Here is a 57,671-nt window from a genome sequence, read left to right as displayed (position 1 = left end):
TAAAATTGTGAAAATAAAGCCAGAATAAAAATAACTCCAAAAGATGACTAATGATTCGGTTATCAGTTTGCCGTGATTCGATTTTTCGTGATTAGTGATCTGTGAATCGTGATTCGGTTCTCAGTTATCGGTTATCCGTGAAATCGTTTATTCGTGTAATGATGACTAGTCAAATAGCTTTAGGCTTTTTTAATTTAGAATTTAAAATTCAAAATTTTGAATTAGGATGCTCTCACCTCTCTTCAACCCTCGCCCCTTTGACCCATGACTAATTCTGTTTTTCGTGTAGTCGATTACTTTCTCCTCGTCACTGGTTACTCATCACTAGTTACTTTTTGACCCAAGACTATTAGACTCACGACTCAAAAACTCACCTCTAGTCTCTCACTACTTGTCACTCATTGACTCATGGTTATTAGATTCAAGAATAATTCTGTTATCGGTTATCTAAAGTCTCGCTTTCAGATGGCAAAAAGCTGAAAAATTCTGATACTAAGAAAATATCAAAATGTTTAATTCGTATATTTGATAAAAATCGTAAAAAATGGATATTCAAACTAGAAAAATAGAATTTATTCAAAAATTTCTAAAAGTTGAAAGTGAAGATGTGATAAACCGTCTTGAAAAAATTTTACGGATAGAAAACAAAACTTCTGAAAAAGAAGAATTTGAGTCTATGACTATTAAAGAGTTTAACGAACGTATTGATAAATCAATGGAAGACTCTAAAAATGGAAGACTAACCAAAGCAAGTGACTTAAAAGCCAAAATGGAAAAATGGGGTTAGAAGTTTATTGGACTGAATTCTCCGAAAGGGAACTTAAAAAAATATTTGATTACTACGATAAAAAAGTAAGTTATCGGGTCGCCAAGAAGCTGACAGACGGAATTTATAATGAGGCACTAAAGCTTGAGCAACAACCCGAAATTGGACAAATCGAGGAATTACTCAAAGATCGAAAACAAGAATTTAGATTTTTAGTTTACAAAAACTATAAAATAATCTACTGGATTAATATTGTTGAGAGTAAAATTGAGATAAATGATGTTTTTGATACCCGACAATATCCAGCTAAAATAAAAAGAACAGAATAAAGTCAGTTCTCAGTTTTCTGTTCTCTGACATCTGTCATTCTGCCCCGTCCCGAAGTTTCGGGACCGGGATCAGAATCTCATGAATTGTATAATCGGTTATTCGTTGATTCGATTTTTCGTGATTAGTGATTAGTGATTAGTGACTAGTGAGTCGTGATTCGGTTCTCAGTTTTCGGTTCTCAGTTTTCGGTTCTCAGTTATCTGTGATTGGTGAATGGTGATTCGTTTTCGGCTGTCCAACTTCTAGTGTCTGATGTCTATTTTTTTTCGTTAGTCCCGAGTTATTCGGGATGAATTTGTTGATTTTCCAATATGAAATCTAACTGTTCTTTTAATTCTTTTAATAAATGTTTTTCATTAAGTTCTTGGTAAAGTATTTCCCTATTATGTTCAATTTCAGCAATGCTTAAACCATCCTTCAAGTTTTCTTTATTCAATTCGGTCTCATAACAATAAACAAGAATACCAATGCGCTTTAAATAATGATAAAATGTATTGCGCTTGCTCAAAAAAACTTTTGCACCATGCCAAATCACAGGAATAATTGTTCCTACACCTTGCTGACGACGTGCATTAAATATAGCAATTTTAGTAGTTTGTAAATACTCATTGTATTTTTTTAAAGGAAGAAAACTCAGTATCGGTTTAAAATTTTCATCAAATGTTTCAAAACCCTCTTTTGTTACCATATCAATATATTGCTTGTTACCATAACCTAAAGGAACAATTACTGAACTTTTGATATTAGCCAATGAATTGATACTTGCAAAAACATCAATATGATTATTAGAGATATGACCTGAATTTCCAATAAAATAATGCTGTTTCTTATTATTAATTACTTGATCATTTAAGTCAACCATATATTCTAATGAAAAATAGCAAAATCTCAACCACTCTGCATCAGATTTAAGCCTTGATTTAACGAAATCAAATTCTTCTTGATAAACGGCAGCGATATAATCCATTTTCCTGAGATTCAGAAGTTTCTTTTCTATCCTGCTTAAAGGCAAGTCTCTTTTAAAATTTCTTACATAAGGTCTTAAAGAATCTTTAAGTTCTTTTTTAAAAGGTCTTTTCTGTGGTGGAAAGAGTGATAGAGTTCTTTTATCTAACAACTTTTTTCTTGAATATAGTTTCGGATCATTATAAACCTCCATACCAAAACAAAACCATATTAATTTTGAAGTTCTAGAGATATAACGAAATACTACTTTCATTATAGGAATATAACTATGAAAAAAAACTACATCGGCTTTACTTATGGTTTCAGAAAAATCTTCTATTGTTTCAGGTAAAAATGTTTTAGTATTTTCTTTAAGTTTAACGTGTGTTAACTTTTTATCGTTTGGATGTAGAATTAAAAATAAATTATCCTGTGGATATATCTTTTCAAAAGTATTATTGGCTGCATTGATAAATTTTTCATCATTACAGATATGTAGTATTTTCATTATTTAATTCTTTTAGCTGGATTCCCTACGACTACTGAATTTGAAGGAACATCTTTTGTAACAACTGCACCTGCTCCGACTACTGCCCCTACTCCTATACTTAAATTTGGTAAAATGATAGCTCCGCTTCCTATCTGTACATAATCACCTATATTTACACGACCTAATAGTTTACAAGCTGGTGATAACTCTACAAAATCTCCTATTTTAACATCATGAGTGATGATCACATTGTAATAAATCAATGAACCCTTTCCTATTAAAACATCATTAGAAATATGAACACCAGACAAAATATTACAACCTTCTTTTATTGTACTGTATTTTCCGATATTAGTCTCAGAACTTACCGTACTTTGTAAAACTCCTCCTAAGTCTTTAAACTGTTTGTAAAGCTTATACCTTATTTTACTATTTCCTATACCAAGTGTAAATTTATTTGAACTTGATGTAAAGAAATCTTGTGCCTCAGTCTTTGTTTTTAATATTGGATATTTACCATATAATAACTCAGGAGCATTTTTAGTTACATCATCATAAAAAGCTAGCTGTTCAAGCTCTGATGAGTTTAAACTTTGTAAAACCTCTTTTGCAAAACCTTTAGCTCCAACAATTAACATATTGATTTTATTATAAGTTCTAAGTCTAATGTGTCTAATCCAACATATAAAGGCAAACACAAAACCCGTTGCGAAATACTTGCTGCAACGTCACATGTGTTTGTATTGATATAAGGTAAGCTTTCTAAGCTTGGATAAAAATAACGTCGTGGATAAATATTGTGTTGTTTTAGTTTAGCTTCCGCTTTTAATAAATCTTCTTCTGTTTTGAAAACAACAGGATAATAGCTGTAATTCCAATCAGTTCCTGGGCGTATCTTGAGTTTAGATAGTTTTGAAAAATCAAGATATGCATCGTAATAATCACAAACTTTTTTTCGCTCCTGGATAATCTTATCCATATAAGGTAAAACGCTTAAGCCCATCGCGGCTTGCAATTCGCTCATTTTTGCATTGATGCCCAAACCATGATATTCTAAAGGGCCATTATGACCAAAGTTGTGTCTGTAAAAAATCTCATGATAAGTTTTCTCATCTTGTACAAAAGCAGCTCCGCCTTCGCCTGTATGGAAAAGCTTGGTGGCATGAAAACTACAAGTACTCACATCGCCATAATTAAAAATAGATTGTCCTTGGTATTTTACAGCAAAACAATGCGCTGCATCATAAATCACCTTTAAGTTATATTGATGAGCGATACGCTCGATTTCTTCTATATGACAAGGATTTCCAAAAACATGAGTTGCTAAAATAGCAGTTGTTTTGTCCGTTATTGCAGCTTCTATTTTGCTTTCGTCTATACTTAGATATTCGGGATGGATATCTACAAAAACCGGGGTGCATTTTTCCCAAACAATACTGGAAGTGGTTGCCACATAACTGAATGGCGTTGTGATGACTTCGCCTCCTTCTGCAAAAGCCTTTAAAGCGATTTGCATCGGCAGCGTGCCATTTGTCATCGGGATAATTTTATTAACGCCTAAATAATCAACTAAGTTTTGAGACAGCTCTTTATAAAGCTCACCATTATTCGTCAACCATTCATTTTTCCAAATACGCTGTATTTGTGCTTGGTATTCTTCGATGGGCGGAAAAAATGTTTTAGTGACGTTGATCATAATTGATAAAATTATTTCTTTATATCAGCTGTTTTGTTCTCCCAACTGAAAGTAGTTTTTCTTGGTTTTTCATTTAAGAAATCACATAATTCAATATATGCAGTTGGTTTAGAAATATTAAGAATTAATAAATCATTTGGCCTGTGACGAAAGTATTCTTTAACATTATTGTTGTGCTGATTATAATAATTTCTTAAAACTCTTTTGTTGTATAAGTCATCATCGGTTACATCAAATAAAGACTTAATAACATCGTATCTAAAACCTGGATAAATACCTGGAGCATTCAATAACTCCTCTTTAGATAGAGGGTTTTTACCATCTCCCCATAATTTTGAATGAAATTTCGTTAATGAATCTGTCCACTGTTCAGAGTTGTCTCGTATTGTAAGTATAAATTTAGATTTAGGAAAAAAGTGATCCATTATGACATAAGTGAAAGGATAGCTAAAAGGAGCATCTTGAAAAAAATCAGCAGTCTTTGCTAATTTTATTATTCGTGAAAACTCTCTTTTTTTCCAATCATTTGTCAGTCTAGTCCCATCCATCTGATTTCCAACAGAGTACCCAAAATCCATCATTTCTTTTTCTAAAGAAGTAGTTCCTGTTTTATTTAAACCTACACAGAAAACTTTAGATTTTTGAACCTTTCTTTTAAAAATCATATTAAATCCATTTAAAATTTGGTTTTAGAGGACCTGGAGTTTTACCTTGCCAATAACCTTCTTTCACAGTTTCTTGCACTACTGAAAAGTTTAACACATCACTAAATCGCATGAGTAGATTTCTACCATCATTTGCCTGAATATCAACAAAGAAAACTCCTTGATTAAAAAAGAAGTTTGGTATCTCTAACTTTAATTTAGTTTTAGTTTTTTTAAAACTAATAAATTCACTATCAGTAGTTACAAAAATAATCTCTCCTTTTTCATCTTTAAACCTAAGACCAAATAAGAGTTTTTCTTGATAATAATTATCAAATTCAATGTGAAATTCAATTTTATCACTTCGTAATATAGTACTACCAAATTCTTTATTTGCGGCTTTTACTCCAAAAGAATATAATCTAAAATTAAAACTTTCACATTCATCAGGAGTAAAATAACGTAAATATTCTGCTCCTTTTTTATTTCCCATTTTCAAATAATAATCCACACTTTCTTCAGCTGAACCTTCAAAAACGGAAGTTCCGTTTTCGAGTACAACGCCTCTGGTGCATAAACTCTTTACTGCTGCCATATTGTGGCTCACAAACAAAACCGTACGTCCGCCTGTGCCTGAAATGTCTTTCATTTTGCCAATGGCTTTTTTCTGAAACTCGGCATCGCCAACGGCCAAAACTTCATCAACCACCAAAATATCTGGCTCAAGGTGTGCCGCCACCGCAAAGGCGAGTCGCACGCGCATCCCTGATGAGTAGCGCTTTACTGGCGTGTCAATATACATGGCACAGCCAGAGAAATCGATAATTTCTTCTTCTTTTTCTTGTATTTCTGATTTGGTCATGCCCAAAATTGCACCGTTCAGATAAATATTTTCACGGCCAGTCAGCTCTGGGTGAAAGCCTGTACCAACTTCCAGTAAAGAGGCAATACGGCCTTTGGTTTTGATGCTGCCTGTGGTGGGCATGGTTACCCGTGATAATATTTTTAATAAGGTTGATTTCCCAGCGCCATTTTTGCCAATAATGCCTAAAACTTCGCCTTCTTTCACATCAAAATTAATGTCGCGCAGCGCCCATACATAATCTTCTTTCGCTTTTGAAGCTCTGTCGTTTTCAGCACCAATTTTCAAATACGGATCTTCTTTCCCGCGTATGCGGTGCAAAAACCTGTTAAGATCATGACTCAATGTACCAGTACCCACCAAACCAAGGCGGTATTGTTTTGAGATGTTTCTGGCGGTTAGGATGGTGTTCATGTCAGTGATTTGTTTTTTCGTGATTTGTTGTCTGTGATTCCGTTGTCTGTGATTTCGTGATTCGACTACTCACTATAATTCGTGATTTGTGATTCATGTTTTTACTATTCACCACTCACCATAACTCGTGATTCGTGATTCGTTGTCTGTGATTTGTGATTCGTGACTCGACTACTCACTATTCACCAGTCACTACTCACCATTCACTATCCACCACTAGTCATTTTTTCTTCTTATGTAATTTCTAAAACCAAATATTAACTTTCTAGTATTCGTAATTTGTTTTTCAAATGTAATAGATTTCTGAATGTATTTTTGATCAATAGCAATCAAATATTGAGTTTCTAATTCAGCTAAAGAACCTAAACTTATACTTAAAAACCTTAAAAGCTCTTTATCCGATTCTCTCCCTGCGCCTTCTGAAATATTAGATGGAACTGAAATAGCTGATCTCAAAAACTGAGATTTTAAAACATAACGTTCACTATCTGGCATTTCGTTTGCCAAATTATAAGCCAGTGATGTTAACTTCATAGACTCTTTCCAAACATCTAAATCTTTATGATCCATATCCAACAAATTTGTTTATCAGTGATTTGTGATTCGTGACTCGACTACTCACCATTCACTAGTCACCACTCACCACTAAACAGTATCAATAAAATTCTTCTCGGTTCTGTTAAAAATAACGAGTCCGACAAGGAAAACGAGTACAGAAAAGCTTAAGGCATAGGCAAAGCCAAGCCATGAAAAGAGTCCTGTATCGAGTGTCATATATCTAAATCCTTCAATAATTTGTGCAATTGGGTTGTATTTAAAAGCCCAGTAATATTCTGGTAAATCGTCACGTACTTTTTGCATAGGAAAAGGTACTGCTGAGAGATACATGAGCAACTGAACTGCAAAAGTGAGTAGCTTTGTTAAGTCGCGGTACTTGGTGGTAAATGCTGAAATGACCATCCCGAGTCCTAAGCCTGAAAGTGCCATCATTAAGATATAAACCGGGAAAAGAATCAGACTTGCATTTGGTGATACGTTTGCGCCTTGAGCGACATAATAAATATAGAATCCGACGAAAATACTGAGTTGTATAAAAAACTTCAAGAGGTTGGAAACCGTGATTGACATTGGCATAATGACTCGCGGAAAATAAACTTTACCGAAGATGTTTTGGTTTTTTGTAAATGTGCCAGATGTGCCGTTAAGGCATTCTTTAAAATAGTTCCAGGCGGTAATACCAGCGAGGTTAAATAAAAAGCTAGGCACCACACCTGTACTGACGTTGGCGACATTATTAAAAATTAAGGTAAAAATAACCGATGTAAACAACGGTTGAATCAAGTACCAAAGTGGTCCGAGTATTGTTTGTTTATAAACGGTCACGATATCACGCTTAACGAAAAGCATGAGCAAGTCACGATAACGCCAAATTTCTTTAAAATTAAAATCTAAAAGACCTTTTTCAGAATTGATTTCGTAGAGCCATTCTTTATCCTCTAGCGATGATTGCTGGGTTTTGCTATGCGTCACTTTTTTCATGTTAGATTGATCAGCGAAATTAAGATTTTTTTATGAGACAGCAAGGTTTGTTTGTTGTCGGTTTCTCGGTTATCTGTTTTCAGTTTACCGTTTTTAGTTGATCGTTTTTAGTTTTTCGTGTAATCGTTTATTCGAGTATTCGTGTAGTCGGTTGTCTGTTTTTTCGTGATTCGTGAATTGTGATTCGGTTGTCAGTTTTCTGTTGTCGGTTGTCTGTTTTTCGTGATTCGTGATTCGTTTTTCGTGTATTCGATTATTAGTATAATGGAATAATATAAGAAATAGTCTGTCAAACAAGTGGAAGTGCTTTTTGATTTTTTGCAAAAAATAGCATGTAGCGCAGTTTGAGCAGCGGTTTTATGGAGCTTTAGCGGAGTAAAAATTTCCTATTATTATTTAAGATTTTTTTGTTTCGTTTTTTCATCATTGGAAAAAATGAAAGGGATACAATTTATGAGTTTTCGGTTATCCTGTTCTCAGTGATTGGTGAATTGTGAATCCGTTATTCGACTCACAAGACTCACGACCCAAGACTATTTGACCCATGATTAATTCTGTTTTCAGTTTCCGGTTGTCAGTTTTCGGTTATCTGTTTTCAGTTTACCGTTTTCAGTTTATTGTTTATAGTTTTTCGTTTTTTCGTGTAATCGTTTATTCGACTATTCGTGTAGTCGGTTGTCTGTTGTCAGTTTTCCGTTCTTAGTTACTCATTACTAATTACTAGTTACTATTAAACCCAAGACTAATTCTTTTATCTGTTTTTCGTGATTAGTGAATCGTGTTTCGTGTTTCGTGTTTCGTGATTCGTGATTCGTTTTTCGTGTATTCGATTATTTGTATAATGGAATAATATCAGAAATAGCCTGTCAAACAAGCGGAAGTGCTTTTTGATTTTTTGCAAAAAATAGCATGTAGCGCAGTTTGAGCAGCGGTTTCACAAAACGATAGTGAAGTGAAAATTTCCTTTTCTTATTCTTGACTTTTTGTTTCGTTTTGCGTCAAGGCAAAATGAAAGGAACTTCTATTGATATTCTCTCTTCTTTTCCATTGCCGAAAAGAAGCACCCCGAAGGGTCGGGACTAGGCTTATTTTCCTGTTTCTAAAAACTAGCTAAAGATGCTTTGCCCCGCAACGCGAACCGTTTCACTCGCAGATTGCTCCCTCTGCCTTTCTCAGCGCTTTCTAGTTTTCAAAAAAACATAAAAAATAGGCCGAATCTTTAAATTTAAAATTCTGAATTATAAATTTTGAATGACCCAAAAACTCATTAACTCAAAAACTCGTTGACTTAAAACCTACCTCTCACTTACTACCTATTACCTTCTCCCTACTAATTACTAGTTACTCTTTGACTCACGACCCATAATCATTTGACTCAAAACTAATTCTGTTCTCGATACATTGTTTTCTCCGTTATCACTACAAAAAAATACTCGAACTGACAGTTACTTTTCAATTTCAAGTTCGATTTCTTGTTTCCTACATCTTGCATCTATTGTCTAAGGTCTGCTTTTTCGTTTATTCGTGTCATGGTGGAATCGGTTTAACAATTTTAAATTTTGAATTCTAAATTTTGAATTTTTCATCTCTCATATCTTTCTTCTATTATCTAAAATCTATAAAACACTAACAACTACGATAAAAAAAACACCTTCCGTTTCCGAAAGGTGTCTTTATTTAAAAATATGTAAGTAAATTACTTAATTTCAAAAACAACTCTTCTAACTAATTTTCTAGCATTTGAAGAATCTTTATTTACTGAAGAATCCATTCCTCCACCTTCGTAAGACAAACGATCTTCGCTAATTCCTGAAGCAACTAATACATCATAAACGTATTTAGCTCTTTTTTTAGAAAGTTGCATATTGTAGTTTTTGTTACCAATTTGATCAGCATAGCCAGTTAATTTAGCTGTTGATCCTTCATTAGATTTCATGTACAATACAATTTTATTGATTGCTGCATAAGAATGATCTTCTGGTTGAGTACTATCAAATTTGAAGAATACACTAATTAATCCTGAATTAGCCATAGCTTTTACACTATTGACATCACCACCTTGGTAGTTGTTTTCAAATTCTGATTTAGTGATATATTTCTTTTGTAAAGATTTATCAATCTCATCAGGAATACCGTTACCATCAGTATCAACTGCTCTACCTTTAGCATCTACAGCAACACCATTAATAGTGTTTGGCTCTTCGTCTAAATAGTTAGGGATGCCATCACGGTCATCATCAGCCATTTTATCTTCAATTTCGTCTAATTTGTTTTCTGTATTTGTGACACGGTTGTCTAATTCATTAGCTTTACCAGCAGCCGCCCAATCAGCGTGATATTGATTACCACCTAAGTAAACAGAGATACCTGCAGAAAGCGTTGTTACCATTCCGTCAAATCCATGAGTTGAAGAACCTCTTGTGTATTGCATTCCATCCATAGTTATATCTTGCTTTAAGTTACCTTGCATAGCAACATCAAGAAATAGAGAAACACGATCGCTAACTCTAAACTGTGGTGTAAAACCAAGTATTAAGTGAACTGCTTTCTCATTGTCAGCTAAAGCGCCGTCATCATAAGATAAAAAAGTTGCTCCAGCACCAGCATGAGCTAATAAACCTAAACGATTTGTGAAAGTATTGAAATTTAGAACTGAGCCTAAATTAACGACACCTTGTAAACCAACGCGTGAATATTTTGTGCTAAAGTCAAAAGCAGAATGTTCGTCGCTTTCAACTTTTGCGAAAGCACCATCTACCATTAAACCAACTTTATCATTAAACATGTAACGCACACCTAATCCATAGGTAAGATCAGATAAGTAGTCTGAATGACCACTTATGTATGGACCAGAGGCTGTTAATAAACCAACATTGGCATTGATAGACCATTTGTTATAGTCCATGCTTTTTTCTTGAACAGATTCAGACATTGGTGTCTGTGCTTGTGCGATTGAAACTCCTAGCAGCATCGCCAAGCCTAAAAATGTAACTTTTTTCATAATTATCTTCATTTTGATTATTTTACAAATATATATATTAATTACACACAAAACCTAAATTCCAATTAACATTTAATTGATTCTTAAGGGTTAATGTTAAGGATTACTTAATTTAGATTAATTTATCCAGCTCTTTTTGGGTCTAAACTTTGGTAAATTGAGTTTTGAGAAATATATTCTGGTGCTAATTTCTTTATGATGTCAACTAACTCCATATTCATACTTTCCTCATCTGCTTCAATTTCAAATTGAATTAGTTTGTCTAAAATGGTTTCAAAGTTTTTGATATTATTATCCCTTGCTTTTGCTATTAATATTTTTTCGTGATGTGTTGCTATTGTATTTTCACCATCAGCCAATAATTCTTCATAAACTTTTTCTCCAGGACGTAAACCAACGATCTTAATGTCAATATCATTAGGATATTGCAATCCGCTGAGCTGAATCATTCTTTTGGCAAGGTCATAAATTTTGACGCTTTCTCCCATATCAAATACATAAATCTCCCCTCCTTCACCCATTGCTCCAGCTTCCAATACAAGCTGACAAGCTTCAGGTATAGTCATAAAATAGCGTGTAACATCTTTATGCGTGACTGTTAAAGGGCCTCCATTCATTATTTGTTTTTTAAATAAAGGAATCACAGAGCCATTACTGCCTAGAACATTTCCGAATCTCGTTGTTATAAATTTTGTTTGATTTTGTTTTTTTGAAACTTTCGACACATATAATTCTGCTATCCTTTTAGTAGCTCCCATCACATTTGTAGGATTAACAGCTTTGTCTGTAGAGACCATCACAAATTTTTTAGTTTTAAAAGCAATTGCGCAGTCTATAATATTAATTGTTCCTAAAATATTGGTACTTGATGCCTCATAAGGGTTACTCTCCATTAAAGGAACATGTTTGTAGGCAGCTGCATGGTAAACCACGTCAGGCTTATGTTTCTTAAATAGCGATTCCATTCTTTTTTGATCTCTTACATCAGCTACAACAAATATGATTTCCGGTAAATCCTCATTGCGCCTTGCTAAGCATGTTTGCTGAATATCATAAACTGGGGTTTCGGCTTGGTCAACTAATACAATCTTTTTGCATGGATAATTCAGTATCTGGCTAACTATCTCACTACCAATAGACCCTGCTCCACCTGTGACTAAGACAACCTGATCTTCTAACTGTTTAGAGACGCTTTCTTTTTTTAATTGAATAGGATCTCGACTTAATAAATCTTCAATACGAATATCTTTAATTTGTTGTGCTTTTAAATCGCCATCTATCCAATTTCTGAGCGGAGGAACTATTTTTAGATTAACGGGGAAGTTTTCAAAGTTTGAAACTAAATTATTTAAATTTTTAGAAGATATATTCTGAATTGAAAAAATAATTTCTTTTATATGATTCTTTTCAATAAACTCTAAATCAATGATGCTTGGAGAATAAACTGACTTTCCGTTGATTTTATTTTTCTGTACTTTTGGGTTATCATCAATAAACCCAACGATGTTTTTAGCTAGACCTCTTTCATTTGACAAGGCATTGTACGTTATAATTCCTGACTCGCCCGCACCGTAGATCATTACTTTTTTTTGGCTTGACTTTGCCTGTATGTATTGAAAATAAATTGACTTGTAAGCAAATCTTAAAAAAATCAGGCTCATACTGTTGATTAAAAAATGAACCACTAATATCGAGTATATCATTTTAGACGAATTAAAGTCTAAAAGTGAAACATATATAGATAGCAATATAAGCGCTGTAAGTCCTACCCACAAAACTCTAAGCATATCATTAAAGCCTGTATGACGAATAATCCCTCTGTAAGTTTTGAAGATTACGAATAAAATAGCGTACACAATGAGGGTTGCACAAATCAACTTGATAAAACTGGTTGAAAAAGGTTCCCAGTGCAGCTTAAAAATCAAAAAGTAAGCAGGTAAAAAAGTCATTAAAACAACATGAAGGTCAATTATAAAAATTAACCAACGCGGTGTTTGACGTCTTAATCTGCTTTTAAGAAGTTCGATCACAGGATAGATGTTAGGATTAGTTATATGCGAAATTAAGTTATTTTTAATAAACAATCAATTTTTTGACGAATCAGTTTTGGGTAGTCGGTAGTCGGTAGTCGGTAGTCGGTAGTCGGTAGTCGGTAGTCGGTAGTCGGTAGTCGGTAGTCGGTAGTCGGTTTTCTGTTGTCAGTTGTTAGTTGATCGTTTATAGTTTTCCATGTATTTGTTTATTTGACTATCCGTGTAGTCGGTTTTCGATTGTCAGTTTACCGTGATTCGGTTTTTGTGCTTCGCAAAACATCCGTCATTCTGCCCCGACCTGAAGTTTCGGGATCGCAGATCAGAATCTCATAACTTAAAACAAGTGCTGTCAGTTCGAGTGGGCATTGTTAGAAAATAAGGCATTTTAAATGACTTTAATTTTCTCAATGCGTTGTATAGAGAGCATTATGAGGAAAATTCTGTTCTCGATACATTGTTTTCTCCGTTATCACTACGAAAAAATACTCGAACTGACAGTTACTACTCAATTTCAGATTCGACTTCAAGTTCGGTTTCTTATTTCCTATATCTTGCATCTATTGTCTAAGATCTAGTTTTTTCGTTTAATCGACTAACCGGTTCTCAGTTACTCAATACTCACTACTTGATACTTGTTACTAACGTTCCTTGACAACCTCAAGAACTGCTCTCTTCACTCTATCTAAATCTTTTTGAGACAAGTTAGAGCCACTTGGCAGACACAAACCTTTTTCAAAAAGTGTTTCGGCAACATCATCACCATAATAATCGGCTGCTTTAAAAAATGGTTGCAAATGCATTGGTTTCCATAAAGGACGGGTTTCTATATTTTCTTTTAACAATGCTAAACGTATATCCTCTCTTGTGACACCTGTTTTTTCTGGATGAATTAGAACTGTTGACAACCAACGGTTACTTTTAAGATTCTTTGGTTCTTCTAAAAATTCAAAACCATCAAGATTAGAAAATTCTTCTCGATAGAACTCATAGTTTGAACGTCTTGCTTCTACTCTATCTTCAATCACTTCTAATTGACCGCGACCAATTCCGGCAGCAACATTTGATAAGCGGTAATTAAAACCAAGTTCAGAGTGTTGGTAATGTGGCGCATCATCCCGAGCTTGAGTTGATAGAAAAATTGCTTTTTGTTTCTTTTCTTCATTTTGACACACCAAAGCGCCACCTCCTGAAGTTGTGATAATTTTATTTCCGTTAAAAGACAAAATTCCATAATTCCCTAAGCTTGCGCAATGTTTATTTTTATACAAACTGCCTAAAGCTTCTGCTGCATCTTCAATAACAGGAATATCGTATTTTTTTGCAATCGCATTGACCTCATCAACTTTGTAAGGCATTCCGTACAAATGAACGCCAATAATCGCTTTAGGTTTCTTGCCATGTTTATCAATCGTGCCTTTAATGGCTTTTTCTAAATGAACAGGACAAATATTCCAAGTTTCCTTTTCGCTATCCACAAAAACAGGATGCGCTCCTTGATAGATAATCGGATTTGCAGAAGCTGAGAACGTCATGGATTGACAAATAACAAAATCATCTCTTTGAACACCAGCCAGTATTAAGGCTAAATGAATTGCTGATGTACCTGAGCTTAAAGCAGCTGTGTGTTTATTTTTATCTATATAACTGGAAAGTTCTTTCTCAAAATTATTGACATGTGGGCCGAGAGGGGCGATCCAATTGGTTTCGAATGCTTCATTAACGTATTCTTGCTCTTTTGTCCCCATGTGTGGCGAAGAAAGCCATATTTTTTCGTTCATAATTTCAATGGATTGATGAAGTAAATCGGTTTATTAAGATTGACGCAAAAATAAGAAATATAAGGTTGAATCGAGGTTTTTTGTTTTTCGTTTTTAGTTTTTCGTTGATCGTGTAATCGTGTATTCGTATAATGGTGTAATCACTTTAGAAATTTTGAATTTCCAACCTCTAACGACTATACACTGCTGACATTTGTTCTCGATACACGCTTAAACAACGCGCACTCAAACTGAGAAGGTTTTAGGTTTCAGATGTTAGACAATAGATGCTAGATAATAGATGTTGGATTTAGAGTATAGTGTCTAAAATCTTGTATCTCATCGTCTATGATCAGCTTCAGATTCAATTTCAATTTCTCACCTCTCACTACTAATTACTATCTACTAAATTAATGACTAAAAAACATCTGTTTTGGTAAGGTCAATTTTGATAATTCTATAAATTATAAAATAAATTGACTGCAAAAGAAAAATCCTTTCACTTTGATGAGGTGAAAGGACTTTTTTAAAACTAAATTTTTGATTCTAAAACAATTATCGTAACACGTAATTATTCAACAATTAATTTTAATGATTGGCTTCTAGATGATTCCATATCAATCACTTTTACAAAATAAATACCTGTCTCTAGTTTAATTTTATTTAATTCAACTTTAGATTGATTTTGAGCAGTATGTTTAAATACTTCTCTTCCTAAATTATCATAAATAATAATTTCAGTATCTGTGCTAGGGTTTAATCCTTGTATTTCAAAGCTGTTTGAAGCAACTGGGTTAGGATAGATTTTTAAATCAATTTTATCAGGGTTTTCTGTTCCTAAAGTGACATTTTTAAATTTTAATTTAAAACGACTTGCATCAATACTTTCTGCAATATTAGGATTAACAGAAAATGCGTGTGCAAAATATGAAGAAGTTATTTCAATTTCTTCATCTAAGTATTCATCAACTAAATAAGTATCTTTATCTAAATCACCTTCGCTTTCGATAACGAAACTATAATCTAAAGTTCTGTAATTGTTTACAAACAAATCTAAAACTTCTTCATGAACAGGCATTTCTCTGTATTCAATTGCCAAGTAATAGTTGTCATTAAGTCTGGTCAAATTTTCATCAAGGTTCCCCATTTTAGCATAATCATCTTCAATCGTGTTAGAAAATTTATCGCTAAAATTTATTCTGATTCCATCATAAGGCTTTTCAGAATTATTTAAAGCTTCATCAGAAAATAATTGAACATTGATATAGCTTGATCTATTGATTCCGCCTTCTTCAGAAAAAACACTTAACTGAGTGTTACTTTCAATTTTATCAGTTTCTTCAAAAACTACAAATGGTGCAATACCTTGGTTATTCGTTAAAACAAAAACAGCTTGTTTCACTTGTAATATATTTGTAGCATCTGACCCTACTGAGTTAATACCGTCAGGAAGGTCAACGGTAACATAACCTCCACGGGTATTTATTGTTGGATCCCAGAAATAAACGACTCCAGCATTAACGTTAGTTGAGTTATTTAAAACAGTATTTAAATCAACTTGTGCATGATAAGGATTTCCGACAAAATTGAAAGCTTCAAAAGTTGAATTAAGACCAGTGATGGTTTGTACTCCTGTTTCAACGACTCCAGTTTCTCTTAAACGCGTATCGGTTGATTGTGTTGCATTACTTGTGATATCAATTGTTCTATCACCTCTAATCATTAATCGGTATGGCTGACCAGCAACTAAATTTGTTGTCGTGTTAGGCTGTATTTCCCAAGATTGAGTTGCATTATCAAAAATGAAAATAGAAGGATTACCAGACGGGTTATAATCAAAACCATTATTACCATCTTGAGACACTGAAGCATAAGATGACCCTGGCTCTACACCTGTAATATGTGTTCCAAAACCATTAGGCGAAGCATCGAGATAATCAGTTGGGTTTTCTTGCCAATTTTCGCGAATGCTTGTTAAAGTTGTTACAGATGGAGACAACATTCTGAAAGCCCTTTTTTCAGGGAAACACTGTTCTGTTGTAATATTTCCTGAAATACTTCCTTTAACTTGCTTAATAACTGCAGCTGATGATGGTGAGCTAAATGAACATTTCATCGTTATAAAACCTCCAGTGGTTATTGCTCCTTCTAAAGAAGATAAGCTTTCAGTTATGTCCATTTTTGAATTTAAGGTCACTCCTATTTCATTTTCTACAACAAAGTTAGCAACGGATGTTTCTAATAAATCTGCTGGTATATTTTGTAGCGTATTTGAAGACATGTGCAAAGTTGAATTAGGCGAACTTGCATCGATTTTTGCACCAACATCAGTTAACATATCACCATTAATAGCAAATAGATACCCGTTAACATTGATGGTTGCATTTGAGCTCATCACCAACTCACCTGCACCTGCATCTGCTGTTAAAATTGGGTAATTTGGTCGGCTATTAGGAATCGTTACTTTATTATTTCCATTAGGCACACCATTAGGTGTCCAGTTTGTCGCAACATTCCATTGAGAATCAGTATTACCATTCCAAACGAAATCCGTACAACCTGTTGCGGCCTCAATAACATCAGACACTGCTGAATTTAAAGAAGCATAGTTAAATTCAATTCTATGTGCAGTTCCTATTGAAAAAGATAAATCATCAAAGGTTGCCACACCGATAGTGTTTGTTAGTTTAGTTAGTGTTCCGAGTAACTCTCCTGGACCAGAATACAAGCTTGCCGTAATTGCAATATTATCTTGCGGAACGGCAGCACCATTATCATCTTCAAGCTGAACAGTAATATCGCTTAGCAAAGTCCCATCGCAATTTTGACTTGTTGGCTGTGTTAAAACGTTAAGCTGTGAAGCGACACCTAAAGAAGGTTCATTAAAAGCAATGAAAGATGGATCCGAAGAGCCACGGGGCTCATATCTTAACTCTACTGCATCTTGGTAATTTGTATCACCAATACCAAAGGCTGTAATTTCAATCGCTTTTAAATGAATAGATCTTGTTCCATTTGTAAGTGTATATCCAGAATTACCTGTAGAATTAAAATTATAGAAGTCTGGATTCCAATTTCCTAAAGCTGGCTCAGTAGAAGATGCGAAGTTTATGGTTACAACATTACCGACCACTGATCCCGAACTATCTACAAAAAAAAGTCTATCAAAACCACTCCCACCAGAAGGTAAAGCTGTTTGAGAAACGATAATATCCGGAATATTATCATCAATCCTAGAAAGTGAAATTCCGTTTGAGCTCAATGAAAATCTCGTTATTGTACTTTGTGGAATATTTGTAATATTAGTTCCAAGATCCAGTCCGTTAATACCATCGGTTAAAAAATTTGCAACCTGATTTCCATTTGTGATCGTGTTAAAAGGATTAGTCGAGCTGTTATCAGTCCCATTATTAATACCATCTGCTAATTGACCTAGACCTACATAGTAAAAGCCACCTCCTGTGGTTGGTAAAAAACCTAATGGCAATGCACGGTAAACTTCTGGCGTGTAGCTTATGCTATTATTTGTTAGGGTTAAATCATCAACACCCGTTGAAAAAATTGTTGCCCCATATCTAAAAGCCAATAATTCATGACTGTCATCTGGGCGAACTGGGTTAATGCTTGTATCACTTGAACTCCATAGACCGTCATAGTTTGTCCAAAGTTCTGTAATTTGCTGAGCGTTTATTGTGCTAAATGACAACATTAGTGTAAGAAGCAGTAGTTTTATTCTCATAATTTTTTGGTATTAATTCATACAAAAATAGTTTAAAAATTTCAAACTGACAAATGCAGAATTTTAATTGAATTTAAAAAAAGTTGTGTAAAGTGATAATTGTTTTGTGAACTTAGGTTTTTAGGCAGTAGATTTTAGGTTAGTGTTTTAAGACTAGCTTTTAATTTCTCCCGCTGCACCGTGATCGAGAACGAATTCGGCTTGTGGTAATGTTTGTAATATGGATGCAGGAACTTGAGTGGTGACATCGCCATGAATTGCTAATTTCATGATGTCAGATTTCCTTTTACCTAAGGCTAATAATATTATTTTTTTGGCTTTTGAAATTGTATCAACCCCTATGCTAATCGCTTTTTGAGGTACTTTATCCATTGATCCGAAGGCTGCTTTTGCATCTTCTCTCGTGACTGAATTTAGATGAACTAAACGCGTTTTTGACTCAAAACTAGAACCAGGCTCATTAAAACCAATGTGTCCGTTTCTGCCAATTCCTAAAAGTTGCAAATCTAAACCGCCAAGACTTTCAATTTTATCTTCATATTCTTGACAATACTGCGCGATGCCTTCTTCTGAAAAATCAGTGTGTGGAATATGCGTATGCTCTGGTTTAATATCGACGTGCTTGAATAAAAACTGTCGCATAAAATAAGTATAGCTCTGCTGATCATCTGGTAAAATAGGATAATATTCATCAAGGTTAAAGCTGATGACATTTTTGAAGCTCAATGCTTCATTTTGATGCAAACGAATTAACTCTTGATAAACACCTTTGGGTGTATTGCCGGTAGCTAAACCTAAAACGGCAGGCTTGCCTTGTTTTTCTTTTTCATTAATTAGATTTGCGATTTGATGGGCAACATATAATGAGGCTTGTTGAGCTTCACTAAAAAGCTTGAGATTATTTGTAACAGATGTTTTATGAGATTGGTTTGTCATAACTTTAATAGAAATTCGTTTAATTCTAAGATGGGTTGTTGTTTAGGTCTAATTATTTTGCTTGATGATTTGACCAGGATTACCAACGACAGTTGATCCGTCTGGGATATCATAAATAATGACAGCGCCAGCTCCAATGATGCAGTTTTTTCCGATATTAATATTCTGAATCACAGAAGCTCCAATACCAATGTGTGTCCCTTCACCAACCTCAACATGACCCCCAAGAGAGGCTTGAGGTGAGACATGCACAAAATCGCCTATTTGACAATCATGCTCTATAATTGCTCCTGAGTTGATGATACAATGCGCACCAACTTTAGCGGAATTGTTGATCACTGAATTTGGCATCACAACAGTTCCTTCCTTTAATTGAGCATCATGAGAAACGACTGCTGATGGATGAATTAAAGCTTTTGAGAAATTACAATTTAAATGATGAGCCAACCTTTGTCGAATCTGATTGTTTCCAATACTGATGACGACAGGTGATGAAGAAACTTCATCTAATGAATACTTTGCGTTGACCTTGCAACCAAGAATATTTTTGATCTCAGCATTATCATCAAAAATATAATTAATTTCTAGGTTGCAGTTTCTAATAATGTCAATAATGACCTTAGCATGACCGCTAGCTCCGAATAAATTGATTTTCATATTTGGTATAATAGGTTTACAAACTTATATAAAGTTTATGAAGCAGAAGATAGTGCTTTATTATTTTACAAAGTTTTAGATTTACTTTTTTGTCTGTTGTCTGTAACCTGTTTTTTGTGAAATCGTTTATTTAAATAGTCGAGTAATCGGTTCTCAGTTTTCCGTTCTCAGCTGTCACTTCGATTTCTTAAGAATCACGAACCATGACTTTTTGACTCACGACTAATTCTGTTGTCTGTTGTCAGTAATCTGTTTTTTGTAAAATCGTTTATTTGTGAAATCGTTTTCCCTATCCTATGTCTTGTATCTATTCTCAGTTACTCTGTGAATTGTGATTCATGAATGGTGATTCGGTTTATGCATTCGTTGGGAATGGTCAATCGATTTTCGATTTGAATTTCAGCTTCAATTTCAATTTCTCACCACTCACGACTAATTCTGTTGTCGGTTGACAGTTATCTGTCATTCTGGAAAATATCGACGATAGGAGAGATTTATTCAGAATCTCATAGGTTGTAAATTCGTTGATTAGTAAAATCGTTTTTACGCAGTATGCTATAGGCAGTAAATATTTTTAATTTAAAATTTTAAATTCTGAATTTCTAGCTTCTAGTGTCTAAAAATCTAATGTCTATTATCTAATTTATCATTTCCTTTAAAAGCTTCAGCTGTCGCTTGTCCGTCTTGACTGACTCCTTCAGAAATCAATACTTTTTTCATTGTTAAAAAAAAGATTTTTAAATCTAAACTGAAGCTTTGATGATCGACATACCACACATCAAAAGTAAACTTTTGTTCCCAAGAAATAGCATTCCTTCCATTGACTTGCGCCCAACCCGTAATCCCAGGACGTACCCAGTGACGTTTTTTTTGTTCTTCACTATACAAAGGTAAATACTGAGGTAATAATGGCCTTGGCCCAACCAAGCTCATATCGCCTTTGAGTACATTAAGCAGCTGTGGAATTTCATCTAAACTTGTTTTCCGCACAAAACTCCCTATACCTGTGAGTCGGTCTGCATCTGGAAGAAGTTCCCCCTTAGCATCTTTTTTGTCGTTCATCGTCTTGAACTTGATGATACTAAAAATTCTTTCGTTTTTGCCTGGGCGTCGTTGAAAGAAAAAAGGCTTCCCGTTGTTGGCAATTGCCAGCCCAATCATAACGATGATAAAAATAGGACTCAGCAGCACCAAGCCTACTAAAGCGGCGAGGAAGTCGAAAAGGGGTTTGAGGATGGTTTTGTACATGAGTGTTTTTGGGTTACGGGTTGCGAGTTACGGGTTTTGGGTTCGTTAAAGGGAGAGTGTGACAACGTCCTAACTCAGCAACTCATAATCTTCACTGGGTTCTGAAAATTTTTTACCTTTAATAGTTGTTGACTTTAAATAATTCATAAATGCCCCTAATTGTTTTCCAATAATAGTTGTCATCATATTCAATTCTTCAAATTCGGTTTGATTAATTACATCAATATCTAAAGCTCTAAAGAACTGAGACCTTAATTCCCCAGCACTTCCTTTCGAAATTGACAAAAAGTGTTTAAATTCCTTAGTCCCATCACGCTCAAAGCCTTCTGTTTAACCTGTGAAATACGATTTGAGTCTTTTTTTTAAAAACATTTTACCATAATGTGTTTTAAGGTATTTTTCTCTTTTTAATGCATCATTTTGGGATAAACAAGCTTCAAAATAAATTAATTTTAAAGGCCTACGATTTTTTGTAGATTCTACATAGCCATTATTGTGCTGGTTAAATCGTAAATTCAAATCTTTCGTATAACCTGTATAGTTTTTACCATCAACTTCACTTTTCAAAATATAAACATAGAAAAAACCTCCCATAATGATTTGAATTAATTTCACAGGTCAAGTATTATCCATAATACTACCACTGGTTTTAAACATATGATTGATTAAAAATCCCGTATTTTTATCTTGTTTGGTTCTAAATATTTCGAACATTCGTTTATTCAATGTCCTACTCGTTTGCCAAACTTTTAATTCTTCAAAGGTATTAATTTTTGACATTTTCTCTTTTTTAAATTAAGGTCTTAGGTTTATAACTCGCTAACCTGTTAACCCGTAACGTTCTGTTTGCAGAAAATTCCTGTGTTTCTCGATAAAGCTGAGTCACAAAATTAATAGAATTCTTCCAAACCTCTATATCTACTGGTTGACTTGTACACTGGTTTACTGGTCAACTGGTTCACTTGTTTTCAAAATATTTAATCAAATTCACTAATTGCTTGCCTATTTTTTGGTTACTTCATTTAACTTCCAATACTAAACACTTTAAAACCAATTTTCTCCAGCTGTTCTTTATCTAAAATATTACGACCATCAAAAATGTGAGCTGGCTTTAACATCTTATCATAAATCCGCTGCCAGTCATAGTCTTTAAATTCATCCCATTCTGTCAAAACCGCAATGGCATGCGAGTCTTCACAGGCTTCATAGGGATCTTGTTCTACAGTCACCAGTTCCTGATTCTCTTGCGCACTACGGGTATTCAAATAATCTAAATCTGCTAACATTTGTTGCTCGGTTACTTTTGGATCATAAACCGATAGCTTTGCTTTTTCAAACAGCAAGTGGTCGGCCACATAAATCGCAGCAGACTCTCTTGTGTCATTGGTATCTTTTTTAAATGCCCAACCTAGGAAGGTTATTTTCTTAGCATTAACTGTATTGTATAAGTTGGTAATAATTTGAGTCGCAAAACGTCTTTTTTGATGGTCATTTATTTTAATCACTTGTTCCCAATACTCCGCCACCTCAGTTAATCCATAAGTTCTACATATATATACTAGGTTTAAGATATCTTTTTGAAAACAAGAGCCTCCAAAACCTACAGAGGCTTTTAAGAACTTAGGACCAATACGACTGTCTGTACCAATAGCACGTGAAACTTCACTTATATCTGCTTCTGTACGTTCACAAAGTTCTGATAAAGAATTAATGGATGAAACCCGCTGGGCTAAGAAAGCATTCGCCGTTAATTTTGACAATTCAGAAGACCAAAGGTTCGTAGTTAGCACGCGCTCACGAGGTATCCAACGCTCGTAAACCTCTACTAAAGCCTGAATAGCTTCTTTTCCTTTTTCGGATTGATCACCCCCAATTAGAACACGGTCAGGTTTTAATAGATCCTGAACCGCAGTACCTTCTGCTAAAAATTCAGGGTTGGATAAAATCTGGAAATTTACCCCATTGCCTGTATGCTTTAAAATATCTTTTATGGTGCTGGCCGTTCTTACAGGTAAAGTTGATTTTTCAACAATTATTTTATCTGTGGTACTTACTTTAGCTATTTGTCTAGCACAAAGCTCTATCCATTTTAAATCTGCCGCGAGTCCTTTCCCTTTTCCATAGGTTTTTGTGGGCGTATTTACCGATATAAAGATGGTATCGGCTTCATGGATTGCTTTCTCAATTTCTGTAGAAAAAAAAAGATTACGACCTCTTGCCTCTTTAACCACATCACTTAAACCTGGCTCATAAATAGGAAGATTCTCTAAATTTGAATCATTCCAAGCCGCAATACGCTCTTGGTTTAAATCGACCACAGTAACTTGAATATGGGGACATTGCTGGGCAATCACAGACATGGTTGGCCCTCCTACATAGCCCGCACCGATACAACATATTTTTTTAATTTCCATTTTTTATAATTTTATAGTATTGATTAGCTCAGCGAATTCTGAGCACAAAATAGATTTATCATATTTTTTTTCAGCCAGTTGACGCGAGTTCTTACCCATTTTCTGAAGAACAGTTGGCGTACTTTGTAAATACTTAATACAATCTTTCAGTTCTTCCGGATTACTGGGATTTACATAATACCCACACTTATGTTCTTCAACCATATTTTTTGTCCATCCTGCTGAATTGACGATAAGAGGCTTCCCTGCCGACAATGAATCAAATAACTTATTGGGGGAATTGGTATAAAGTATGGAAAGATCTTTAAAGCTCACCATAGAGACATCACATAAATTTACAATCTCTGAGGTCTTCTCCATTGGAAATCTCCCTAGAAAGTGCACATTATTTAAAGCGTTCTTTTTGCAATAGGCTTTTAATTCTTCCTCTGTTGATCCCCCGCCTATAAAAATGAACTCTACGGTAAGATCCTCTTTTAAAAGTTCTGCTCCTCTTATGATATTCATGGCATCATTGGCCAAGCCCAAAGCTCCAAAATGAATCATTTTAAAACTATCTTTTTTTAATCCTAATTCTTCTCTTAAATCATCATTAACTCCTCGTGGCCAAAACGCATCAATTTTTGCCATATTAGGGATCATACTCACCTTACTTTTTGCTTCATATTTGATAACTCCTTCAGCCATACCTGGGGAAAGTGTTACAATATGTGTAGCATTTTTATAAATAGTTTTTTCAAAAGCAATGGCTAATTTTTTTAATATAGGGTTGTTTAAACCACCCATTTGTATAGGCACCTCTGGCCATAAATCGCGCACCTCGAAAACGTAGGGTATACTTTTGAATTTTTTCAATATTAATGCAGGAAAGCCAACCGTTAGTGGCGTTGAAGTTGCTAACACTAAATCTACACCCTTAACCCCTTTTGCTAATCGTGTAGACTTTAGCATAAAACTCACAAAAGACTTTACCCGTGCGGCAATAGACATCTTTTGATCATAAGGCACTTTCACATAAATAACTCGAATCCCATCAATAAACTGCTCCTCCTGTGAGTTAGTAATGGAAGAGGAAGTGCTTAGCATGGTTACTTTATGCCCCTTTTCTATTAATTTTTGAGCTATCCAATATGAGCGTGTACCCCCCGGTTCAGCTGGGGTTTTAAAGTATTGATGGATATAAAGTATGTGCATGTCTTTTTAAACTAGATATTTTAAGGTATAGCTGTAAATTTAATCTATAAAACAAAAATATAGTTTTATATTGTGATTGCTTTATAAATCTGAATGTATTCGATTGCTATTTCCTTCCACTCATGATTTTTGATGATTTCTTTAGGGCTAAAATTATAATTATTATAATTGATAATTATTCTTCTAATGCCATTGGCTATACTTTCTACACTATTATAATCAACAGCTTCTCCTATATTCCTTTTATAAAGACCATCAATTCCTTCATTCTTGGTAAAAACAACTGGGATTCCTTGTGATAGCGCCTCAATGTAAACTAATCCAAAAGTTTCGGCTTTAGAAGGCATGGTATATATATCTGAACGTATATAAAATTCTTTAAGCCGTTCCTTATCGAATATTTTACCATGAAAAGTGATATTTTTTTTATTTTTAATAAATTCTAAAATTTTTGTTTCAGCTTTTCCACCGCCTCCAATAAGGTTTAATTCACAGGGAATACCCTGTTTTTTTAAACTTTCAACTGCTTGGATTAGTCTCATCACGTTCTTACCAGGTGAAAACTTACCTATAAAAAGTAATTTGGGGATATTAGGGATGCTTTCTTTTCGTTCTTCCCTATTTTGAATCCAAAAGTCATCAATCCCATTAGGAATAAAACTGTATTTTGAATGTATAAGCGGTTTTATCTTTGAATCACGGAGCACTCTATCCTTATATGTTTTCGAAATTAAAATAACACGAGAAGCATTTTTTAAAATCTCTAATCCATATTTTTTTAAATGGGGTAATTTCCAAAACAAATTCAAATCTGTATTTCTTATGGCTATGATGTAAGGAATATTGTATTTCTTACTTAACTCATAAGCTACCCCACCATCGCTATACCAAGTATGTGCGTGAATACAGCTTATTGTTTGTACATCAATTTTAGAATCTACATCTTTCAGTATTTTTTTTATTTTTTGCTTATAAAAAATACGATCGGTATGTGAATTAAGTATGGGGCTGTAGATGATTTTCGAGTTCGGATCTTTAAAGTCTATTTTATTCTTGCCAATTAAAGATTTCTCCCGAATTGATGTATAAATAACCTGTGTTAGGCCTTTTTCATCTAAGGCTTGTGCAAGGCTTTTATAAACTGTTGAGCCTGAATAGTCGTTTGCAATTTGTAAAATCACTCGTTATATAAATTAGCTTGGAATTGTAAGGATAAAGAACTGTTCTTTATTTTTAATTGGTTTTTTTTATAAAAATTTTTAAATAAAACAGCCAATTCTTCATCATAGGGTATTAATTTTATCCAACCATCAGAAACTTTCCAGCCTGTATTTTGAAAACTTTCATTTTTCGAGAAACTTCCATCGACATTGTCGCTGAATCTATGTTCCATGTTGTTATACATACTATACAAAATAGTATTACTAAATTTTTTTAAGTCTTCTTTCGACCAAGTCTCACTTCCTAATTTAACAGCGGTTAAAACATATTCTACTACATGGTTGCCATGAGTAACATCCTGGATAATATTTGGATTAGATTTTCTTTTCTTCAAAGCATTTGTAAAGCGGTTGCGATAAGTGCTATTCCAAATATAGTAAGGATGATCATTAAATTTTTTCTCAATAAGAGCACCTGCTAATTGTTCGTCAAAAGTGCTATAGAATGAATAATAATAAGGCTTTTGCGCCCCCATACAATCTAGATACAAAGCGACTTCTGCCCAAGTGGCAGAAATATGGAAGCGTTGATGAAACAAGTTAGACTGATCGCCGTGTCTCTTAACACTAATTTTGTTCCATTTGTCAAAAGAATATTTCAAACCATTAAATATTGATGGTTGTTTACTTTTAAATAGATTATTATTATGAATTATATATAAAAATTGCCCTACATATCTAAAAAAATACCCCTCAAAAACAATTGATTCTGAACCGTTATGTTTAAAGTTTCCATTATTTTTAGAAACCTGAATCGTCCAATTCTTGCTATTTTTCTGATTAGGTACGTAACTTTTAAGAACATTCTCTACTAATTTTAAGTTTTTTGACAAATAAGTAGTATCCTTTGTTTTTAAATACATGATATTATTAGCATTTAATAAATAACCCATTGCGATAAAATTATACGCATTATTTTCTAATGACATTTTACTCAAGACTTCATAAGAGTATGCAGTATTCTCGTCTAAAATATCCTTATTTTGTCCAAAACATCCTGTTATATAAAACATAAGGCAAAAACTTAAAACTATTATTTTCTTCATTTTTATAGAGTTTACTTTAATGAAATATTCATCTAAGTTTTAAAACTAATTGAAAACTTACTTGTAGATACTAGTTATTGTATTCTTAATCCAATTCTAATCGATAATATGTTAGAAACAGATAAAAGAAGGACACTACCAAATATTTAAAAAAATCTTTTTTAATTAATACTTTATCTCGATAAAAAAAAGGAAAACATAAAATCAAAGGAAGCCAAATCCAAGAAAAAACACCAAACCTATCTGAAAAAGAAACCTGTAAAAAAAGAAGATAAACACAACTTAACACAAGATAAATTTTATTAACAATGGCATATTCTTCATCTTTATATTTCCAAACAAAATAAGCTCCATATATGAGACCTATAGTTTGAAAAACAATTACGTATATAGTAAAACCAGAAGGTTCTTGAGAAGCCTCGCCAGAAATATAAGCCTCCATTCTTTCATTTGCTTGTACTATGGGGCCGATAATAGGAAGGTTTAAAACGCTAAACTTAAAAAAAGCTAAAACATAAAAAACTAAAGTTCCTAAATAATACCATATTATCTTTATTTTCACGAAACGCACGACCAAGAATGTCAATAAAAAAATTAATCCTGAGGAATGGAACATAGAACCAACGAGTAAAAGAGTAAATCCCTTTATATTTCTAGATATAAAATTATCTGTCTTTCGGCCAATTTGCAATAAATAAAGTACGCCCAGCAGACAAAGCATACCCGAAATACCATTTCGCAATATATTTATCCCCATACTATAGAAAAATCCAAAACACAAAAAAGAAAAAAGAAAGAACAAACGTCCTTTAGAAGTTAATTTCTTTATAATAAAATAAATCGTTCCTATATAGATTGCAGCCAGCAACCATAGATAAGCTTCTCTAGAGATTACTTGAGAAGATAAAAAAGTAAATAACACAAAAAAATTATCACGATTTATTTTCGAAAAATTCAAGGCATATTCAAACTTTGTGAAATTTGAAAGTACATCAAAATCACGTAGGTAAGCTGGAGTGTCTGTTCCTATATTTTCTGACCTTAAACCGAAAAAAAAAACATAAAAAAGTATGCCTAATAAAAAGAAGAAATTATCTGCAATTTTTGGATACCTTCTATTTTTTGAATACTCTAAGAGCAAAAAAAAAGAAAGTATTGCCAACGCAAATATGGATAAGAAATAAATATTAAAAAAATCTACTAATTTCATTATTTTTTATTAAAAGATTTAATTTTAAAAACAAAAAGTCAATCTAAATATTGGAATTTTAATTAACAAACTTTTATAAAACTCCTTTGCATTAAATTTTTTTATTTAAATCATCTAAGCATTTTTTATAAAACTAAAATTACCCTAGAAAAAAAACAATAAATCATGTTTTTATCCATATCTAGGAAAAGATTTCATGTTCCTTAATTTTATAATAATTTATTAATGCTTTTATTTGTTCATCATTCCCTCCTTGCTCAACATTACTGACACTCAATTTATTTGAAGCATTTTGTACTGGAAGTAGATTTGAGAAATACTCCCCTTTTACTGTCTTCGTTTTATTTAATTGTGCCATAATATTGAGCCAAACATCATCCGCATAAAAACAGTGTTGCATAAACACTTCATTATTCAAAACTTCCTTTGAAAAAAAATTAGTTCGATACAATGTACCACCACCACTAGTGTGAAAAATTTTTAAATTGGGTCCGAAAAGACCAGAGATTTTATCCCAATCTTTATAAGGTATTATTTCCCCGTCCTCATTATGTAAAACTTTCCAACCTCTGAGACAACAAATAGTATCTGGGTAGTGTTCGTGTAAATTTAATAAATCGAATATAATATTACTTGGATAAATAATATCATCATCGATTGTTATTAAAACATCTTGAGGAAATTTCTGAAAAGCATAATAGTATTTTTTATGGGAACGTAAATCATCATCAACAAAAAATATTTCTATTAAGTTTAAGTTTAAATACCGCATTAGTGACTTAGGAATGTTTTTAAATCCATTGGGAAATTGTTCCTTTGAAAGCCAAATAAGTATTTTATCGGGAGTACTAGTTTGTCTTAATAAACACTCAATAACTATCCAAAGCTTATTTATCCTCTCAGGAAAAGTCGTAAGTGTAACTGTTACATTATTATTACAATTATTATTTCCCAAAACATTTGAACTAGAAGGAATAGATTTAAACCATACAGGGACTATAAGTTGAGCCGATCGACGAATTATAAATCGTAAGAAAGATTGAAATTTATTTAACTTCACTAGAGAAGAATATATTTTATCCAAAAAATCTACTAACATATTTAATAACTTAATTAAAAGGTGTTTCTATTCAGTAAAATCTAAAAATTACTTTTACTACTATCTAATTTCTTCTCTTTTCCAAAAAAATTACACGAATAAAATATTTTGTCAGCAAATGGGATCGCATCCTTAAATTATGTATAATATTTGTTTTTTTTAGAGACGGTTTAAAATCTCGTCTATAATCGGAGATCATTTTATGATATACAACTTTTGACAAGAAAAAATCTATAGAATTTAATAATTTTTTATCATTTGAATCTTCTCTTATTTTTTCAATTGTAGCCAAAGCACATATTTGTTTAACTGGGTTTGTTGCATTATCTGTTACTTGATTTACGGTATTTTTATGATAATGAGCTAAGGTACGATTAATCCAAATATTTTTTTTACTGTATTGCAAACACCTGATCCATGTATCAACATCTCCCCCTCTTTTACATCTATTTTCTGGAAATAGCTCACTTTTGATAAGAAGAGATCTTTTAATGGTTACCGCACTGGTCCAAATAAAGTAATTTTCTCGAAAGAAATCAATTAAAGAAAAGTTTACATATAAATCTTCAAATTTTTCAAAAAAATTATTTTTAACCACTTTAGAGGAATAAACGTTGTCCCAATTTGTACTAAAAATTTCTGCAGTTGGCTCTTTTTTTATAGCTAGACAAACATTCTCTAAATAATTAAGCTCCCAAGCATCATCTGCATCTAAAAATGCTACCCATTCACTACGGGCTTCTTTAATTCCAAGATTTCTAGCGGCATAGCCTCCTGGCCCTGGAGTATTCCTAGTAAAAAGTCTTATGTTTTCATCTTGAAATTCTTCTAATTTTTCGGAGGAACCGTCTGTAGAGGCATCATCTACCAAGATCAACTCAAAGCCTTTATAGGTTTGATTCAGTACCGAGTTTATAGAGCGCTCTAAATGAGGTGATTTATTATGAACAGGAATAACGACTGAAAACATAATATTTTGATGTGCGTTTGTTACATTCATTTCCTTTACAATATAATATGATACATTAAAACTTTCCTTTCAACAACTCCAATTTAAGAACAAAAATAGCCTTACAATATTCCTTAAAAGTAGCGCCAGTCATTTTATAAATTAATAGTTTCCACCCTGGAAAAAACATTAGAAGTATAGAAAAAGTAATTCCTACGGCTGCTCCCATAATGCCAAATTGGGCACCTATAACCACACAAATTGGTGTAACCAAAAGTACAAACAAATTTAAATAAAACTCTATGTCTGTTCTTCCTGTGGCAATCACTAAACTTCCCATAGGATTAGCAATTGCCCTTATCGCCATATACACACTTAGCACCCTAACTAAAGAAACTATATCTTCAAAACCTTCTCCATACAAAATTTGTACTATCCATGGAGCAAATATAAATAATCCCAGATAAGCTGGTAAATTTATAGTTGATATTATGTTAACCAGTTTGAGATAATTTCTTTTTAAAACCTCCTTATTATCTTGAAACTTTGCCAAAGTAGGCGAGGCAACCCGAGTTATGATTGGATTTAGAATTTGTGCGGGCCGCATCACCAGTTGTTTTGCCAGACTATACCCCCCCAATAATTCTGGTGAAAATAACTTTCCTATAATTAAGATGTCCAAATCACGGTTAAAATAGTTGACAATTTGACCTCCCACTTGATACATTCCAATTTTAAGAAAGGGGCGCGTTTCTGAAAATTTATAATGTAATAATAATCCATAGTGTTTTAAGCCTAAGAATAAATAGAATATATTAGTTAACGCAAACTTTAATAAGGAAGAATAGATTAAAGAATACACTCCATATCCATCAACTGCCAAGTAAATAGCGAGTGCTAAAGACACGACAGCAGCACTTATTTCAATAAGTGAAATATTCTTAAACCTTAGGTTTTTTTGCTCAATGGTTCTAAACATTTGACCAATTCCAGAAATTATTAGATTAATACCTAATAATGGAATCAAAATGTTTAATTGGTCTTCCCCGTAAAAATAGCTAATAAACGGTGTAACTAACCAAAGCACGCCAAACATCGCAAAACTTACAAATAGGTTCAACCAATACAAGCTTCCATATTCTTCTTTGGTCACTCCTCTTTTATGAAGAATGGCTGAAACTAATCCCATATCGTTAAACAAGTTCATAAAGCCCATCACAAAAGTAACCATAGCCATGAGTCCAAAGTCAGCTTTATCTAAATAACGAGTTAAGATAGAAATCTTAAGCAACGCAACCAGAGCTAGAATTATCGTGCTGAGGGTAGACCATTTTAAACCTGCAAAAACTTCCTTCTTTAAACTCATGCTATTTTCTCTATCTGAGATTTAAGCTTTTTAAGCAAAATTTTTTCTCCTATTTCTTGTCTTAAAATATTTCGATTATGAAGCTGCTTTTCTTCGTCTAATTGTTTTAAGGCTTCTAAATTACTCGGTACTAAATCTTCTGAAACCGTATAAATATGTATCCCTATACGTTTTAAATAATAATACAGTGTATTTCTTTGGTCTAAATAAACTTTTGCTCCCATCCAAAGCATGGTAAGCACATTGCCCACAGCTTGCTGTCTATGATGGTTCATGATCACTATACCGCATTTTTGTATATATGCATTATACTCGTGCAAAGGCATAAAATTCACCAAAGGTTCAAAATTATTCTTAAATTCTTTATGTCCTCTTGTTATTATTTCCTCTTTATAATTTTGATCTCCATAGCTTAAGGGAGTAATCACTTTCTGACTATCGAGATTAAATTTAGATAATATTGAAAAAACTTCTAGATGATTGTTGGTATAAGAAGCCGAATTCCCCAATAAAATATTATTGTCAGTGACTTTATTTTTGGGGTCATCCAACATTTTTTCAATTGGATAATAAGAATATTTTAAATAAGTTAACTCATTATCTGGTAATTTATTTTTCACTAAATTAAATTCTTCCTTATAAAGAATTGCACAATAATTAGCTTTATTTATAGCTGCTAAAACTTCTTTATAGGGACCATAGGTTCTATATTTTATCCTGTAAAAAAATCCTCTAAATATATCTTTAAATTTTTTACCAATATTTCTTTTAGCCTTATTACTCTCAAAAAGTTCAAGAGTTTGTGCATCTAAAATACTTTGAGCCTTAAACAAGTATGGATTACTATAGATTTCCATGCCCCACAAAATCCATATTTTTTTATATTTATTTGGTGTTCTGTTTAAAACGATACTGCTATAATACTCTAGCCCATGAAAAAAAACCATGGAAGCTTCACCGAATTTATTTGGTAAACCCTTTGATTGTTCCACACTTTTTTCAACTAAAACCATGCGCTCTTCTTGCTGCACATATTTTAAAGTTTGTTCAATATCGTCCACAAAGAGATAAAAAAGATTCTCTCCTGGGTATAAAGATTCAAATTGAAAATAGGCGCTATTGATAAACTTTTGATCGGAAGCAATATGAATAATCTTCATCTGGAACGTTTTATCGATAAAATTTAAGAATCTTACCAATAATGAAGGCTTGATCTTGAGAAGTAAGTTCATAAAAAAGAGGCAACCTCACCAAACAGTCCGAATAAAAATCTGTATAGGTAAGTTCTTCCCCGTGACAATTTGCTTTATAAAATGAACTTTTATGAAGCGACAAGTAATGAAACACCGCAAGAATGCCATTTTCTTTTAAGTATTTCAGCAAGGCTTTTCGCTCTTTCTTATCTTTACAAACCAAGTAATACATATGTGCATTATTAGTTGCAAATTTTGGGATACACGGCAATTGAACTTCATGTTTTTCATCTAAAACCCCACGAAAAGCTTGGTCATAATTAGTCCAAATTTCTTTTCGCTTATTTTGAATTTCTTTAAGGCTTTCCAATTGAGCATACAAAAATGCAGCGATAATATCTGAAGGTAAAAAAGAACTTCCCATATCAACCCAACCATATTTGTCAACCTCTCCTCGAAAGAAAGCAGAACGGTTAGTGCCTTTCTCACGAATAATCTCTGCTCGCTGTTCAAAACGTTCATCATTAATGACCAACATTCCTCCCTCTCCAGAGATTATATTTTTCGTTTCATGAAATGAAAAAGCGGCTAAATGACCAAAACTCCCCAAAGCTTTGTCTTTATAATAAGAATCAATGGCTTGTGCGGCATCTTCAATCACAAAAAGATCGTGTTGTTTAGCAATGTCCATTACTTTATCCATATCACAAGCCACCCCAGCATAATGCACTAGTACGATTGCTTTTGTTTTATGGGTAATTAGCTTTTCAATAGCATCTTCATCCATACCTGGATGATCTGTTCTACTATCTACAAATTTAATTTTTGCTCCTCGAAGAATAAACGCATTTGCGGTAGACACAAAGGTGTATGAAGGCATTATTACCTCATCCCCTGGCTTAATGTCTATAAGAATGGCAGCCATCTCTAAGGCATCTGTACAAGAGGTAGTCAACAATACTTTTTGAAAACCCAATTGGGTTTCAAAAAAAGTATGGCATTTTTTGGTAAATATCCCATCCCCAGAGATTTTACCAGAAGCCACGGCTTCTTGAATATATTCAGTTTCTTTTCCGGTAACGTAAGGTTTGTTAAATGGTATCATTTTTTATCTTATAAATCTAGCTGGATTACCTACATATAATCCGCTTTTTAATAAATTTTTAATTACAACCGTTCCAGCTCCTGTTTGAATTTGATTAGCTGTAAACAAGGTATCAACTATAGTAGTGTTAATTCCTATAATATTTCTATTTCCAATTGAAACAAAGCCTGCAATTGCTACTGAAGGGGATAAAAATGAATGCGCTCCAATACTGCTGTCGTGTGAAACCACTACATTATTATTTATTAGAACATTGTCTTCAATTGTCACCTGTTTATCTATTACACACATAGGATATATAATTGTTCCTGATCCTATTTTGACTGTTGGGTCTACATAAGCACTGGAATGTATAATATTTGCAAAAGGAATTTTATGATGGAATTTTTCAAAAATTTCTTTTCTCTTTTCCATATGTTTGTACCCTATACCTATGAAAAGTTCATCAAATTCATTTTTTTTATAAGTATTTTCTATATCTATTATTTTTCCAATAATTTTTTTCCCATTGCTCGTTATTCCAGATGAAAAGTCATCAAAATAAACGACTTTTTGAAAGTGTTTATCTGTTAGAGCATAATGACCTATTTGCATTCCGAGCTCTCCACAACCAATAATGGCTAATGTTTTCATATTAGTTTAATTTTCTTATCAGCTCTATAAATCAAATATCCCGAACGATCATTACTGCTCAATGCGGTTTTTAAATCTTCATCTTGTAATTCTTTTGCAACCTCAAAATCATTTTTCTGATTAAAATAAGGCATTAGTGCCTCAGTTTGTTTACATAAAAAATAAACCCCTGCATATTGTTTTTTTGTTAATTTTGGACTTATTAAGTTATTTAGGGCAACATCTATAACTCCTTTTACATAATCATAACCTGTAGAAAGCTCTACTAAATGTGAGCCAATAAAGTCACCACCCATACGGGCTCCTACCTCAATTACAAAAACATTCCCATCACAATCAATTTTTACTTCAGTATGGCCCGCACCATTTTTTATCCCCAGTGCATTTAAGGAGTCAATAGTTATCTCTCTTATTTTTTCTTGGATCTTTTCGTTTTGATTTGAAGGCTCGTGGTGTTCCAATTCTACAAAATTAGGGGCACCAGATGTGATTTTATCGGTAATAGTCAAAAGATAATGCTTGCCTTTCCAACTTATAGTTTCTACACTTACTTCTTGCCCTTCTATAAATTCTTCAACAATTGCTTCTTTCACTAACGAACTTTCTAAAGCCACTTTAATGGCAGCTTCTAACGCTGTTTTGTGATTTACTCTTGTTACTCCTCTGCTTCCCGAACGATCTTTCGGTTTAACAATAACCGGATAGTTTAATTCCTTAGAAAGTGTTTCATCTTTAGTATTGACGTTCATAAACTTTGGAATTGGAACGCCAGCATTCTTAAAACAATTTCTCATTAATCCTTTATTGGTCGCGTTAAGAGATACTTCATAAGGATTAGAAACTAAATTTAATCTTTCTGAAACGTAGGCAATGGTTGGCATAGGTAAATCACTTGCAATTGTAGTAATACCATCAATACCTATTCTTTTACACTCCTCAAGAATTGCTTCTTTTTCTATAACAGAGATAGGGTAAAAATAATCACAATAATCCTTACATACTGCACCCTGCTCCCACGCAAAACAATGCGTTTCAACACCTAACTCTTTTGCTTTTAAAACTAAGGGCAGCTGTAAATACGAGGCTCCTATGATGGCTAGTTTTTTGGACATAATTATATTTTTTCAATATCCTTAATGTTTGGATAATATTCTTTATTCTTCCACTCTACTTTCCCTCCATCAAGCCAGGGTTGCTCCAATTGTTTATTTAAAAAATCCTCTTCCCACTGTTTGGGGACTCTGTTCTTTTTTACTTTAATTTCAAATGTGGCATTTTCAAGACTTATCTTGTTTTTCTTAGCCCAAAAAGCGGTAAAATCTCGAATACTATTTTCTAATTTTTTTTGATTAATTACAGGAGAGTTTGACCTAAACGTCCATTTTACCCAATTTGATCCAAAAAGGTAATCTCCAGGAGTCCCGTCTTGATCAAATATGGGAAGCCAAACTGTTTTGTTATTATTTTTATAGAGTACGGCTATGCTATGATTATATCCTCCAAAATGTGAATCCATAAAAACTCCGTGATGGGTAATGCCAAAAAAAGGCTTGCTAAAAGAATTGTGCATTATTTTAGCCGTATACACCGTTGCTTTTACCGCCGAATTATCATTTATCCCCACTGATTTCCTAAAATTGATCATTAAAGGAGAATTATAAGTTACTGCCAATTGCAGTAAACATAAGATTACTAAACCTACATATAATGTCCTTATCTTTAAGTCTTGAAGTGTAAAATTTGTAAGAATTTTCATTTCAGACTCTTTAGGAGGAAGAGAGGGTATTTCATAACCACAGGTTTCTTCTGTACAGCGTTCTGTATTTCTATTTAAGGCTACATAATTATATGTTTTTTTTCCTATATGATAAATTCCTGGAAATGCTATGAACCAAGCTAAGGGTTTCAAGTACCAAATGGTCTTTAAAACTCTTATGTAGGTATCTACTCCTTGATACACTTTCCCATTTTGATCTACACTATGAATGTCTCTTAAAAGGGTTTCCTCTCCTATACTCTCTAAGGCATTTTCTTGAGCTGCATTGCCTTGTACTGTTAAAAATGAAATATTTTGATGAGTATCAAAATGTTCTAAAATGATTCTGGTGCGATTACACAAAGGACATTCTGCATCGTAGTAGAATTTTACCAGTTTTTTAGTTGACTTTTTTACAAATAATTTACGCCAAAATGAAACGGGTATCAACAATAAGTAAACACCTGTCACCCCTATAGCGAAAAAGGGTATAGGAAAGCAAATGAGTATCCCTATATGTAATCCTACCCCAATAATGGAAACTGGCAACCTCCAGTTTTTTCTCCAAAAAACGAATAAAAAAATAGCTTCAAAGACAAAAGTCAAATAGCCTAACCCGATAACTAAATATTTAAGGTTTAGCAGTGGTGAGATATTAAAAAAGTTTGCTTGAGGCATTGATGCTGGAAACCACAAGCCTAAACCATTCATCCACAAATCTGAAGTTAATTTAAAAAATACCGAATCAAAATAAACAAATCCTAATGCGAAAATGATGATCAAATAATAATTTATGACAGACACCTTTGTAGGTGGATTATATCTAAACTTAGTATTTGAATATTTTAATTTTATTCGCAACCTATCTAATGATAAATTTCTCGATATAGGAAGAAACATAAACAAGAAATAAACGATTAAGTAAGTATAGAACATATGGTATTCAAAAGATGAAATAGTCCCTAAAACAATTACCGTTAAAATATAATTTACAATGGTTGCAATTCTTGTAAACAAACCAAAGATCACAAAGATTATAGCTATAATCCAAAAGAAAAAAATTGGCCACATGGCAATTTCTCCTGGTGAGACATAAGGGATTTTATCAAAAACCAAATGCTGAAAATAATTTAACTGTAAAACTTCACCCAGAAAAACTAGCGAAAACACAATTCTAAAAATAGCTAAACCTATTCCATCTATTTTTTTTAAATAGGCTCTTTTTAAGCTTTTAAAGATTCCCATAATAGCAATACAATTTAATTTTTATCTAACGATAATTTGGTTCAAGTAATCAAAGTAATCACCCTTCAAATTTTTTATATTTTCTTGAAGCTTATTTTCATCAATTAGCCCCATACGCAAAGCGATTTCTTCTAAACACGCAATCTTTAAACCTGTACGTTTTTCTACCGCTTTTACAAACTCTGTAGCCTCGGTCAAAGCTTCATGGGTTCCTGTATCTAACCACGCAAAACCACGACTCAAAATTTGCATTTTTAAATTTTCTTGGTCTAAGTAGGTTTGATTCACCGAAGTAATTTCTAATTCTCCCCGATGAGAGGGTTTTACGTTCTTGGCAATCTCCACCACAGAATTGGGGTAAAAATACAATCCAATGACGGCAAAGTTTGATTTAGGGTTCTCTGGCTTTTCTTCAATACTAATCACATTTTTGTTCTCATCAAACTCCGCTACCCCATAACGATGAGGGTCATGAACATAATTCCCAAATACAATGGCTTTACCTTCTTCTTCAACCGTTTTAACCGCATCAAATAGAAGTTTTTGCAAGCCTGCCCCATAAAAAATATTGTCGCCTAGCACTAAACATACATCATCATCACCAATAAAGGCTTCTCCTAAAATAAAAGCTTGTGCTAATCCATCGGGACTGGGTTGTTCTTTGTATTCTAATTGAATTCCAAAACGGGAACCATCGCCCAACAATTTTTTAAAGTTGGGTAAATCATGGGGAGTTGAAATAATCAAGATCTCCTTAATCCCCGCCAACATTAAAACCGATAGCGGATAATAAATCATCGGCTTATCATAAATAGGAAGCAACTGTTTGCTTACCGCCAACGTAAGCGGATGCAACCTAGTACCTGAACCTCCTGCTAATATAATTCCTTTCATATAGTATACTAATTTATCCGAATTATTTCGAATTAATCCGAATCTGGTTTATTTAATATTCTTTTATAGGTCAAAGAAGATGATTCAAAATTAATCAACATTCCCAATTCTAAATTTGTTGCTTTCAAATAATTTCTAAGTTGCTTATAAAAAGCTAAAGGTATGTTTTGCACAACCTTTAGTTCCAAAATTATTTTATCGTAGCAGATAAAGTCAGCACGATACTTTTTCTGCAATTTCTGTCCTTGATAATACAAATCAAGTTTTACTTGCTTTTGATAAGGAATTTGTTGCCTTTGAAACTCCTTTTCTAATGCCTCTTCATACACCGCTTCCAAAAACCCAGCTCCTAATTCATTATGAACAGTCATACAGCATCCGATTATTTTATAACTTTCATCTTTATAAAGTATTTTACTCGGATCCATTCAATTCGGTTTAATTCGTTCTCATTCGAGTTTTATTCGAATTTATATTGCTCCTCATAATACTTTTGATAATCTCCACTGGTCACTCGGTTCATCCATTCTTTATTATTTAAATACCAATCGATGGTTTTCGACAAGCCTTCTTCAAAAGTAAGGCTAGGTTTCCATCCCAATTCCTTATTGATTTTTGAAGCATCAATGGCATAGCGCAAATCATGCCCTGGACGATCTTTGACGTATGTGATTAACCGCTCACTCTCCCCTGCTTTTCTTCCAAGTTTTTCATCCATTTGCTGGCAAAGGGTCTTCACAAGGTCGATGTTCTTCCATTCATTGAATCCTCCTATATTGTAGGTTTCAGCGTTTTTTCCTTCATGAAAAACCAAATCAATTGCCATGGCATGATCAATCACATAGAGCCAGTCTCTAGTGTAATTCCCATCTCCATACACGGGTAAAGCTTTGTTTTGGATGATGTTATTAATAAATAAAGGAATCAATTTTTCTGGAAATTGGTTGGCACCATAGTTATTAGAGCAATTCGAGATCACATAAGGCATGCCATAGGTTTCTCCATAAGCTCTAACAAAATGATCTGAACTTGCTTTAGAAGCTGAATAGGGCGAATTAGGATCATAAGAAGTGCTTTCGGTAAAAAGCCCTTCCTGGCCTAAACTACCATAAACCTCATCGGTACTCACATGATAGAAAATCTTTCCTTCATAGTTTTCTTTCCAATATTTTTTAGCAGCTTCTAAAAGATTTAAAGTCCCTAATATATTCGTTTTAGCAAAAACAAGCGGATCTTTAATAGAACGGTCTACGTGAGACTCTGCAGCCAAATGAATCACTCCATCAAATTTATGCTCTGCAAATAGCTTATCAATCGCATCTACGTCTAAAATATCAGCTTTTATAAAGAAATAATTTCCTTTATCCTCAACATCACTCAAGTTTTCTAAATTCCCTGCATACGTAAGACTATCTAAATTGAAAATATTATAATGTGGATATTTATTTACTAGAAGGCGCACCACATGAGAACCTATAAACCCGGCACCCCCTGTTACTAAAATATTTTTTTCCTCTTTCATTATTTATTTTTTGCTAGACAATAATCTATTACTCTTAAAATTCTAATCTTAATAGCCTTAACCAAAATCACCTCATTATAAGGGTCTTTCAATTTATTAGGTTGTTATACTTTATTCAACAATTAATTTGCCTTTCCTATTTGAAAAACGCTAAAGCCAATTGCTTCTAATTTTTTAGCATCCAAAATATTTCGTCCATCAAACACAAAAGCTGGTTTCATCATCTGGTCATATATTTTTTGCCAATCATACTCCCTAAATTCATCCCACTCGGTCATTACCGCAATGGCATGAACGTCTTCACATGCCTTAAACGGATCATTATAAATGCTTACCAAATTGGCATTTTCTTCTTCAGAACGCGTATTCAAGGTTTTTAAATCGTTTAATATTTGTTGCTTCTGCACTTTAGGATCAAAAACATGAAGTTGTGCCTGTTCTGCCAATAACTCATCGGCTACATAAATTGCAGCTGATTCTCGCGTGTCGTTGGTATCTTTCTTAAATGCCCAACCCAACAAGGCGATTTGCTTGCCAGAAACGGTATTGTACATGGTACTCACCATTTTTTTCGCAAAACGATCTTTTTGATGATCATTCATGGTAATCACTTGTTCCCAATAATCGGCTACTTCTGCTAGACCAAGTGAGCGAGAAATATACACCAGGTTTAAAATGTCTTTTTGAAAACAAGATCCTCCAAAACCGACTGAAGCTTGTAAAAATTTAGATCCTATACGAGAATCGGCTCCAATCGCTTTTGCCACTTCATTGTCATCGGCACCAGTAGCCTCACAGAGTTCAGACAATGCGTTGATGGAGGAAACTCGCTGTGCTAAAAAAGCATTCGCAGTCAGTTTTGATAATTCTGAAGACCATATATTAGTGGTTAAAATACGCTCCTTAGGAACCCAGCTAGCATACACATCAACTAAAGCCTGCATAGCTTCTTTTCCTTTCTCATGGTCTATATCTCCTCCTATTAATACCCGGTCTGGATTTAATAAATCGTTTACTGCGGTTCCTTCTGCTAAAAACTCAGGATTGGAAAGGATTTGAAAATTAACCCCATTACCCGTATTGTCTAAGATACTTTTAAGAGCCTCTGCCGTGCGAACGGGTAAAGTAGATTTCTCTACAACTATCTTGTTGCTTTTAGAAACCCTAGCGATTTGACGAGCACAAAGTTCTATAAATTTTAAGTCAGCTGCCATACCTTTTCCTACTCCATAAGTTTTGGTAGGGGTATTTACCGAAATAAAAATCATATCGGCTTCTTCTATGGCTTGGTCTACTGCTGTAGAGAAAAAAAGATTTTTCCCTCTAGCCTCTTTCACAACTTCCGATAATCCTGGTTCATAAATAGGTAGGTTATCTAGATTTTCATCATTCCAAGCTGCAATACGATTAGCATTGATATCTACTACTGTGACTGCAATAGAAGGATTTTTTTGTGCGATAATAGCCATAGTAGGCCCTCCCACATAACCAGCTCCGATACAACATATTCTTTTCACCCTCATATTTATAATTTAGCCTCCGCTTTATCTCCTAACACGCCCTTCACATCATAGACCACGGCCTTATCTGCTTTGAGCTGGTCTAAATCAAATTCTAAAAACTGCTTGTGGGCTACGGTAAGAACGATGGCGTCGTACTTATGATGAGACCCGACTGAGCCTGCCCTGAGCGAAGTCGAAGGGCTCAGGGTGCCATGAGAGGTTATTCCATATTCGTGTTGTACTTCTTCGGGGTTTGCCCATGGGTCGTAGATGGTAAGTTTCGTTTCGTACTCTTCTAGGTGTTTGATCACATCTACTACCTTGGTGTTGCGCACATCGGGGCAGTTTTCTTTAAAGGTAATCCCCAAGACTAAAATGTTGGCATTTTTTATTTTAATATCGTTCTTGAGCATGAGCTTAATCACCTCACTAGCCACATATTGGCCCATGCTGTCGTTCATGCGGCGGCCTGCCAGAATAATCTCGGGATGATAGCCTCGTTCTTGCGCTTTTTGTGCCAAATAATAAGGATCTACGCCAATGCAATGTCCGCCTACTAAGCCGGGTCTAAAAGGAAGGAAATTCCATTTGGTGCCTGCAGCTTCTAAGACCGCCTGAGTGTCTATATCTAAAATATTAAAAATTTTGGCTAGCTCATTTACAAAAGCAATATTGATATCGCGTTGAGAATTTTCAATCACCTTGGCGGCTTCTGCCACTTTGATGGTTGGTGCCAAGTGCGTTCCCGCAGTGATCACCGCCTTGTACAAATCGTTTACTTTTTCTCCTATTTCTGGAGTACTTCCAGAAGTTACTTTTAAAATCTTTTCTACCGTGTGCTCTTTATCCCCTGGGTTGATACGCTCTGGAGAATAGCCTACATAAAAGTCTTGGTTAAACACCAAACCTGAGGCTTGTTCTAAGATAGGAATGCATTCCTCCTCGGTTGCTCCCGGGTATACCGTAGATTCATAAATCACGATATCGCCCTTCTTTAAAACTTTTCCTACCGTTTCACTGGCTTTCTGCAAAGGCACCAAAACAGGACTGTTGTTTTTATCTACCGGAGTAGGGACCGTGATGATGTAATAGTTACAGGCTTCGAGGTCTTTTAAATTGGTGGTGCAGAAGAGGCCGTTCTCACTTCGACTATGCTCGCTCTCTGAGCGATCAAGCTCAGTGCAGGCTCCTTTTACAGGATTTTGCGTCTTGATGACGGCTTGTAGCAGGTCGTCTTCGACTTCGAGCGTATCGTCGTGACCCGCTTGTAAGGCATCTACGCGAGGCTGATTGATATCAAAGCCTACTACCGGAAATTTGGTAGCAAAAAGACGTGCTAAAGGGAGACCTACATATCCTAGGCCAATGATGGCTATTTTTTCCATGTTGTTGTTTTATTGTAAGTTATCCCAATACCAATCTGTCGCTTCTTTTAAGCCTTCTTTGAAGATGTGCGTGGGTTGGTAATTTAAATTATTTTTTGCTTTCTCTATAGAAGCCAAAGAATGCGGGATATCGCCTGCGCGATTAGGACCGTGTTTAATTTCTATATTGGCTATTTTTTCGTCGTATTTTGCCAGGTGTTTTTTAAGCAATTGCGTAAGCTCCAATAAATTGGTGCGATCTCCTACCGCTGTATTATACACTTGATTAAGGGCTTCTCCATTTTCGGTTGTAATAGCCAAAAGGTTCATCTGCACCACATTATCAATATAGGTAAAATCACGTGAGTAAGTGCCATCGCCGTTAATCACCGGACTTTCATGTTTCATGAACTGCATCACAAACTTCGGAATCACTGCTGCATAAGCCCCATTTGGGTCTTGATGACGGCCAAAAACATTAAAATAACGCAAACCAATTGTATTGAGGCCGTAGGTTTTAAAAAAGTTTTCGGCGTATAACTCATTAACGTATTTTGTAATAGCATATGGCGATAGCGGTTTCCCGATATTTTCTTCAATTTTAGGCAAAGCCTCAGAGTCACCATAAGTCGAAGAACTTGCTGCATAAACAAAACGCTTTACCCCAGCATCACGAGCAGCAACCAGCATATTTAGAAAGCCATTTACGTTTACTTCATTAGACGTAATGGGGTCGTTGATGGAGCGCGGCACCGAACCTAAAGCTGCTTGATGAAGAACAAAATCTTGATTTTGACAAGCTTTCTGACAAGTTTCCAGATCACGAATATCCCCTTCGATAAAATTGAAGTTTTCTTTATTAAGGAAAGGCGCAATATTATGTTGATGTCCAGTTGCGAAATTATCAAGTGCTGTCACTTTTGCACCGATTTTTATAAGTGTTTCGCAGAGGTTACTGCCGATGAACCCGGCTCCTCCTGTTACGAGTACTTTTTTGTTTTTTAAACTTTCGAATTGTGTTAAATTCATATATTGTTTTTACTTTAAGCTGTTGGCTTTAAGCTTTAGGCTATTGGCTTACAGCATACTGCTTTTAAACTTACAGCTAAATAATATTAAATTATCAATTTTTTACTTAGGCTATGCATTTTTCTCTTTAATGTATTGATTTTCAAATCCAACTCTTCGAACTTTTCAATACTTAAGTAATGCAAGTCTTTGGAAAGTAAGATAAAGTATTCTAATTCATGTACTGAACCTAGCGAAATCTGAATAAATCTATTAAAATCTTTATCTGACCCCCTACCTGCTCCTTCGGCAATATTTGAAGGTATAGAATACGCTGCTCTTTGCATTTGAGATATCAACTGATACTTTTCAGTATTAGGAAACTCTTTAGTCACATGATAAATCTCTAAAGTGAGTTCATGACTTAATTTCCAAATATCATATTTTTTAAAATCTCTCATTGTTTTTAGCTTTAAGCTAAAGGCTTACAGCATACAGCTAAAAATTGTCAAATTTTTCCCACGGCTCCGCCCTTGTGAGTCACATTTACTGTGAGACACTGAGGCTAAATTAACAAAATTTAACAAATTGAGAATAGACGAAAGTCATACCTGCAATCGGCTTAGTTTTAAGCACAAGAAATGCTTTTATTCAAGGAAAGGAATAGGATATTTATTTCGTTTTTTCATCAAATTGTTAGTTGCCGCCAAAAGTAAGTTAATAAGTTTTGAAACTCAAATTTTAGCTCTATAAACTTTGAAATCGGTTATTCTGTTGTCTGTTGGCGGTTATCAGTTCTCTGTTATCTGTTTTCTGTCATTCTGCCCCGCCCCGAATAACTCGGGGGTCGGGATCAGAATCTCATGCTTTGTTAGTCCCGATCCCGAATGGTCGGGATCAGAATCTCATGATTTGTTAGTCCTGAGTTATTCGGGGTGCTTCGTAAATTCGTGAATTCGTAAAATCGTATAATCGGTTTTATTTAACTCTAAAATCTCAATATAACTCAAGTGACTAATTTAAAGAAATACCTGTGGCTTTCGCGGAAGTGCTTGACGTAGTCATAAGTATGTAGCGAAAAAGACATCAGGGGTTTTGCGTAGAGGAACGAAGCAAAAATTTTCTCCTCTTTTTTCGTTAGTCCCGACCTATTCGGGATTGTTTCGTTTTTTCATCAATGGAAAAAATGAAAGAAATCACTATGTAATATTCAATAATGACTTAAAGGAAGACTTCGATGCAATTATTGATTCGTCTCCAATTGGTGGGATTCTGAATGACACTCCCGTACTCGTGTCTTCAGAATGACAGATATGGAAATGAGATGCTGAATCTAGCCTTCCTACCGTCAGGCCGTTCAGCATGACAGTAAATCAGCTGTCTAAATACAGTGCTTAACTCCATAGATACTGGCATGATACTCCATATTACCCCCAGGTATAAGCAAGTTTAGTTCGGTACAGACTCGATGCTCCTTCGAGTTTTCTTCGATAAAGGCCTGTCATATCAAGGGAACTACCTACTTATATCGAAGGAACAACGCGCTAAGTATACTTCATCACTACAATTTGCATGTGAAAGACCTCGCTTAATCATTAAACGCCCCACGTATCTTTAGGATCAAAATCAAACACGTATGGCACATATTATTCATAACTCTATCGGCTCGCTATCTGGAAAGGCTGGGAATCTCGTTTTCAAAAAAGGTAAGTATGGTAATTATGTGAGTAGCGCCCCGAGACCGACTCAAAGACCAGCCAAAAAAGGTCAACTTCGTCAACGTGACAAAATGAAATGCGTGATGCATTTTTTAAATGCTGCGAGGTTTATTTTAAAGCAAACTTACTTCCCTATCAACCAGAAAAAAGCAACATATCACCTTATTAAATCTTATTACCTTAAGCATGCCATCTCTGAAAATAATCAACAATTTTCTATCAATTTTTCTAAAGCCCTGATGAGTTACGGAATGATACGCCCTCCTGCTCATCTTAATATAATTGAAGTCGATAGCTTCACACGAAGTGTCAGTTGGACATCGGAAGAAAATCAAGCACTTGCACAGGCTGATGATGAATTGTTTGTTGTGCTTTATCAACCTCAGCTTCATCAATTTTATTTCAAGGCCAACTTAGCATTACGAGAAGACAAACAAGCGCACTTTAAGATTCCGGAAGTTTGGCAAGGCACGTCTCCTCCTCTAACTTGGTTTGGTTATTTGGGTGCTGAAGAAGAAACGGCTTCCATGAGTGTTTTTGTGGAGTAGTTGTCTGTTGTCGGTTTTTCAGTGAATGGTGAATAGTGAATGGTGAATAGTGAATGGTGAATAGTGAATGGTGAATAGTGAATGGTGAATAGTGAATGGTGAATAGTGAATAGTGAATCGGTTTTCTGTTATCCGTATAATCGGTTATTCGCCTATTCGTGAATTCGTGATTTGTGATTCGTGATTGGTGTCTAGTGAATCGGTTCCCCTTAGAATCAAGACACACGACTTTTAGACTCAAGACTAATTCTGTTTTTCGTGACTAGTGACTAGTGAATCGGTTTTATTTAACTCTAAAATCTCAATATAACTCAAGTGACTAATTTAAAGAAATACCTGTGGCTTTCGCGAAAGTGCTTGACGAAGTCATAAGCATGAAGCGAAAAAGACAACAGGGGTTTTGCGTCAAGGCAAAATGAAAGGAACTTCTATTGATGTTCTTTTACTTTTTTTCATTGCCAAAAAAGTAACAAAAAAGTCTAGGCTTATTTTTCTGTTTTAGAAAAGCAACGAAAGCATCCCTGCCCCCGCAACGCGAACCGTTTCACTCGCGCATTGCTCCCTCTGCCTTTCTTCTACGCTTTCTAGTTTCCTAAAAAACATAAAAAATAGGCCGTTCTCTTCAATTATGAATTTTGAATTTGCTTTAAGATTTACACCTCTTATCATTATTATTTAGTGAGTGGAATAATATAAGAAATAGCTTGGCAAACAAGTCGTGAATATGTTGATTCACTGCAAGCACTATGCTTTAAGCCTTTCAATTCTTAAATTAAAACTGAATCATCAGGTTTCAGTCTTCTTTTTTTAAGTGTAAGAAAAGTTGAGCGTTAAAAAATACCGAAGCCTTGGAGGTATTTTAGCGAGAGTTTTCTGGTTTGTCGATAGACAAAACACCTATAAAAAAGACACCTTTTCTTTTGTTTCGTTTTCTTTGGGTGAGCAAAGAAAATGAAAAGAACTTCACCTTGTAAAGAGATGCTGAATCGCACTTCGCCTATGGCGGCATTTGCTCAGCATGACAGTACTAATTTAGAATTCAAAATTCTAAATTATGAATTTCTAGTGTCTCACCTCTCAAAAACTCATTGACTCAAAAACTCACCACTCACCTCACACCCCTAGTTCCTAATATCTAATACCTAACCCCTATTTTTGATGAGGAAGCACATCTTCTAATGCTGCTTTTATCTGGACATATTTGAAATGATATCCTGAGGTTTGAATTTTTTGCGCACTAACCATCTGACTTGCTAAGACCAAAGTCGATCTCTCTCCTAACAAAATCTTTACTGCAAATTTCGGAACTGGCGGAAGAATTAACGGTTTATTCAAAATTTCAGATATTTGAACTGTCAATTCTTTATTAGTCGATGGATTTGGTGATACTGCGTTAAAAACACCTTCCAATTTAGACTCTAGTATATGAACATAAATACTAGCTATATCACTAATATGAATCCACGATTGCCATTGCTTACCATCTCCAAGAACAGCTCCAACATAATTTTGAATTGGTTTTTTAATTTTCTCTAATGCGCCACCATTTTCTGACAAAACAATACCTGTCCTCACTAAACTCACCTCCATACCTAAAGCTGACATTTCTTCAGCCTTGGCTTCCCACATCTTGACAAGTTCACCTAAGAAATCATCAGCTAATGCTGTTGAATCTTCATCATGTAAAATGCGGTAATCACTTTCATAAATACCTATTGCGCTTGCAGAAATAAAATGATCGATGTTGTGTTCAATATTTTTAAGCGAGCTTTTTAATAAGTCGATAGTATTCAGACGACTATCAATCAGTGCTTGTTTATGGCTTGAAGTCCAAGGCTTTCCTACGCTAGCACCCGCTAAGTTGATAATAGCATTCACAGCCTTAAAACAATTTTTATCGATGTCATTTTTTCTCGGATTCCAATAAAAACCTTGATAATTAGGTTGAGATTTTACCTTCTCTTTGGAGGTTGTTAAATAATTCACACTAATGTTTTCAGCATGTAATTGTTTTACAAGCTCTTGCCCTACCAAACCCGTTGCACCTGTAACTAATACTCGCATCAATTTTTTATTGACAATTTAGCTTAAAGAAATATCATATCGAAATAATTAATTAAGCTTTAACGCTTGCTATACCTATTCAGAATCATTATAAAACTAAAATCTAGCCACTAAGGCTAATTGTATAGATATTTACATGAATAAAAATTAAAGTCTATCATTTTAAAATAAGAGGTCTTGACAATAAATAATTGGTGTTTTGAACTGATCTATTAACGGCTGGACTTTTAAATATTGATTTACCAAAGCATCTACAAGCTGAATTTGATATTAAAATTCATAAGGTCTTAGGAAGTCAGCTGCTTGATCTTCGTCAAGAAGCACAAAACGGAAGCATCATTTTAGAGAATTTAAACTTAGCTTCTGGCGTGTATTTTATCAATATTACATCTGATCAGCTTAAGCAAAAGCTTGTTCAGAAATTGATTGTTAAGTAAATGTATTTGAGAATAGATTCAATAAAAAAAACCCTCGAACTTCGAGGGTTTTTGATTTATAATTTTTAATATGCTACTAAGACTTAGGTTCTAACTTAACACCATCAGCCATAAAAGCATAAGTTAATTCTGGTTCTGAAATTTTAGCAATTTCTTCTTCAGTTTTTCCTGCATCTTCAGCAAAATGTTTTAAATCATCTACTGAAACTTCTTTTACATAAGCTTTACCTTGTACAACAGCTTTTCTACCTTCAGCATCTTTTGGCAAAAAGAATGCATAATCTTTAAATTTTATAAAAGATTCATCTTGATCATCAAGTTTTAAACGCACCCAACATCCCTTCTTTTGACAAACAGAATTAATTTCAGCTTCATATTGTATTGATAAAGTGTCACCAACTTTCATATCTTTATAAAGCGCTAACATTTCCGCATTGGATTTAACGTCTTTTTCTTTAAAATTGGCACCAAAGTCTGTTTGGTTAGGATCGATATCATCTTGAGAAACACCTTTTTCTGCTTTCATTTCTTCTTCTGAGTGATCAGAATCATGTGACATTGTTTGATCATTCTCAAGTGTTTGTTCTGGGGTTGATGATTTAGAACCGTTTGATTTATTGTCAGCGCATGCAAACAATCCTAATGTAATAAGTAATAAAAATAGTTTTTTCATGTTAAATATATATTTTGAGATCGCAATTTAATATAAAGGGATCAATTAAAACAAAAGGCCATATTTAAAATTTGTATATTTGCTAAAATTTTAAAAAATGAGTCAATTAAATTCACTTTTAAATATTACAAAAACTAAAAAATCTAGATTAGAGGAAGTTGATTTTGACAACTTACAATTTGGCAAAAACTACGCTGACCACATGATGTATTGTGATTACATTGATGGGGAATGGCAAAAACCAGTGATAGCACCTTATGGGCCTATGAGTTTTGAGCCATCAGTTAAAGTGTTTCATTACGGACAAGCTGTTTTTGAAGGCATGAAAGCTTTTAAAGACGATCATGATGATGTCTGGTTATTCAGACCTGAAGACAACCTGAATCGTATCAATATTTCTTCAAAACGTATGGCGATTCCTGAATTTCCTAAAGAATATTTTATGGAAAGCCTCAAAACCTTGATGCAACTTGATAAAGACTGGGTAAAAAAAGGACAAGGCAACTCATTATACATCCGTCCATTTGCGATTGCGACAGAACCAGGTGTCTCTGCATCAGAATCTAATCAATATCGCTTTATGATCATTACTTGCCCAGCAAAGGCTTATTATTCAAAACCAGTAAAAGTTTTGATTGCCCAAGATTACAGCAGATCGGCAGATGGTGGCGTTGGTTATGCAAAAGCTGCTGGTAATTATGGCGCTCAGTTTTATCCGACTAAACTGGCTAAAGAAAAGGGTTTAGACCAAATTATATGGACAGATGCAAATACGCATCAGTACATGGAGGAAGCCGGAACGATGAATATCTTTTTCCGTATTAATGATAAATTGCTTACGGCACCAACCAATGATCGAATTTTAGATGGCATTACCAGAAGATCAATTATTCAACTTGCTAAAGATGAGGGTCTAGATGTTGAAATTGACCGTGTTGAGGTCAAACGCATTATAGATGCTGCAAAAGCTGGTGAACTTAAAGAAATATTTGGAGCTGGTACTGCTGCAACAATTGTTGCCGTTGAAGGTTTTGAATATGATGATACATATTACGATCTCCCTGAAATGAAAGACTCGTTTGGTATGCATTTTAAAAAACGTTTACAGGATATTCAATACAATAGAGCTGAAGATCCTCACAATTGGCGATTTAAAATTTAGTTCAAGGTTTTAAATCGATACATTTAAACTTCTAAAAATGATCTAAAATTTTACATTTTGAAGAAAATGACAATATAATTAAATTAAACTTTTCAGTTTTTTTATACTGCAAGAAAGTTAAATAATTAAAAAAAGATGATTTATTTTATTTTAATTATAACATTTTACTGTACTTAAAGTTAAAATAAAGCATTTATTTAATTATGTTTTAAATGGATAAGGTATTATTACAATTATCTGTATATTTGCATCTGATAAACCGAACCAATTATGAAATATAAGTCATCAACTAAAAAAGTTTTTTTTCAACTCATTCTGTTTTTATGCTTAAGTGTATCAGCAACTAGTTTCGCTCAAGGCTCCAGTGGACCTCCTTCTCCTCCAGGTTTTGATGTTAATGTTGATGATGAACGCCCATTACCTATTGATGGAATGTTAGGTTTAGGATTAATTGCTGGTACTGCAATTGCTTTTAATAAATTCAGAAAAAAATAATTTTATTACCTGACTCTGACTTATCTTTCTATAAAAAGATAAATTAGACTTTATTAAATTGTTATTTTGATACAACTTCAAAATAAGTTTATAGTTGATATCCGGTTCATCTCTTAATGACATTTTTATTCATCTTCAATTGTAAAATCTTAATAAACATTAAGCAATAGTAATAAGTTGTTTATTAAAAATATTTTAAATTAGAGTTCGACGTTTTATTTAAGATAATTGAAACAATAACAAATCAAAATTTAAAAGTTGAGTTAAAAAAATTACCATTCAAATTAAATATAATACACCATTTATCTAAAAAAAGCTGTCTTAAGAGAATAAGACAGCTTTTTTAATTTAAAACTAAACTGTTTAATAAAACTTATTACAAACGACCGTCAACGATTTCTTTTGGTAAGAATGATTTAACATCAAACAAAACAGCATTTTTATTTTTAAGAGCCTTATAATCTAAATTCAAAAACTCTTTATGAGATACACATAAAACAATTGAATCGTACTTTGAGTCTAGTTTAGAACAGTCGGTCAACAAATCGAGGTTAAAGATTGATTTAACTTCCTCTGGATTTGCCCATGGATCACAAACATCAACTTGCATGTTGTAAGCTTTCAACTCATTGATGACATCAATCGCTTTTGTATTACGAACATCAGGACAATTTTCTTTAAAAGTAATGCCTAAAACAAGTGTTTTTCCGTTCTTAACCTTAGCTTCTTTCTGAACCATCATTTTGATAACTTCTTGGGCAACGTACTCTCCCATTCCGTCGTTCATACGACGACCAGCTAAAATTATTTCAGGATTATAACCAACTTCTAACGCACGTTGTGCAAGGTAATAAGGATCAACACCAATACAATGTCCACCAACTAAACCTGGTGTAAATTTTACAAAATTCCATTTGGTTGCTGCAGCTTCAATAACAGCGTCTGTATCAATATCTAACTTTCTAAAAATTTTAGATAACTCATTTACAAAAGCAATATTAATATCTCGTTGAGAATTTTCAATAACTTTTGCTGCCTCTGCTACTTTAATGCTTGGAGCCATATGCGTACCCGCAGTAATTACTTCTGCATATAAATCATCTACGTATTTTGCGATTTCTGGCGTAGAACCAGACGTCACTTTAAGAATTTGAGTAACAGTATGAACTTTATCTCCTGGATTGATTCTTTCTGGAGAATATCCTGCATAAAAATCTTGATTAAATTTTAAACCAGATTTCTCTTCTAAAACAGGGACACAAACATCTTCTGTAACACCTGGATAAACGGTAGATTCATAGATAACAATATCATTTTTTTTCATGATTTGTCCTATGGTTTCAGACGCTTTTATTAAAGGTGTCAAAACTGGTTGACGATTTTTATCTGTTGGTGTTGGTACCGTCACAATATGAACATCAGCTTGATATAAAAGGTTTTGATCATTAGTAATAACAAGACCTGTATCATCATTATGCTTTAAAACAGATTGTAAAAGCTCATTATCAACTTCAAGTGTATGGTCGAGACCATCGTTTAATTCTTCGATGCGTTTAGCATTTATATCAAAACCTATCACCTTAAATTTTTTGGCGAAAGCAACAGCTAAAGGTAATCCCACATATCCGAGACCTATAATAGATATACATGGTTGTTTTTTCATAAAATAGATTTTTAGTTAAACAGTTTGTTGATTAGTGATTTTAAAGATTCTTTAATTTTATTTCTAAACGAATAAGTTTTTTCCAAATCATGATATCCATTACCATACCTTCCATAACCGTATCCATAGCCATAACCATAGTCAGCGCCATATTTGTTTTTAGTTTCAAATGAATTCAAAACAAGGCTTACATTTTTAATTTCACCCTTACTATACTTATCATTTATTAGACTCAGCATACCCTTTTTAGTGTAATTCTGTCTAATTAAATATAAAATTGCATCAGTATATTTAAACAAATTCATGGCATCTGTCACTAAGCCCACTGGCGGAGTATCAAGCACAATATAATCATAATTCTCCTTGAGCTCATTTATCAACTGTTCCATTTGAGACCCCATTAATAGTTCTGAAGGATTTGGAGGTGTTGTCCCCGATACGATTAAATCAAGATTCTCATAATCAGTACCCTGAATAACTTCATCGATGTTTTTATCACCTATAAGATAGTTAACAACACCGACTTCGTTATGTCTATTAAAATCATCAAATATTTTTGGCTTTCTCAAATCAAGACCAACTAATATGGTTTTTTTTCCACTCAAAGATAAAACTGAAGCAAGGTTAATTGCTGTAAACGTCTTTCCTTCACCACTAACTGAAGACGTCACAAGCGTTACTTTTGTATCATCAGGGTTATCATCACGTTTATAAAGAAATTGCAGACTTGTCCTTATACCTCTAAAACTTTCGGAAATAGAAGATCTAGGTCTCGTGAAAACAGCCAATTTATCATCTAATCGACTTTTACCAATAACACCAATAATTGGTATTCTAGAAAGTTTTTCAACATCAGCTGGTTTTGAAATCTTATTATCAAGAAAAACGATAATAAAGATAAACAACAAAGGAACGATAGAACCAATTAGTAGAGCCATAACGTAGTTAAGCTGTGTATTAGGACCTATTTTTCCACCTCCAGTGTCTTTAGCTTCATCTATAATTTCGATATCACTTACATTTGCTGCTTTTATTAAGCTAGCTTCATTTCGTTTTTGTAAGAAAACTGTATACGTATTCTCACTGATCTGAAAGCGTCTTTCAATTTTCAATAGCTCTTGCTGATCTTTAGGCAGATCTCTAACTTCCTTTTCAATACTAGAAATTTTAGTTTTCAGACTTCTCCTTTGATCATTTAATATGCTTCTAGAAGATTCAATATTTTCTAAAATGACGGTTTTTGTAGAGTTAATCTGTCTATCAATATCTTTAAATATTGGTGCATCTGACTTTAAAGAAAAACTATAATTTCCTCTTTGAACTGATAATTCAACAATTTTTGAAACTGCTTTTGAAATACTTGATTCTTCAATGCCTGCAACAGAAGGCGCGGGAACATCAGAATAATCACTTCTATTTCTTAAATAATTCTCTAATAATTTATAATAATCTAATTGACGCTCAATACTATTAATTTCTGTATCATATTCCTTCAAACGCTCTTTTAAGTTTTCACTTTCGGCTGTTAAATCAATAATGTCATTATCGATTTTAAATTGATTTAATTCGCGTTCAACTTCTTTCAGTTCATCAGTTTTGACACTCAATATACTATCGACAAATTTTATCGTTTTGGTCGCAAATAAATTCTTTCTATTAAGAACATCACGACTTAAAACATTAACAGTAGAATTGAGATAATCAACGAGTTCAGCCTTATTTTCACCAACTAAGCTTAAATTAATAATAGAAGAACCTTTAGATTCAGTTTCTGCTTCAATATTTTGAAAACGTTTAACAGTGCTAAAAAAGTTTTCAAATTTTATGTAATAAGCTTTATTATAAGTAATTTCTTTACCATTCAACATGATACGTCCCGTAAAATAGGGTGTATCTACATGCTTGTTAAATGGTAACTTTATGGTATAATTATTCGCATCAACAATTTCAGACTTACGATCAAGATCACCATAACTCAAAAAAGAAAGTGTTTGATCTTCTGCATCTTCTTCAAAAATTAAACTTAATTGATAATAAAGCGAATCAATAACTTTTATTTCAAGTTCACGATTTAAAAGTTGAAATGCAGTTGTATCATCTTCCACAAAAAATGGAGCACGGCCATAAGCATTAACTTTTTGATACTTGCCATCTTCTAAATAATGAATATAAGATTTCAAGCGTTTTACAACTTTCTCATTATGAGAACGTGTTTGAAGAGTTGTAACAGCTGTGTTTACTTTATTTGAAACGCCACCCCAATTAAAAGTTAAACTAGTATTAGAAGTAAAAAGAGGATTACCGTCATCCTTAACAGTAACCATACTGCTAATTTTATAGATTGGTAATTTTCGAACATTTATATAATAAGCAATACCTAAACCAACAATAACGCTGATCAAGATAATATACCAATAACTCAAAATTTTTAGAAGAAAACCTTTAAAATCAAAAATTAGGGTTTTGTCTTCAAACTCAAATTCATCTTCCATAGCTTAAAGACGTATTAAAATTACTGTAATTGAAGTAATAACTCCAAGGATAGATGTGAAAATAGCTAAAGCATTTTCGCCTAAGCCAATAGCTTTCTCTGGTAAAGTATCGACGATAATTACATCATTAGGTTGGATATAATATTGATCTGTGTTAAGCGCTGATATAGAAGTAAGATCAACGTTCAACATTTTTTGGCCACCAGGGTATTGTCGTAATATTCTTACATTTTTTCGATCACCATAAGTTGTAATATTACCAGCATTAGCAATAGCTTCCATAATGGTCACTTGCTCTTTATAAATAACCTGACTTCCAGTACCTATCTCGCCTATAGTCGTATATCTTAATCCAGCTAATTTTGCTGTAACAAATAATTCCGAAGAACTTTTATAATAATCATCTAAGAGTTTATTTTTAATTTTATTTTGAACTTCGTTTAGAGTAAGTCCAATAACTTTAATCTGACCTAAAGTTGGCATTCTAATTTCGCCTCTTCTGTCAACCAAAAAACCATCGAAATATGCTCTTTCTTCAGTTGTAGCATTGGTGTTATCATCACCAACTGGATTAAACATTCCAACTAAATCTTGATCCATGGCCTTAATTCTAATGCTCAAAAGATCATTTATTTGTAGTCGATAAGGCTCAGGAAGTTGTCGTAATTGCAGAATTGAATCAATTTCTTGATCACTTTTATCAACTTGCAAATAATTCAATCGTTTACTACTAATACAAGAAGACATTGTTATAATTAGCAATAAAAGTAGGATAAAGGTTTTGTTCATTTAACAGATTCTTAGGAGTCACAAATATAGTTTTTACAAATGAAAAACAAAACGTAAATAAAGTAAAGATAGTATCATAAAGCAGGTTAGTCTGTAAATAAAAAAAGCCTTTCCTATGGAAAAGCTTCTACAAAGTATTAACTCTGATTTCGAATAAACTTAATTATTCACAACACAACATTAACTTTAATTGCGGTCTGGACGAGACTCGAACTCGCGACCCCCTGCGTGACAGGCAGGTATTCTAACCAACTGAACTACCAGACCGTGTGCGTATTGCGGTTGCAAATATACAACCCTTTTTTGGTTCTGCAAGCTTCAAATAAAAATAAATTTAAAATATTTTTCACTAAGAGTCTTTACTTCTGATTTTCAACAAAATAAGATTCTAATATTTTTTGATATCCTTCATTAATATCTGCTTCTACATATGAAATCTTATATCTTAAGCAGACTAATTTTAATTCATTTATATAATTCTTCATATAATTCTGATAAGATGTTTGATATAAATCTGTAAAAACCTGTATAGCTTGATTTGATTCTAAATCCTTAAACTTAACAGCTTTATTCTTAAAATTAAAGTCGACTTCCTGTTGAAAATCTAAAACATGAAATAAAATAACTTTAGCTTTCTTATGTTTAAAGAGCTTTAGTGCATCTATCAACTCATCTCTTTTATCAGAAAGCATATCACTAAAAAGAACAACAACTGAGCGTTGATGTATTTTATTAGCTATAAACTCAAAATTTGAATAGAAGTCTGTTTCGTTAAACGAGCCTTTATCTGAAATAACGGAGACCAACTTATGCTCAAGAAGTCTATAATGTTTCTGACTATTTTTTTCATCTAAAAAAAGTTTTAACTCCTGATCAAAAAAACTTAAACCAAAAGCATCTCTTTGATTGATGAGAAGTTTACATATTGAAGCAATGCTTAAAGCTGAAAATTCGATTTTATTATCAGGAGAGTGATTATTACTCTTAGACTCCATGTACATTGAAGAAGAAACATCTAAAATAAAATGGCATCTCAAATTTGTATCATCTTGAAATTTTTTAATGTAGAGCTTTTCAGTTCTTGCAAACAATTTCCAATCGATATGTTTAGTCGAGTCGCCTTGATTGTAAAATTTATGTTCAGCAAATTCGGAAGAAAAACCGTGAAAAGGACTCTTATGAAAGCCAGAAATAAAGCCTTCAACGATTCGATTAACTTTAAAATCAAAGTGTTTCAAGTCAATTGAAGTTTTGAGCATAAAAAAAGGGTTTAGTTAAACTAAACCCTAAAGTAATTAATTAGAAGACAATTTTAAATCAATTCATCTAAAATTTCTTTATAAGTCTCTTTTTGAGCAACACCAACTTGGCGTTTAACAAGCTCACCTTTATGAAAAACTAAAACAGTTGGAATATTTCTCACACCGTATTTAGCAGCAAAATCTTGATTAGCGTCTACATCAATCTTACCGATCACTGCTTTACCATCATATTCTTTGGATAATTCATCAACGATTGGCGTTAACATACGACAAGGTCCACACCATGCAGCCCAAAAGTCGATAAGGACAGGCTTATCATTTTCTAATACTGTCTTTTCAAAATCTTGATCTTTTATTTCTAATGCCATAATTAAAATTGTTTAATAACAAAAATAAAGAATATATCTGGACTTGTATAAATTTTAAGTGAGATTTAATACAAAATGAAGTAAAAACAAAAAAGCCTATAAGATTGTTCTTACAGGCTTTAGTATAAAAAGGAAGGCGGCGACCTACTCTCCCACGTTAGTAGTACCATCGGCGCTAACGAGCTTAACTTCTCTGTTCGGAATGGGAAGAGGTGAGCCTCGT

The 57,671-nt window shown here is 33.6% G+C and carries 49 protein-coding genes, 1 tRNA gene, 1 rRNA gene and 1 pseudogene (1 of these 52 running past the window's edge); 7 read left to right on the top strand and 45 right to left on the bottom strand.

Features of this window, described 5'->3' with window-relative positions; genetic code table 11:
* From BLV84_RS12560 to BLV84_RS11130, 3 genes are all read left to right on the top strand, one after another.
* Positions 1 to 28, top strand: partial view of a hypothetical protein gene (locus BLV84_RS12560; protein ID WP_200796275.1) — the 3' portion only. 125 nt of this gene lie to the left of the window's left edge; only the last 28 of its 153 coding nucleotides appear in the window; its start codon lies off the left edge, out of view; the stop codon is at positions 26 to 28.
* A 516-nt stretch (positions 29 to 544) separates the two neighbouring features.
* The gene (locus BLV84_RS11135) at positions 545 to 787 is read left to right on the top strand and encodes a hypothetical protein (protein WP_093245348.1); all 243 of its coding nucleotides are present in this window, start codon (positions 545 to 547) and stop codon (positions 785 to 787) included.
* The gene (locus BLV84_RS11130; RefSeq protein WP_093245345.1) at positions 778 to 1,095 is read left to right on the top strand and encodes a type II toxin-antitoxin system RelE/ParE family toxin; all 318 of its coding nucleotides are present in this window, start codon (positions 778 to 780) and stop codon (positions 1,093 to 1,095) included. The genes BLV84_RS11135 and BLV84_RS11130 overlap by 10 nt, the downstream gene beginning before the upstream one ends.
* Before the next feature lie 281 nt (positions 1,096 to 1,376).
* On the opposite strand, the gene BLV84_RS11125 is transcribed toward BLV84_RS11130, so the two are convergent.
* The 36 genes and pseudogenes from BLV84_RS11125 to BLV84_RS10950 form a co-directional block, all read right to left on the bottom strand.
* Positions 1,377 to 2,549, bottom strand: coding sequence for a TDP-N-acetylfucosamine:lipid II N-acetylfucosaminyltransferase family protein (locus BLV84_RS11125; protein ID WP_093245342.1), 1,173 nt, complete (start codon positions 2,547 to 2,549; stop codon positions 1,377 to 1,379).
* On the bottom strand, positions 2,549 to 3,169 hold the full coding sequence (locus tag BLV84_RS11120; protein WP_093245338.1) for a NeuD/PglB/VioB family sugar acetyltransferase: 621 nt from the start codon (positions 3,167 to 3,169) through the stop codon (positions 2,549 to 2,551). Before BLV84_RS11120 ends, BLV84_RS11125 begins: the two co-directional genes overlap by 1 nt.
* Positions 3,163 to 4,227: a DegT/DnrJ/EryC1/StrS family aminotransferase gene (locus tag BLV84_RS11115; protein WP_093245335.1), complete on the bottom strand. Its 1,065-nt coding sequence runs from the start codon at positions 4,225 to 4,227 to the stop codon at positions 3,163 to 3,165. Before BLV84_RS11115 ends, BLV84_RS11120 begins: the two co-directional genes overlap by 7 nt.
* A gap of 11 nt (positions 4,228 to 4,238) precedes the next feature.
* Positions 4,239 to 4,892, bottom strand: a complete 654-nt coding sequence (locus BLV84_RS11110) for a sulfotransferase (protein ID WP_093245332.1) — start codon at positions 4,890 to 4,892, stop codon at positions 4,239 to 4,241.
* Between the two features lies 1 nt (position 4,893).
* Complete coding sequence (locus tag BLV84_RS11105; protein WP_093245329.1) at positions 4,894 to 6,147, bottom strand: ABC transporter ATP-binding protein; 1,254 nt, start codon at positions 6,145 to 6,147, stop codon at positions 4,894 to 4,896.
* Positions 6,148 to 6,363: 216 nt separating this feature from the next.
* Complete coding sequence (locus tag BLV84_RS11100; RefSeq protein ID WP_093245326.1) at positions 6,364 to 6,717, bottom strand: four helix bundle protein; 354 nt, start codon at positions 6,715 to 6,717, stop codon at positions 6,364 to 6,366.
* Between the two features lie 75 nt (positions 6,718 to 6,792).
* Complete coding sequence (locus BLV84_RS11095) at positions 6,793 to 7,686, bottom strand: ABC transporter permease (RefSeq protein ID WP_093245322.1); 894 nt, start codon at positions 7,684 to 7,686, stop codon at positions 6,793 to 6,795.
* Between the two features lie 1,696 nt (positions 7,687 to 9,382).
* Positions 9,383 to 10,687, bottom strand: coding sequence for an OmpA family protein (locus tag BLV84_RS11090; protein WP_159429426.1), 1,305 nt, complete (start codon positions 10,685 to 10,687; stop codon positions 9,383 to 9,385).
* A gap of 122 nt (positions 10,688 to 10,809) precedes the next feature.
* The gene (locus BLV84_RS11085; RefSeq protein ID WP_262501512.1) at positions 10,810 to 12,474 is read right to left on the bottom strand and encodes a polysaccharide biosynthesis protein; all 1,665 of its coding nucleotides are present in this window, start codon (positions 12,472 to 12,474) and stop codon (positions 10,810 to 10,812) included.
* Between the two features lie 884 nt (positions 12,475 to 13,358).
* Complete coding sequence (locus BLV84_RS11080; protein ID WP_093245310.1) at positions 13,359 to 14,498, bottom strand: DegT/DnrJ/EryC1/StrS family aminotransferase; 1,140 nt, start codon at positions 14,496 to 14,498, stop codon at positions 13,359 to 13,361.
* Between the two features lie 550 nt (positions 14,499 to 15,048).
* Positions 15,049 to 18,216, bottom strand: coding sequence for a T9SS type A sorting domain-containing protein (locus tag BLV84_RS11075; protein WP_093245306.1), 3,168 nt, complete (start codon positions 18,214 to 18,216; stop codon positions 15,049 to 15,051).
* Between the two features lie 153 nt (positions 18,217 to 18,369).
* Positions 18,370 to 19,152 (bottom strand): glucosamine-6-phosphate deaminase, encoded by a 783-nt coding sequence (gene nagB, locus BLV84_RS11070; RefSeq protein WP_093245303.1) that lies wholly within the window; start codon positions 19,150 to 19,152, stop codon positions 18,370 to 18,372.
* 48 nt (positions 19,153 to 19,200) lie between these two features.
* Positions 19,201 to 19,809: an acetyltransferase gene (locus tag BLV84_RS11065; RefSeq protein WP_143521358.1), complete on the bottom strand. Its 609-nt coding sequence runs from the start codon at positions 19,807 to 19,809 to the stop codon at positions 19,201 to 19,203.
* Between the two features lie 624 nt (positions 19,810 to 20,433).
* Positions 20,434 to 21,057 (bottom strand): sugar transferase, encoded by a 624-nt coding sequence (locus tag BLV84_RS11060; protein ID WP_093245300.1) that lies wholly within the window; start codon positions 21,055 to 21,057, stop codon positions 20,434 to 20,436.
* A gap of 69 nt (positions 21,058 to 21,126) precedes the next feature.
* Positions 21,127 to 21,372, bottom strand: a pseudogene (locus BLV84_RS11055) (four helix bundle protein); the annotation flags it as partial.
* A 15-nt stretch (positions 21,373 to 21,387) separates the two neighbouring features.
* A complete protein-coding gene (locus tag BLV84_RS11050) occupies positions 21,388 to 21,672 on the bottom strand; it encodes a GIY-YIG nuclease family protein (RefSeq protein WP_234953146.1) in 285 nt (94 codons plus the stop codon).
* 407 nt (positions 21,673 to 22,079) lie between these two features.
* On the bottom strand, positions 22,080 to 23,471 hold the full coding sequence (locus BLV84_RS11045) for a UDP-glucose 6-dehydrogenase (protein WP_093245290.1): 1,392 nt from the start codon (positions 23,469 to 23,471) through the stop codon (positions 22,080 to 22,082).
* Between the two features lie 3 nt (positions 23,472 to 23,474).
* A complete protein-coding gene (locus BLV84_RS11040; RefSeq protein ID WP_093245287.1) occupies positions 23,475 to 24,665 on the bottom strand; it encodes a glycosyltransferase family 4 protein in 1,191 nt (396 codons plus the stop codon).
* 65 nt (positions 24,666 to 24,730) lie between these two features.
* Positions 24,731 to 25,846: a glycosyltransferase family 4 protein gene (locus BLV84_RS11035; RefSeq protein WP_093245284.1), complete on the bottom strand. Its 1,116-nt coding sequence runs from the start codon at positions 25,844 to 25,846 to the stop codon at positions 24,731 to 24,733.
* The gene (locus BLV84_RS11030; protein ID WP_143521357.1) at positions 25,843 to 26,931 is read right to left on the bottom strand and encodes a hypothetical protein; all 1,089 of its coding nucleotides are present in this window, start codon (positions 26,929 to 26,931) and stop codon (positions 25,843 to 25,845) included. The genes BLV84_RS11035 and BLV84_RS11030 overlap by 4 nt, the downstream gene beginning before the upstream one ends.
* Positions 26,932 to 27,016: 85 nt before the next feature.
* Entirely contained in the window at positions 27,017 to 28,141 is a 1,125-nt protein-coding gene (locus BLV84_RS11025) for an EpsG family protein (RefSeq protein WP_093245277.1), read from the bottom strand.
* A 181-nt stretch (positions 28,142 to 28,322) separates the two neighbouring features.
* On the bottom strand, positions 28,323 to 29,240 hold the full coding sequence (locus BLV84_RS11020) for a hypothetical protein (protein WP_093245273.1): 918 nt from the start codon (positions 29,238 to 29,240) through the stop codon (positions 28,323 to 28,325).
* A gap of 64 nt (positions 29,241 to 29,304) precedes the next feature.
* Positions 29,305 to 30,210, bottom strand: coding sequence for a glycosyltransferase family A protein (locus BLV84_RS11015; RefSeq protein ID WP_159429425.1), 906 nt, complete (start codon positions 30,208 to 30,210; stop codon positions 29,305 to 29,307).
* Positions 30,211 to 30,265: 55 nt separating this feature from the next.
* The gene (locus BLV84_RS11010) at positions 30,266 to 31,555 is read right to left on the bottom strand and encodes an MOP flippase family protein (protein ID WP_093245267.1); all 1,290 of its coding nucleotides are present in this window, start codon (positions 31,553 to 31,555) and stop codon (positions 30,266 to 30,268) included.
* A complete protein-coding gene (locus BLV84_RS11005; RefSeq protein WP_159429424.1) occupies positions 31,552 to 32,715 on the bottom strand; it encodes a TDP-N-acetylfucosamine:lipid II N-acetylfucosaminyltransferase family protein in 1,164 nt (387 codons plus the stop codon). The genes BLV84_RS11010 and BLV84_RS11005 overlap by 4 nt, the downstream gene beginning before the upstream one ends.
* Positions 32,716 to 32,725: 10 nt before the next feature.
* Positions 32,726 to 33,853 (bottom strand): dTDP-4-amino-4,6-dideoxygalactose transaminase, encoded by a 1,128-nt coding sequence (gene rffA, locus BLV84_RS11000; RefSeq protein ID WP_093245261.1) that lies wholly within the window; start codon positions 33,851 to 33,853, stop codon positions 32,726 to 32,728.
* 3 nt (positions 33,854 to 33,856) lie between these two features.
* A complete protein-coding gene (locus tag BLV84_RS10995; RefSeq protein ID WP_093245258.1) occupies positions 33,857 to 34,486 on the bottom strand; it encodes a NeuD/PglB/VioB family sugar acetyltransferase in 630 nt (209 codons plus the stop codon).
* On the bottom strand, positions 34,483 to 35,598 hold the full coding sequence (locus tag BLV84_RS10990; protein WP_093245255.1) for an ATP-grasp domain-containing protein: 1,116 nt from the start codon (positions 35,596 to 35,598) through the stop codon (positions 34,483 to 34,485). Before BLV84_RS10990 ends, BLV84_RS10995 begins: the two co-directional genes overlap by 4 nt.
* 2 nt (positions 35,599 to 35,600) lie before the next feature.
* The gene (locus BLV84_RS10985; RefSeq protein WP_093245252.1) at positions 35,601 to 37,487 is read right to left on the bottom strand and encodes a DCC1-like thiol-disulfide oxidoreductase family protein; all 1,887 of its coding nucleotides are present in this window, start codon (positions 37,485 to 37,487) and stop codon (positions 35,601 to 35,603) included.
* Between the two features lie 21 nt (positions 37,488 to 37,508).
* Positions 37,509 to 38,381, bottom strand: a complete 873-nt coding sequence (gene rfbA / locus BLV84_RS10980; RefSeq protein WP_093245249.1) for a glucose-1-phosphate thymidylyltransferase RfbA — start codon at positions 38,379 to 38,381, stop codon at positions 37,509 to 37,511.
* A gap of 32 nt (positions 38,382 to 38,413) precedes the next feature.
* The gene (locus BLV84_RS10975; RefSeq protein WP_093245246.1) at positions 38,414 to 38,809 is read right to left on the bottom strand and encodes a GxxExxY protein; all 396 of its coding nucleotides are present in this window, start codon (positions 38,807 to 38,809) and stop codon (positions 38,414 to 38,416) included.
* Positions 38,810 to 38,841: 32 nt separating this feature from the next.
* Positions 38,842 to 39,903 carry a dTDP-glucose 4,6-dehydratase gene (gene rfbB, locus BLV84_RS10970; RefSeq protein WP_093245243.1) on the bottom strand — a complete coding sequence of 354 codons (1,062 nt, stop codon included), beginning with the start codon at positions 39,901 to 39,903 and terminating at the stop codon, positions 38,842 to 38,844.
* A gap of 122 nt (positions 39,904 to 40,025) precedes the next feature.
* Positions 40,026 to 41,426, bottom strand: coding sequence for a UDP-glucose 6-dehydrogenase (locus tag BLV84_RS10965; RefSeq protein ID WP_093245239.1), 1,401 nt, complete (start codon positions 41,424 to 41,426; stop codon positions 40,026 to 40,028).
* Positions 41,427 to 41,428: 2 nt separating this feature from the next.
* A complete protein-coding gene (locus tag BLV84_RS10960; RefSeq protein WP_093245235.1) occupies positions 41,429 to 42,790 on the bottom strand; it encodes a nucleotide sugar dehydrogenase in 1,362 nt (453 codons plus the stop codon).
* A gap of 9 nt (positions 42,791 to 42,799) precedes the next feature.
* A complete protein-coding gene (locus tag BLV84_RS10955) occupies positions 42,800 to 43,798 on the bottom strand; it encodes an SDR family oxidoreductase (RefSeq protein ID WP_093245232.1) in 999 nt (332 codons plus the stop codon).
* 86 nt (positions 43,799 to 43,884) lie between these two features.
* Positions 43,885 to 44,238 (bottom strand): four helix bundle protein, encoded by a 354-nt coding sequence (locus BLV84_RS10950; RefSeq protein ID WP_093245228.1) that lies wholly within the window; start codon positions 44,236 to 44,238, stop codon positions 43,885 to 43,887.
* A gap of 1,175 nt (positions 44,239 to 45,413) precedes the next feature.
* On the opposite strand from BLV84_RS10950, the gene BLV84_RS10945 reads away from it, so the two are divergent.
* Positions 45,414 to 46,043 (top strand): DUF6266 family protein, encoded by a 630-nt coding sequence (locus BLV84_RS10945; RefSeq protein ID WP_093245224.1) that lies wholly within the window; start codon positions 45,414 to 45,416, stop codon positions 46,041 to 46,043.
* Positions 46,044 to 47,192: 1,149 nt separating this feature from the next.
* Here BLV84_RS10945 and BLV84_RS10940 read toward each other — a convergent pair.
* A complete protein-coding gene (locus BLV84_RS10940) occupies positions 47,193 to 48,107 on the bottom strand; it encodes a TIGR01777 family oxidoreductase (protein WP_093245221.1) in 915 nt (304 codons plus the stop codon).
* Between the two features lie 233 nt (positions 48,108 to 48,340).
* Between BLV84_RS10940 and BLV84_RS12705 the strand changes: the two genes are divergently transcribed.
* Positions 48,341 to 48,544, top strand: coding sequence for a T9SS type A sorting domain-containing protein (locus BLV84_RS12705; protein WP_093245354.1), 204 nt, complete (start codon positions 48,341 to 48,343; stop codon positions 48,542 to 48,544).
* 76 nt (positions 48,545 to 48,620) lie between these two features.
* Here the strand turns inward: BLV84_RS12705 and BLV84_RS10930 are convergent, their stop codons facing one another.
* On the bottom strand, positions 48,621 to 49,217 hold the full coding sequence (locus BLV84_RS10930) for a DUF4920 domain-containing protein (RefSeq protein ID WP_234953145.1): 597 nt from the start codon (positions 49,215 to 49,217) through the stop codon (positions 48,621 to 48,623).
* A gap of 97 nt (positions 49,218 to 49,314) precedes the next feature.
* On the opposite strand from BLV84_RS10930, the gene BLV84_RS10925 reads away from it, so the two are divergent.
* Together BLV84_RS10925 and BLV84_RS10920 are read left to right on the top strand one after the other, a co-directional pair.
* Positions 49,315 to 50,379 carry a branched-chain amino acid aminotransferase gene (locus tag BLV84_RS10925; RefSeq protein WP_093245218.1) on the top strand — a complete coding sequence of 355 codons (1,065 nt, stop codon included), beginning with the start codon at positions 49,315 to 49,317 and terminating at the stop codon, positions 50,377 to 50,379.
* A 270-nt stretch (positions 50,380 to 50,649) separates the two neighbouring features.
* A complete protein-coding gene (locus tag BLV84_RS10920) occupies positions 50,650 to 50,874 on the top strand; it encodes a hypothetical protein (protein WP_093245213.1) in 225 nt (74 codons plus the stop codon).
* 376 nt (positions 50,875 to 51,250) lie between these two features.
* Here the strand turns inward: BLV84_RS10920 and BLV84_RS10915 are convergent, their stop codons facing one another.
* From BLV84_RS10915 to rrf, 7 genes are all read right to left on the bottom strand, one after another.
* Entirely contained in the window at positions 51,251 to 52,537 is a 1,287-nt protein-coding gene (locus tag BLV84_RS10915; protein WP_093245210.1) for a nucleotide sugar dehydrogenase, read from the bottom strand.
* A gap of 11 nt (positions 52,538 to 52,548) precedes the next feature.
* The gene (locus BLV84_RS10910; RefSeq protein ID WP_093245206.1) at positions 52,549 to 55,029 is read right to left on the bottom strand and encodes a GumC family protein; all 2,481 of its coding nucleotides are present in this window, start codon (positions 55,027 to 55,029) and stop codon (positions 52,549 to 52,551) included.
* 3 nt (positions 55,030 to 55,032) lie between these two features.
* A complete protein-coding gene (locus BLV84_RS10905) occupies positions 55,033 to 55,776 on the bottom strand; it encodes a polysaccharide biosynthesis/export family protein (RefSeq protein ID WP_234953144.1) in 744 nt (247 codons plus the stop codon).
* A 235-nt stretch (positions 55,777 to 56,011) separates the two neighbouring features.
* Positions 56,012 to 56,085: transfer RNA gene (locus tag BLV84_RS10900), tRNA-Asp, on the bottom strand.
* A gap of 92 nt (positions 56,086 to 56,177) precedes the next feature.
* Positions 56,178 to 57,077 (bottom strand): DUF58 domain-containing protein, encoded by a 900-nt coding sequence (locus BLV84_RS10895; protein ID WP_093245200.1) that lies wholly within the window; start codon positions 57,075 to 57,077, stop codon positions 56,178 to 56,180.
* A gap of 53 nt (positions 57,078 to 57,130) precedes the next feature.
* Positions 57,131 to 57,448, bottom strand: a complete 318-nt coding sequence (gene trxA / locus BLV84_RS10890) for a thioredoxin (protein WP_093245197.1) — start codon at positions 57,446 to 57,448, stop codon at positions 57,131 to 57,133.
* A 131-nt stretch (positions 57,449 to 57,579) separates the two neighbouring features.
* A 5S ribosomal RNA gene (gene rrf, locus BLV84_RS10885) occupies positions 57,580 to 57,671 on the bottom strand; the annotation flags it as partial.

Source organism: Psychroflexus halocasei (assembly GCF_900107595.1).
GTDB classification, from domain to species: Bacteria; Bacteroidota; Bacteroidia; order Flavobacteriales; family Flavobacteriaceae; genus Psychroflexus; species Psychroflexus halocasei.
This window is presented reverse-complemented; position numbering and strand designations above follow the sequence as displayed.

Bases quoted from the DNA above. Each gene is read 5' to 3' on its own strand.
- BLV84_RS11135 (WP_093245348.1), top strand. From the start codon at position 545: ATGGATATTCAAACTAGAAAAATAGAATTTATTCAAAAATTTCTAAAA.
- BLV84_RS11130 (WP_093245345.1), top strand. From the start codon at position 778: ATGGGGTTAGAAGTTTATTGGACTGAATTCTCCGAAAGGGAACTTAAA.
- BLV84_RS11125 (WP_093245342.1), bottom strand. From the start codon at position 2,549: ATGAAAATACTACATATCTGTAATGATGAAAAATTTATCAATGCAGCC.
- BLV84_RS11120 (WP_093245338.1), bottom strand. From the start codon at position 3,169: ATGTTAATTGTTGGAGCTAAAGGTTTTGCAAAAGAGGTTTTACAAAGT.
- BLV84_RS11115 (WP_093245335.1), bottom strand. From the start codon at position 4,227: ATGATCAACGTCACTAAAACATTTTTTCCGCCCATCGAAGAATACCAA.
- BLV84_RS11110 (WP_093245332.1), bottom strand. From the start codon at position 4,892: ATGATTTTTAAAAGAAAGGTTCAAAAATCTAAAGTTTTCTGTGTAGGT.
- BLV84_RS11105 (WP_093245329.1), bottom strand. From the start codon at position 6,147: ATGAACACCATCCTAACCGCCAGAAACATCTCAAAACAATACCGCCTT.
- BLV84_RS11100 (WP_093245326.1), bottom strand. From the start codon at position 6,717: ATGGATCATAAAGATTTAGATGTTTGGAAAGAGTCTATGAAGTTAACA.
- BLV84_RS11095 (WP_093245322.1), bottom strand. From the start codon at position 7,686: ATGAAAAAAGTGACGCATAGCAAAACCCAGCAATCATCGCTAGAGGAT.
- BLV84_RS11090 (WP_159429426.1), bottom strand. From the start codon at position 10,687: ATGAAAAAAGTTACATTTTTAGGCTTGGCGATGCTGCTAGGAGTTTCA.
- BLV84_RS11085 (WP_262501512.1), bottom strand. From the start codon at position 12,474: ATGCTTAGAGTTTTGTGGGTAGGACTTACAGCGCTTATATTGCTATCT.
- BLV84_RS11080 (WP_093245310.1), bottom strand. From the start codon at position 14,498: ATGAACGAAAAAATATGGCTTTCTTCGCCACACATGGGGACAAAAGAG.
- BLV84_RS11075 (WP_093245306.1), bottom strand. From the start codon at position 18,216: ATGAGAATAAAACTACTGCTTCTTACACTAATGTTGTCATTTAGCACA.
- nagB (WP_093245303.1), bottom strand. From the start codon at position 19,152: ATGACAAACCAATCTCATAAAACATCTGTTACAAATAATCTCAAGCTT.
- BLV84_RS11065 (WP_143521358.1), bottom strand. From the start codon at position 19,809: ATGAAAATCAATTTATTCGGAGCTAGCGGTCATGCTAAGGTCATTATT.
- BLV84_RS11060 (WP_093245300.1), bottom strand. From the start codon at position 21,057: ATGTACAAAACCATCCTCAAACCCCTTTTCGACTTCCTCGCCGCTTTA.
- BLV84_RS11045 (WP_093245290.1), bottom strand. From the start codon at position 23,471: ATGGAAATTAAAAAAATATGTTGTATCGGTGCGGGCTATGTAGGAGGG.
- BLV84_RS11040 (WP_093245287.1), bottom strand. From the start codon at position 24,665: ATGCACATACTTTATATCCATCAATACTTTAAAACCCCAGCTGAACCG.
- BLV84_RS11030 (WP_143521357.1), bottom strand. From the start codon at position 26,931: ATGAAGAAAATAATAGTTTTAAGTTTTTGCCTTATGTTTTATATAACA.
- BLV84_RS11025 (WP_093245277.1), bottom strand. From the start codon at position 28,141: ATGAAATTAGTAGATTTTTTTAATATTTATTTCTTATCCATATTTGCG.
- BLV84_RS11020 (WP_093245273.1), bottom strand. From the start codon at position 29,240: ATGTTAGTAGATTTTTTGGATAAAATATATTCTTCTCTAGTGAAGTTA.
- BLV84_RS11015 (WP_159429425.1), bottom strand. From the start codon at position 30,210: ATGTTTTCAGTCGTTATTCCTGTTCATAATAAATCACCTCATTTAGAG.
- BLV84_RS11010 (WP_093245267.1), bottom strand. From the start codon at position 31,555: ATGAGTTTAAAGAAGGAAGTTTTTGCAGGTTTAAAATGGTCTACCCTC.
- BLV84_RS11005 (WP_159429424.1), bottom strand. From the start codon at position 32,715: ATGAAGATTATTCATATTGCTTCCGATCAAAAGTTTATCAATAGCGCC.
- rffA (WP_093245261.1), bottom strand. From the start codon at position 33,853: ATGATACCATTTAACAAACCTTACGTTACCGGAAAAGAAACTGAATAT.
- BLV84_RS10995 (WP_093245258.1), bottom strand. From the start codon at position 34,486: ATGAAAACATTAGCCATTATTGGTTGTGGAGAGCTCGGAATGCAAATA.
- BLV84_RS10990 (WP_093245255.1), bottom strand. From the start codon at position 35,598: ATGTCCAAAAAACTAGCCATCATAGGAGCCTCGTATTTACAGCTGCCC.
- BLV84_RS10985 (WP_093245252.1), bottom strand. From the start codon at position 37,487: ATGGGAATCTTTAAAAGCTTAAAAAGAGCCTATTTAAAAAAAATAGAT.
- rfbA (WP_093245249.1), bottom strand. From the start codon at position 38,381: ATGAAAGGAATTATATTAGCAGGAGGTTCAGGTACTAGGTTGCATCCG.
- BLV84_RS10975 (WP_093245246.1), bottom strand. From the start codon at position 38,809: ATGGATCCGAGTAAAATACTTTATAAAGATGAAAGTTATAAAATAATC.
- rfbB (WP_093245243.1), bottom strand. From the start codon at position 39,903: ATGAAAGAGGAAAAAAATATTTTAGTAACAGGGGGTGCCGGGTTTATA.
- BLV84_RS10965 (WP_093245239.1), bottom strand. From the start codon at position 41,426: ATGAGGGTGAAAAGAATATGTTGTATCGGAGCTGGTTATGTGGGAGGG.
- BLV84_RS10960 (WP_093245235.1), bottom strand. From the start codon at position 42,790: ATGGAAAAAATAGCCATCATTGGCCTAGGATATGTAGGTCTCCCTTTA.
- BLV84_RS10955 (WP_093245232.1), bottom strand. From the start codon at position 43,798: ATGAATTTAACACAATTCGAAAGTTTAAAAAACAAAAAAGTACTCGTA.
- BLV84_RS10950 (WP_093245228.1), bottom strand. From the start codon at position 44,238: ATGAGAGATTTTAAAAAATATGATATTTGGAAATTAAGTCATGAACTC.
- BLV84_RS10945 (WP_093245224.1), top strand. From the start codon at position 45,414: ATGGCACATATTATTCATAACTCTATCGGCTCGCTATCTGGAAAGGCT.
- BLV84_RS10940 (WP_093245221.1), bottom strand. From the start codon at position 48,107: ATGCGAGTATTAGTTACAGGTGCAACGGGTTTGGTAGGGCAAGAGCTT.
- BLV84_RS10930 (WP_234953145.1), bottom strand. From the start codon at position 49,217: ATGAAAAAACTATTTTTATTACTTATTACATTAGGATTGTTTGCATGC.
- BLV84_RS10925 (WP_093245218.1), top strand. From the start codon at position 49,315: ATGAGTCAATTAAATTCACTTTTAAATATTACAAAAACTAAAAAATCT.
- BLV84_RS10920 (WP_093245213.1), top strand. From the start codon at position 50,650: ATGAAATATAAGTCATCAACTAAAAAAGTTTTTTTTCAACTCATTCTG.
- BLV84_RS10915 (WP_093245210.1), bottom strand. From the start codon at position 52,537: ATGAAAAAACAACCATGTATATCTATTATAGGTCTCGGATATGTGGGA.
- BLV84_RS10910 (WP_093245206.1), bottom strand. From the start codon at position 55,029: ATGGAAGATGAATTTGAGTTTGAAGACAAAACCCTAATTTTTGATTTT.
- BLV84_RS10905 (WP_234953144.1), bottom strand. From the start codon at position 55,776: ATGTCTTCTTGTATTAGTAGTAAACGATTGAATTATTTGCAAGTTGAT.
- BLV84_RS10895 (WP_093245200.1), bottom strand. From the start codon at position 57,077: ATGCTCAAAACTTCAATTGACTTGAAACACTTTGATTTTAAAGTTAAT.
- trxA (WP_093245197.1), bottom strand. From the start codon at position 57,448: ATGGCATTAGAAATAAAAGATCAAGATTTTGAAAAGACAGTATTAGAA.